Raw genomic sequence first — 41,460 nt, forward strand, 5'->3', positions numbered from 1 at the left:
GCCATGGTCGGTGGTCCTTCCGAGGTCCGGTTCGGATTCAGGTCCGGGCCACTCCCAGGTTCGCGGGGGTGTCGGCGGTATCAGGGGAACGCCGGATGAGGACCCGGACGATGTACACGCCCGCGACTCCCGAAGCCGCCATGCAGAGGGTGATCGACCAGAGCAGCAGGGACGCGCTGTACTCCATCAGCGCGGGCGTGACGAACGCGACGCCCGCGAAGACCCCGCGCGACAGGGCGTAGGTGAGGCCCTGGGTGGTGCCGCGGGTGTCCGGGGGCAGCGTGAGCTGCGACCACACCTTGTAACTGGCCTCCCCCGCGAAGGGGTTGGAGATCTGGTAGAGCACGAAGAAGACGAGCATGCCGACCAGGGCGCCGGCCGTGAGGGAGGCGATGCAGAAGGCGAGGACCTGCACGATCGTGAACACGTAGAACAGCCGGTCGCGCCAGGGGGTGTCGGCGATCCGGACGAAGACGAAGGTCAGCACCAGCGCGATCGGGAGGAAGGCCAGATTGATCCCGGTGGCCAGGCTCTGTGAGGCACCGCTGACCGTGACCAGCAGATAGGTGCCGAACTGGCCGAAGGTGTTGGCGCCGATGCCCCAGGTGACGTAGTAGACGAGGGTCGCGGCCATCGGCAGCAACGCGGCACGGTTCCACACGTTCTTGAGCTCGATGCCGCGCGGGGCGGCCAATGCGGCCGCCTCCTGTGCCACCTCCGCGTCCGACGGCTCGTCGGCCAGTTTCAGACGGGAGCGCAGCTGCCAGGTGACCAGCGCGGCGACGACCAGATGGCCGGTGATGAACCGCGCCCCGGTCATGCCGGTGTCCGACAGGACGTAGCCGAGGAAGATGACGACGACGATGCCCAGCACCCACATGACCTGGGTGAAGGATATGAGACGCGCCCGGCCGTCGGCGGGCGCGGCGTCCGAGACCACGGCCAGGGACGTCGGCAGATCGGCACCGGCCGCCAGCCCCGCGACGAGCACGCCGATGAAGAGCACGATGTCGTTCGGCGCCAGCGTGATGATGATCGCGCCCACCGCGTAGCAGAAGATGTCCAGGTTGTAGACACGGCGGCGCCCGAACATGTCGGCGAGCCGTCCGCCGACGAGGGAACCGACGGCGATACAGCCGGTGACGATCGCGCTGATCGCCCCCGCCATCCACACGCCCATGTCGTAACTGTCGCGGTAGATGGCCAAGTTGACGGCGATGCTGACGATGAGCGCGGCGTCGAGGTAGGAGGCCATGCCCGAGAGGGCCGCGACCTTCCACAAGTGCATGGGGATGGGCTGTTCCGGGTGATCCGAGGCAGGTGAGAATCGGGCCATGATGCGGCTCCTCGCGGCTCTGGGGCCGGGGTCGCAGTGAATATAGGGTTCAAAAAACGTTCCAACAACCCCTCTTGCGCGCATTCGCCTGAAGGTGCGACGGCCTCCTTCCCGGCCCTCGGATCCGGTGCGAACATGCGAGGTGGCTGACGACCGAGTCGACAAAAAACGTTTTTGATCCGTGAGGGTGCCCGAGCCGTACTCGGAAGGACCGCAATCGTGATCTCCCCCGCGCTGCAGCAGCTCTTCGACGCTCCGCCCCGGGACTTCGGGCCCACCCCGCTGTGGTGGTGGTCGGGCGCGAAGGTCACCCGCGACCGTCTCGCCTGGCAGATGCGCAGGTTCGCGGAAGGCGGCATCCACAACCTCGTGGTGATCAACCTCGCGCCGGCCGGCCCGAGTTTCGGCGCCCGGACCGACGACCCGCCGTGGTTCGGCGAGGAGTGGTGGGCCCGCTTCACCGACGCCTGCGAGATCGCCGGGGAACTCGGTACGCGCCTGTGGTTCTACGACCAGATCGGGTTCTCCGGCGCCAACGTCCAGGGGAGTGTCACCCGACGGCATCCCGAAGCGGCGGGGCAGGCCCTGCGCTCACGCCGGGCCGTGGTCGCCGGCGGCACGGTCGCGTTGCAGGGTTCGGAGACGCTGCTGGGGGTCTACGACGCGAATGGCGCACGGCTGTATGCCGAAGGCACCGAGCCCCCCGACGGAACCGAGGTGCAACTGGTCCTCGCCGTCCCCACTGCCTTCGACTACCTCGCCCCGCACGCCGTCGGCCTCCTGCTGGACGCCGTCCACCACGCGTACGACCGTCGCGTCCCCGACCATCTGGGCAACGTCATCGCCGGAAGCTTCCAGGACGAACTGCCGGGCACCAACTCCTGGAGCCGCCGCTTCCCCGAGGAGTTCGTCGCCCGCCGCGGCTACGACCTGCTCGACCACCTGCCGGCGCTCTTCCACGACACCACCGACGCCCGGGCCGCCAAGATCCGCGCCGACTACTACGCGGTCCGCGCCGAACTCACCGAAGAGGCCCTGTTCCGCCCGCTCGCCACCTGGCACGACGAGCGCGGCATGCTCCTGGGCTGCGACCAGAGCCACCCCGCACGCTCCGGCTACCCGGCCCAGTCCACGCAGATCTACTCGGACTACTTCCGCACCCACCGCTGGTACGGAGCCGCCGGCAGCGACCACCACGGCGATGCCAAGGTCCACTCCTCCATGGCCCACCTCTACGGACACGAGCGGGTCTGGATCGAGGCGTTCCACTCCTCCGGCTGGGGCGGCACTCTGGAGGAGACCTACGACTGGCTGCTGCCCTTCCTGCGCAGCGGCGCCAACCTGTACAACCCGCACGCCAGTTACTTCGGTACCGCCGGCGGCTGGTTCGAGTGGGCGCCGCCGTCCACGGACTGGCGTCAGCCCTACTGGCAGCAGTACCCCGCGTTCTCCCGGGCCGTCGCCAGGATCTGCTCGCTCCTGTCCTGGGGCACCTACAGCGCCGACGTCGCGGTTCTGCACCCCACGGCCACCATGCAGGCCCTCATCCCGCTGGACGCGCCCGTCAAGCACTTCGGCGACGGTCGCCTGGGCGAGGGCCACGCCGAGGTCGACGAGACACAGCGGCACTACCTGGACCTGTGCGGCACCAACAACTGGCTCCGGCCCCGGATCGGCACCCTGGACCGGCACCGCGTCTCTTTCGACGTCATCGACGACGCCTCGGTGCAGCGGGCCAAGGCGGCCGAGGGTGCCCTCCACATCAGGGACCTCGCGTACACCACTGTTCTCCTGCCTTCGGCGAGTGTTCTGGAGGAGGAGACGGCACGTCGGCTGACCGAACTGCTGGACTCCGGTGGCCGGGTGGTGGTCGTGGGCCGCGAGCCCACGGCGGCCGCCGGGTCGGCCGGTGACGACATCGTCGTAGCGGCGCTGTCGGCCCACCCGCGGCTGGAGCGGACGAGCGACGCCGAGGCCGGCGCGGCGGCGGTGGCCGACGCCGCCGGATACGCGACGGGCGATGTGCCCCTGCTCGTCAGAAGGAAGGGCGACGCGGCGGTCGCCCTGGTGACGGCGGCCTTCCCCGATGCCCGTGCGCATCCGCCGAGGGGCCACCACGAGATCGACCCCGCGCGCTACGCCCCGACTTCGTCCGTCACCGTGCGTGCCGTGGTCGCCGAGGCCGAGATCTGGAACCCGGCGACCGGCACCCGGCGTCCCGGACACGTCACCGTGTCCGACGGCGTCTCGACCATCGAGGTGCCCCTGGAAGGCGCCCCCGCCGCCCTCGTCGTATGGCGCGAAGGCACCCCGGAGGCGCGGAGGTTCACACCGCCACCGGAGTCGGCCCGGGCCATCGACATCTCGGCCGGCTGGGCGGGCCGCCTGGTTCCCACCATGGACAACACCTGGGGCGACCTGGCCCTGCCCGCGGGGGTGACCGTGGCCGAGCCGCAGACCTGGACCATGCGCTGGACCGAGAACGACGCCCCTTGGGAACAGACGCGGGTGACCTACGGCAACCGGGTGCGTGTCCTGCCTCCGGTGCCTTCGGCGCAGGCCCCCGATCCGTTGGACCGCGCGTCCGTCGAACAGGTCCTGTCCGGAACGCTGCCGCTCGCACCGGCCGACTGGGGCGTCTCCCTGTACTCGTCGAGCCGCGGCATCCCGGACCCGGAGGGCCTGCTCGGCAACAAGGGCCTGGTGCCGGAGGAGTTCGTGCGTGTCCCGGTGCCCGGGAACGGAAACATCGCCCGGGTCCGGACGATCGTGGAAACCGACCATCGCGGACCGGCCGACCTGTACGTCGGTGCGGCGGCGGCCAAGCGAGTGTGGTGGAACGGCGAACGGCTGGAGACGGGCAGCAGCGGCTATCTGGCGTCCGCACGGGTGGAGTTGGAGCGCGCGCGCAACGTGCTCGAGTACGAGCTGGCGGATGCCGAGGACCGGCCGTTGCTGATCTCTGGTGCCGCCGGGACGCCGTTGGGCAGCTGCTTCTGTCTGTCCCGTCCGGGCGGGTTCGCGCCGCGTCCGCAGTTCATGCGTCTGCCCGACGGCGTACGACCGGACGGCAGCGTGACCTACCGCGGCCGGGTGCGCATCCCACGCGACGGCGCGGAGGCGGTGCTAGTGGTCGGGGCCGCGGCGGGAGTCACCGTGCTGATCGACGGTGCCGTCGTGGCGCGGCAGGAGAAGGTGGAGTACTACGAGTCCAGTTGGGGCGCCGTGCCCATGTTCTTCCGCCATGAACTGACGCTCGGAGCGGGCGAGCGCGTGCTCGAGGTCGTGGCCGACAGCGCCCACGCACGGGACGCGGTGTTCGTCGACCTCGTGGCGGGCGCGGAGTCGACCGCGCTGGTCAGCGGTGCCGGCTGGGAGGCGGAGACGGGAGAGTGGCGCGGGCGTACCGTCGAACACGAGGGCCGCTGGGGGGAGTTGCAGCACTGTCTTGCCGCAGTACGGCCGCACCCGTTGCCGGACACCGAGTGGCTGACCGGTGCTCCGGCGCTCGGTGCCGCCGTGCTCCGGCTGCGGTCCACCGACGACGTCCGTGAAGCGGCCCAGCGCTTCCGCTTCACCGTGCCGTCGGGAACCGTGTCGGTCGACCTGCCGCTGGAGCTCCCCGGGTGGGTGCGGGTCGGAGGGGGCGCCGAACAACCGCTGAAGGGACAGGTTCTGACGCTGGATCAGCCACTGCGAGAACCCACGGAGATCGAAGTGGTCACCGCACCCACGGCCACGCTGCGGGGCGGCTCCGCCTGGAGTGGGCCGGTCCGCGTCCGCACCGTACCGGCACCGATGCCACTGGGGGACTGGCGCTCGCTGGGGCTGGCCGGTTGGAGCGGGGGCGTGACCTACGCGCGGGAGCTGGAGGTGCCGGCCGGACCGGACCCGGTGCTGGACCTGGGGCGGGTGCGTGGCAGCGTCGCCGTCTTCCTCGACGGGGAACCCGTCGGCGAGGCGTTCTGTGCCCCGTACCGCTTCGCACTGCCCGGCACCGCCGGGCGCACCGTCCGCATCGAGGTGACGGTCAACAACACCCTGGCCCCCTATCTCGCCGAAGCCACGCCGACCGCCTGGGCGTTCCCGTCCCAGCGCTCGTCGGGCCTGCTGGGACCGGTGACGCTCCGGATCCCCGGCTGAGCTCAGATACCGGAGTGAGGCCGCGTGGAGTCGCGTAGGACGAGGTCCGGTGCGAACACCCTTGCCTCATGGGCGTGTTCGGCCCGGGCCTCCACCTCGTCGAGCAGCATCTCCACGGCCGCCCTGCCGAGATCCTCGACCGGCTGCCGGACGGTCGTCAGGGTCGTCCCCACGAAGCTCGCGATGTCGAGGTCGCCGTAACCGACGACCTGTACGTCCTCGGGAATCTTCACGCCCCGCTCGCCGAGCCCGCGGCACAGGCCCGCGGCGAGGAAGTCGTTGGTGCAGAACACCCCGTCGGGCAGGTCGTCGAGCTCGCGGGCGATCTCCATGCCGTACGCCACCGTCATCTCCTCGGCGACGACCTGGCCCAGCCGCGCCGCACGCCGGCTGCGCACCGCCTGCCGGGCGCCCTGGTAGCGGTCGGCGCACTGGCGGATGCCCCGTTCGCCGTTCACGACGAGGATGTCGAGCGCCCCGCAGTCCAGGAGATGCTGCACGGCGATACGGCCTCCGGCGACGTCGTCCACGGAGACGGAGCAGCCGTCCTCGGCCGACATCGCACGGTCGGCCAGCACCAGGGGAATGCCGCGCTCGCGCAGCCGGGACAGCCGGGTGGGGTCGGCGCTGAGCGGCACCACCACGGCCCCTACGGCCCGTTGCTCGACGAGCATGGTGAAGTAGCCCTGCTCCCGATCCGGTTGATCCCCGCTGTCGCAGAGCACGAGGGAGTAGCCGTGGTCGTACGCCGCGTCCGCGGCACCCCGTGCGATGCGGGAGTAGAACGAGTTGGCCACGTCGGGCAGCACCAGACCGATCGAGGACGAGTGCCCGGTCCGCAGACCGGCGGCACCGGGATGCGGGACGTAGTCGAGCGCGGCAACCGCGTCACGGACCCGCTCGGCCGTGCGCGCGTTGACGCGCTCCGGTCGGTTCAGCACGTTCGACACCGTGGACACCGAGACCCCGGCGGCTGCCGCGACGTCCTGAATACGGGCGGGGCGAACCGGAATGACGTCCACCCCCTCACAGTGGCCGGCAGCCGTGCGACCAGGCACGACGTGGTCCTCAAGGCGACGTAAGTCTAACCCGACCGGGGTTGGAACGTTTTTGATGTTTTGCGAACCGTGACGGCGGTGCGGTTTCAAGTTTTACGGGGGAGCCGGGAACTCGACGGGGTCCGCGTCCGACTCGTAGGGAGGAGGCGGATTCCAGCTGCCTCCACCCCACACCATCGGCTCGAGGAGTTCGCAGTGCATCGTCCGACCTTGGTACGCAGCATGCGCCGTTCCGGCGTCGTCACGGCGTTCGCGATCGCGGTCGCCGTCGCCACAGCGGGTCCGGCCGCGGCCCATGCGGAGGTCGAGGCGGACGGCGCGCGGGCCCTCGACCAGAACGTCGAGCTGACCTTCTCCGCCGAGTCGGAGTCCGCTTCCGCCGGTATCAGCAAGCTGGAAGTGATCCTGCCCGAGGGCATCACGCCGGACGACATCACCTACAAGGAAGGCCCGGACGGCTGGAAGCTCGCCGCCACCAACCGGGGCTACACCGTCTCGGGGCCGAAGCTCGCGGTGGGCGAGGACGCCGAATACCTCGTCACCGTACGGCAGTTGCCGGACGCGAAGTCGCTGCTGTTCAAGACCCTGCAGACCTACAGCGACGGTCAGGTGGACCGCTGGATCGAACGGGAGGACGAGGGAGACGACGCCCACGGTCATGGTCACCCGGCTCCCCGCCTGGAACTGAAGGCCGCCGCGGCCGGCGCGAAGCTCGTGAGCCCCAGCCCGACGGAGGAGCCCACGACGGCCGCCCCCTCGCCCGCCGAGTCGGCGACCGGGTCCACGACTCCGCCGTCGGAGCCGACCGCGGACTCCACGGAGGACGACGGCATGCCGGTCGCCGTGCCCCTCGGCATCGGCGCGGGAGTCCTCGTGCTCGGCGGCGGAATCTGGTGGTTCAGGAGCCGCCGCACCGGGTCTGCCTGACACCGCCGGTCGGCTCGGTCCCGGCGGTCCTCCGGGGTCAGGTGAGCTCGATCAGCCCGAGCCGCGCCGCTTCGCTGACGGTGCCCGCTCTGTTCTCCGTGCCGAGCTTGCGGTAGATGCGGACGAGGTGGGTCTTCACCGTCGCCTCGGCCAGGAACAGGGTGCCGGCGATGGCCCTGTTGCTGCGCCCCTGTGCGAGGAGCCGTACGACCTCGATCTCGCGCTCGCTGAGCATGGGCGCCGGCTCGGCCGTGCGTCCGAGGAAACTGGCCGCGGCCTCCGGTGCCAGGGCCATGCCCCCGGCCGCGGCGGCGCGCACCGCGCGGAACAGTTCCTCGGGCGGACCCGCCTTGAGGACGTAGCCGCGGGCGCCGGCCTCCACGGCCCGCAGGACGTCGGCCTGACTGCCGTAGCTCGTGAGCACGACGACCCGGGTGCCGGGGGCGGCCGCGAGGATCCGGCGGGTCGCCTCGGTGCCGCTGTCCACCGGGCCCGTCTCGGACAGCCGCAGGTCCATGAGGACCACCTCGGGACCGAGCCGCTGGACCAGGCGCACCGCATCGGCGCCGTCGCCGGTCTCGCCCACGACCTCGAAGCCGGGTTCGCCTTCGAGGAGCGCGCGCAGACCGGCGCGTACGACGACGTGGTCGTCCACGATCAGGATCCGCAGCGGCGGACCGGAGGCCTCGCTCATCGGGCGCCGACCGGGACCCGGTCGGCGGCCCGCAGTGCCGCCCGGACACGGGAGCCCTGCCCGGGGGTGCTGTCGACGGTCAGTGTCCCGCCCAAGGCCTCCAGCCGTTCGCGGGCCGCGGCGAGTCCGAATCCGCGGTCGGTGTCCGACGTCCGTACGGCGGCCGGGTCGAAGCCCACTCCGTCGTCCCGGACCTCCACGGCCGCCGTCGCCTCGTCGCCGTAGGTCAGGGTGACCTGGATGTGTGCGGCCCGCGCGTGTTCGTACGCGTTGGCCAGGAGGCCCTGAGTGACCCGCAGCAGAGCCACGGCCCGCTCGGTGGGGAGGGAACACGCGTCGTGCTCGGTGCGGAAGGTGACCCGGGGTGCCCCGGCGGCGGTACCCGTACGGGCACACAGGTCACGCAGCGCCGACTCCAGACCGTCCTGGGCGAGGACGGGCGGGGTCAGGTCGTGGATGATGCCGCGGGTCTGCGCGAGATGCTCGCCGAGCGCCTCGGTCACCACCCGCACCTGCCGCCGGGCCGCGTCCGGACGGCGGTCCCAGTCCCGTTCGGCGGCCTGGAGCAGCATGCGGCTGCCCGCGATCTCCTGCGCGAGCGTGTCGTGCAGATCCCGTGCGATGCGGGCCCGTTCGGCGAGCCGCCCGGCTTCCCGCTGCTGCCGCGCCAACTCGTCCCGGGTGCCTGCGAGTTCGCGGGTCAGCTGCTGCTGTGTGCGGTAGAGGAGCACGGTGGCCCACACGGCGGCGACCGGCGGTGCCAGCACATCGGGGTCGAGGCCGTCGCCGGCCCGCATCAGAGCCGCCACCAGCAGGACCGTGATGACGCCCAGCGCCACCACTCGCTCCACGCCGGTCGGCATCCGCAGCGCCAGGAGGGCCAGCGGCACGGCCAGCCACGCGTACCCGAAGGTGAACGGCGCCGGGAGGGTCCAGGCCACCCAGGTCCACAGCGACAGGAGGAGGCCGAGCCAGACCGGCCGGACCCATCGGCCCAGCCGGCCCCACCGGGCCAGCCCGGCTGCGTACAGCAGGGCCAGCGCGGCGGTGGGCGGGGCGACGGACCAGCACAGCTCGTTGTTCAGCTGGAAGAGCCGGACGAGCGTGCCGGCGGCCGCGACCAGGAACACCAGGTGCGGGAGGTGCCGCGCCGACACGGAGGGCCGGCGCAGCGCGAGGGCGGTGGTGGGCACGGCTGCGGCTCCCTGGGGCGGGCCGGGCGGATGCGACAACAGGGCCAGGATTGTAAGCCGGGACCTGTGTGCTCGCTGTAAACGCCCAGGTGGAGCCGTACCCGCGCTGATGTCAGGCTCCCGGGTGCAGACCGAGCCAGCCCGGTGACGGGTCGCCCTTGACCTCGCCGAAGTACAGGGCGAAGGTCTGCTTCAGCCGCTCGATCGCGGCACGGTCCTCCATGAACCGCGGGAAGCCGTCCACGTTGGCGTTCGGGAACTCCCACACCGGCTTGAGACTCGCGTTCGGGGTGACGTCCGTCCGCACCGACCAGCCGTTGAAGCTCGCCTTCTGGCGCTCTTCGGAGAGCATCCAGTTCACGTACAGCTTGGCGGCCGCGGGGTGTGCCGACTGCTTCAGGATCGCGGCCCGCTGCCCCCACGCCATGAACGGGGCGCTCTCGGGCACCACCCACTTCGTCGTGGTCGACGTGGAGACCGCGCTGCCGGACGTGCCGACCCCGATGGTCTTCTGCTTGCCGCCCACGGCGAGACCGGGGGTGTGCGAGCCACGGGCGAACTGCGGCTGCTGCGCGGCGAAGTCGGCCACCCAGTCCCAGCCGTACTTCTGCTGGTACAGGGAGAAGAGGAAGAGCACCGCGTCGTCGTCGTGCGGGTAGGAGGAGGCGATGGCGTCCTTCCAGCGCGGGTCGACCAGGTCCTGCGGGGTCCTGGGCGCGTTGGCGCCGGCCGCCTGGATGTCGTACAGGAAGCTGAAGCCGATGACCGCGATCGCGGTCCACGCGCCCTCGGGGTCCTTGAACCCCTTGTGGACCTCGGAGAATCCGGCGGGCTTGTAGCGCAGCAGCCTGCCCTCGCGCTTCCAGCGGGTGAAGTCCTGGAGCGTCTGCAGCTGGACGACGTCGGGGACCAGGGTGTCGGTCGCGAGCTGGTTGTCGACGCGGACGTCGTGGTACTTGCTGTAGTCCACCACGGCCGTCAGCTCGACCTCGGGGAAGCGGGCGGCCCAGCCGGCCCGCACCCCGGCGGCCTGACTGTCGACGTCCCCGCCCTGGTAGAGGACGAGCTTGCCACCCTCGGCTATCGCCGCCTCGTAGAGCTCGTCGAGGGAGCGCGTCTCCTCGCGGACGCCGGTCAGCGACGAGGCGCCGACCGGGGTGGCACCCTGCGCGCTGGTCGCGACAGCCGTGGCCGCGCCGCCGAGCGCGACACCGGCCCCGGTGGCGAGCAGCCGACGCCTGCTGAAGTTACTGGGCATGGTGGGGGGTCCTCCTGCTGGTTCCGCCGCCACGTGCCGTACGCGGCGGCGCGGCAAGTCTCCCGTCGACACGATCCGTTCCGCGTCGTCCATCCGCAGCCTTCGGATTCAACCGTTCGATGGAACGGGCGAGAGGTCAGCCGGTCAGGGGATAGTGGCAGGCGGTGTGCCGGCCGGACGCCGTGGGGGCGAGCCGGGGGCGTTCCAGCGCGCAGCGCTCGCGAGCGTACGGGCAACGGGTGCGGAACGGACAGCCCGTGGGCTTGTCCACCGGGTTGGGCACTTCACCGGTGAGGATGATGCGCTCCCGGGGGACCTCGTCGGTGAGGGTGCCGTCGTCGATGTCCGGTACGGCCGACAACAGCGCCTGGGTGTACGGATGGGCCGGGTCCTCGTACAGCGCCTCCGTGTCGGCGAGTTCGACGATCTCGCCGAGATACATGACGGCGATCCGGTCCGACACATGACGGACCACACCGAGGTCGTGCGCGATGAAGACGTAGGTGAGCGCGAACTCCTCCTGGAGGTCGGCGAAGAGGTTCAGCACCTGGGCCTGGATCGACACGTCGAGGGCGGACACCGGTTCGTCGGCCACGATCAGCTTGGGGTCGGTGGCCAACGCCCGGGCGATGCCGATCCGTTGACGCTGACCGCCGGAGAACTCGTGCGGATACCGGTCCAGATGCGCGGACGCCAGTCCTACGACGTCGAAGAGCTCGGCGACCCGGCGGCGGACCGCGGCCGCGTCACCGTAGCGGTGCACCAGCAGCGGCTCGGCCACGATGTCCCCGGCGCGGCGGCGGGGGTTGAGGGAGGCCTGCGGGTCCTGGAAGACCAGCTGCATGCCCGGGCGCACGGGGCGCAGCCGGCGTGCGGACAGGGTGGAGATGTCCTGCCCGTCGAACTCGACCCGGCCGCCCGAGAGTTCGGTGAGCCGGACCAGGCAGCGGCCGAGCGTGGACTTGCCGCAGCCCGACTCGCCGACGATGCCGAGGGTCTCTCCGGTCCGCACCTCCAAGGACACGCCGTCGACCGCCCGGAGCACCTTGCGGCCCATGGGGTAGGTCTTGGTGACGTCCGTGGCGCGCAGCAGGACGTCGGCGTCCGGTCGAGTACTGCCTTCCACCGCCACGATGTCCTGTGTCGTCACGACGCCGCCTCCGTGTCCATGTCTGTTGCGGCGCTTGCTGATGAACGTGCCGTCAGCCGCAGTGCCGCGCGGTCGTCGGGCGGCAGCCAGCAGGCGTCGAGATGGGTGTCGCCGGACAGCGCGGGCCGCTCCTCGCACCGGTCGTGTCGCAGCCGGCAGCGTGGCGCGAACGCGCACCCCTCCGGAATGTTGCCTGGGGAGACGGGCATGCCCGCGATGGTGGGCAGTCGCCGCAGCCGGGCGCCGCCGACCCGGGGCACCGAGTCGAGCAGACCCCAGGTGTACGGGTGCCGCGGACCGTGGAACACCGCCCGGCGAGGCCCCTCCTCGGCCGCCCGGCCGCCGTACATGACCAGCACCCGGTCGGCGATCTGCGAGACCACGCCCATGTCGTGGGTGATGAGGACCACGGCCGAGCCGAGCCCGTTCAACTCCCTTATCAGATCCAGGATCTGAGCCTGCACGGTGACGTCCAGCGCCGTCGTCGGTTCGTCGGCGATCAGCAGCGCGGGGCTGCAGGAGAGGGCCATCGCGATGACCGCGCGCTGGCGCATGCCGCCGGAGAACTCGTGCGGGTAGGCGTTCACCCGTGAGGCCGCGTCGGGGATGCCGACGTCGGAGAGCAGCTGGACAGCACGGGCCTGCGCCTTCTTGCGGGACACCTGCTCGTGTGCCCGGATCTGCTCGGCGATCTGCCAGCCGACCGTGTACACGGGGGTGAGCGCGGTCATCGGATCCTGGAAGACCATGGCGATCTCCCGGCCCCGTATCGCCCGCATCTCCTTGTCGGGCAGGGCGAGCAAGTCCCGCCCACGGAAGAGGACTTCACCCGACACCGTCACGTTCGGGTTGGTCAGCAGCCGCAGTACCGCCAGCATCGACACGCTCTTGCCCGAGCCCGACTCGCCCACCACGCCCAGGACTTCGCCGGGTGCGACGGAGAAGGAGAGGCCGTCGACGGCCGTGACCGCGCCGGTGCGGGTGCGGAAGGAGACCCGCAGATCTCGTACGTCCAGCAGAGGCTCAGGCATGGCGGGCCCTCGGATCGAGTCGCGCGTACAGGATGTCCACGAGTGCGTTGGCGAGGACCACGAAGAACGCCGCGTACAGGACGGTCCCCATGATGACGGGCAGGTCCAGGTTCTGGAGGGCGTCGTAGGTGAGCTTGCCGATGCCGGGCAGACCGAAGACCACCTCGGTGAGCAGAGCGGCGCCGCCCACCAGCGCCCCGAAGTCCAGGCCGAACAGCGACACGATCGGGATCAGCGAGCAGCGCAGGGCGTGGCGGATCAGGATCCGGCGCTCGGACAGACCCTTGGCGCGGGCCGTGCGGACGTAGTCCTCGTTGAGGGCGGTGATCACCTCGCCGCGCAGGAGGCGGGCGTAGATGCCGGCGTAGAGCAGGGCCAGGGTCAGCCAGGGGAAGAGCATGTGCAGCGCCCACTGGCCGGGGTCCTGGCTCAGGCCGACGTATCCGGGCGGCGGTACCCAGGAGAACACCGAACTGTGCAGCTGTTTCTGGGTGATGAGGTTGACGACCTCGCCGAGCCAGTAGGCCGGCAGTGAGACGCCGACCACGCCGACGAGCATGATCAGGGGGTCGGCGGCCTTGCCGCGCAGGGTCGCCGCTGCCGTGCCCATGAGAATGCCGGCCGTCATCCAGATCAGTGCCGCTCCGATGACGAGCGACAGGGTGACCGGGGTGGCCTGCACGATCTGCGGGATCACGCGGGAGCCGCGGTTGACGAAGGACTCCAGGTCCCGGTCGATGAGCAGGTGACGCATCATCAGCAGATAGCGGATCGGCATCGGGCGGTCCAGGCCGAAGGAGTGCCGCACCTGGGCGAGCGTGGCCGGGTCGGCGTTGCGTCCCGCGATGCGTGCCGCGGGGTCGACTCCCGGAGTGGCGAAGAAGATCAGGAACACCAGCACGCTGATGGCGAACATCACCAGGAGGGCCGAGCCGAAGCGCTTGAGGGCGAAGGAGAGCAAGGGAACGTCACACCCCTCCGCGCAGTCGGGCGCTCGGGTCGAGCGCGTCGCGCACCCCGTCACCCAGCACGTTCAGCGCTGCCGTGGTCAGCGCGATCAGCAGTCCCGGCGCGATCGTCACGGTGGGGCGGGTGTAGAGCAGTCCGAGGCCGTCCTCGATGATCGTGCCCCAACTGGCCTCCGGCGGCTGGACGCCGACGGACAGGAAGGACAGGGCCGACTCGGTGAGCATGGCCAGCGCGGTCATCAGCGGGACGAAGACGATCGCCGTGGGCACGACGTTCGGCAGCACTTCGCGCCGCAGGATGCGCAGGGTGGGGGCGCCGGAGCCGATGGCCGCGTGGATGAACTCCTTGTTGCGCAGGACGAGTACCTGGCCGCGCAACGGGCGGGCGATGTACGGCACATAGATCGCCGCGATGATCGCGACGGGCAGCCAGAGACTTCCCGCCTCGACCGTGATCGGGCCCAGCTTGAGCCCGTTGGTGAGCAGGACCACCGACAGACAGATGGCCAGCAGGTACACCGGGAACGCCCAGATGACGTCCAGGATCCGCGAGATGACGGCATCGACGACACCGCCCGCGTACCCGGCGACGACTCCCACGGCCGTACCGATGACGCAGGTGAGCAGGGCCGCGGTGACGCCGATGAACAGGCTCGTACGGCCGCCGTACAGCAGGCGGGCCATGACGTCGCGGCCCTGGTTGTCGGCGCCGAGCAAGTAGTGGGCGGGGTCCCAGGTCGGGCCGATCGGCGTGACGCCGAGGCCGAGGCCGGTGCTGCTCGGGGTGAGCACCGGCACCGTCTTTCCGCCGACGACCGTGGTGCCGGAGACATGGGACTGGAAGGGGTCGGTGTGGGCGATGTGGTCCGCGTACAGGGGCGCGCACAGGGTCGCCAGCACGACGATCAGCAGCAGCGCGGCCGCGGCCAGCGCCGACCTGTTGTGCACCAGGTCGGCGGCGGCCGTCCGCCAGGGGCCCGGCGAGCGCCGGGCCCCTACCGATGGGGACAGGTTCATTTCACCCACAGCTGCCCGAAGAGCATGTAGAACTGCTTGCTGAACTGGTAGTTGCCGACCCGCTTCGACGTGAAGTCGATGAGCTTCGGGTTGATCAGCGGGACGACCGGGGACTCGGCCATGATCTCCTGGTCGATGGCGCCCCACTGCTTGTCGGCGCCGGCCTGGTCGGTCTGGGACGTCTTCAGCGCCGTCTGCATCTTCGCGTCGATGCCCTTGTCGCAGAAGCCGGCGATGTTGATGCTGGAGTCGCTGCCGGGGTGGTAACTCGCGCAGGACAGCAGCACGTTGAGGAAGTCGGAGGCCGCCGGATAGTCCTGGTACCAGGACGTCAGCGCCAGCTGCACCTTGTTCTTGGTGTTCTGGATGTAGGTGAACTGGATGTTCCCCGACAGCGGCTTGAGCGTCGCCTTGTAGCCGAGCTGAGTCAGCAGGCTCTGCAGGTACTGTCCGATCGACTTGTTGACGTCGTCGTCCTGGACGACGATGCCGACTTCCTGCCCCGCCGTACCCGACTTCTTCACCAGCGCCTTGGCCTTGGCCAGGTCAGCGGCCGTCCAGGTCTTGCCGCCGCCCTTGGTGTAGTCGCACGAGTCGACGTGCCCGGGGAAGCCCGGCGGCAGGATCGTGCACGCGGGAGAGGCGAGGTTCTTGCCGCCGTACAGCCGCACCACGGCCGACCGGTCGACAGCGTAGTTGATGGCCTGACGCGCCAACTTGTTGTTGAACGGCGCCATGTTGACGTTCAGCGTCGCGTACCAGAACGCGGTCAGCGGGTTCACATGCGCCTGCGAGGCGTACTTGGTGCCGATCTCATTGAGGCGGTCGGCGGGCGGCGGGTCGTACATCCAGTCCGCCTGGCCGTTCTGGACGGCGGTGACCTCGGACTCGACGGTCTGACCGAAGGTGTAGTCGATGGCGTCGGGATAGCCCTCGGGCTGCGCCTGCCGCGACCACTCCTTGAAGTGCGGGTTGCGGACCAGCTTCAGCGCCCGGTTCGGGTCGTACGAGGCGGCCATGTACGGGCCGGTCGTGGGGAGCGGCTTGGTGCCGGCGTCCTTCGCCGGCGAGTCCTTCGGTACGACGCTGGCGTGCGGGACGGCCAGCTTGTACTCGAACTCCGGGTCCGCGGCGGTGAGGTTGACGGTGACCGTGTTCGCCTTCGCGTCGCCGGTCACGCCTCCCTCGAGCGTGCAGGAGGCCGGCTTCTTGAGGCAGGCGTCGGCTCCGACGATGCCGTTGTAGAAGGTGCCCGCGGTGGGGCTGGAGACCTTGAAGATGCGCTGGAAGGACGCCACCACGTCGTCCGTGGTCAGCGCCTTGCCGTTGGAGAAGGAGATGCCCTTGCGGAGCGTGAAGGTGTACGTCTTGCCGCCGTTGGTCACCTTGGGCATCGCTGCGGCCAGGTCGGGGACGACGGTGAACGACTGCTGGCCGTCGACCTTCTTGAACGCCAGCAGACCGTCGTACATCGACTGGTACAACTGCCAGTACTGGAGCGTGTAGTTGACCTGCGGGTCGAAGCTGCCCGCGGCCGCGTGGGCGACGAGCTTCAGGGTGCCGCCCTTGTGCTCGGGCTGGAAGGCGGAGGAGCCGGAGCCGGAGGTGGACGCGCTCGGGTCGGAAGAGGTGCCGCCGTCGGAGGACGAACAGGCGGCGACGGTCAGGGCGAGGGCGACGGTGGTCGCGGCGAACGCGACCCGTCTCGTGCCGCGGGACATGGCAAGGGGCATGGCAAGGAGCTCCCGTCGGGGATCAGTCTGCGGAGTCTCAGTCGGTGGAGTCGAGGAACTCGCCGACGACCCGGAGGTAGAGCTCCTCCTCCTCGACGTGCGGCATGTGGCTGGAGTGCTCGAACATGTGCCAGCGCACGTCAGGGATGTGGTCGGCGAAGGGCTTGACGGTCTCGGGAGTCGCTTCGTCGTAGCGTCCGGACACCAGCAGGGTGGGCGCCTCGATCAGGTGCAGCCGGTCGATGACCGACCAGTCCTTCATGGTGCCGGTCACATGGAACTCATTGGGGCCGTTCATGGTGTGGTACACCGTGGGATCGGCCTCGACATTGGCCCAAGTGGCGTTCACCTCGGGCGGGTTGGGGATGACCCGGCAGACGTGGCGGTCGTAGAAGACCTTCTCGGCGGCCCGGTACTCGGGGTCGTCCGTGGTCCCGGCCGCCTCGTGGGCGAGCAGGGTCTGCTGGACGTCCGGCGGCAGAGCGGCCCGCAGTTCGGCCGCGCCCTCCAGCCACAGCTCCATGGACGCGGGGGAGTCGGCGATGACCAGGCCGCGCAGCCCGGGCGGCCGGCGCACGGCGTGCTCGGCGGCGAGCATGCCGCCCCAGGACTGGCCGAGGACGTGGTAGGCGTCGGCGATGCCCAACGCCTTGAGGAGGTTGTCGAGTTCGTCGAGGAAGAGCTGGACGGTCCAGAAGTCGGCGCCCTTGACGGGCAGGTGGGTGGAGAGTCCGATGCCGAGCTGGTCGTAGTGCACCACTTGGCGGCCCTGCTGGGCGATGTTCGCGATGCTCAGCGTGTAGTTGTGGCCGGCGCCGGGTCCGCCGTGCAGGACGACCAAGGGTGTCCTGCCGCCGGGTTCGCCGGTGATCCGGTACCAGGTGGAATAGCCGTTGAAATCGACGGTTCCGGTGTGGTTCGGTTCGGGGATCGCCACGGGGGTGCCTCCCAGAGCGGCCGGAATCAGTCGGCCTCTGTCTGAAACGTGATGGGTGTGACGGATGGATGAGATAGTGGTGGGGTAAAAGGTCAGGCCACAAGACCTTTTAGCGGGGGCAGGGCAAGACGTAACGGCGTGTTTACGCGGCTCCCGCGCGTTTACCGCAGCGGCATGTGAAGGGGAGGACAGCTGACATCCGCACCAGAGCCACCTGAACCGGGGGACGAGTTCTCGCGCGTGCTCGACCGGGTCCTGCTGAGTGGCGCTCCGTCGCCGGAGTTGCGCCCGGTGCGAGTCGCGTCCGCCGTCGACGAGGTCGCCGACCGGCTGCTCACCGCGATCGCTGTCGGAGACTTTCTGCCGGGCGAGCGGCTGCCGGCCGAACGCGAGCTGATCCGGCTGCTGGGGGTCAGCCGTCCCACCGTGCGCGAGGCGATCGCCCGTCTGCAGGGTGTCGGCGTCGTCGAGATCCGCCGCGGCCGCAACGGCGGGGCCTACGTCCGCGACAGCTGGACCGAGTCGTCCGCGGCCGCGGTGCGTCACACGCTGCTGCCCCGCTGGGAGGAGTTCGAGCAACTCTTCGACCTGCGAGGGCTGGTGGAGGGCATGGTGGCCGCGACGGCGGCCCGGCGCAGGCACCCTAGGGACCTCGAGCCCATGCGGGAGGCCCTGGCCGCCTATCTGTCGGCGCGCACGCCGCGTGACGCGCAGACCGCGGACAGCGCGTTCCATCAGGCGGTCTGTGCCGCCACGGGCAACCCGCAGATCGTCATGCTCAGTCGGGACCTGCTGGCACGCATCAGCCTCGGTTTCCCGGTCGAGCCCTGGGGCAAGGGCGAGCGGACGCACTTCCACCAGGGCGGCGAGGACCACAAGGCCCTGTACGAGTCCATCGCGGCGGGCGAGCCCGAGCGTGCGGAGGAGATCGCACAACGGCACTTCATGATCAGCGCCGAGATGATCCGTGACGTGCTGGCCCGCGTCCGGGCCGCGGGGGAGTCCTGACGGCGCCGGTCGTGTGCGTCAGGAGGGGCGGGCGACGAGGGCGGGCAGGACCACGGCGTCGAGGTAGCGGACGAGAAAGGTCCGGTCGACCGCCTGCCCCTCCATCAGGGGACGGGCGGCGAGGGCGCCGACCAGGAGGTACGGGAGGTAGCCCAGAGCCGGGGACGCCGGGCGGACCTCGCCCCGCTCCACGGCCCGCCGCAGCAGCGTTTCGATTCCGCGCGGATCGGGGTCGACGATCAGGTCCCGCAGTGCCCGCCGCAGGTCGGGGTGGCTGTTCACGGCGTGGATCAGCCCCCGCGCCAGTGCGGTCTCCTTCTCCAGCTCCTCGTCGTCCAGCTGCGCCACCATCTCGTGGAGGTCACCGCGCAGGGAGCCGGTGTCGATGCCGTCGAGTACGAGGCCCCTGCCGTGTCGCAGGGCCCGGGCGACCAGCTCCGGTTTGCCGGCCCACTGGCGGTAGAGGGTGGCTTTGCTGCATCGGGTGCGGGCTGCGACGGATCCCATGGTCAGCGCCTCGTACCCGACCTCGCCCAGCAGGTCGAGCACGGCGGTGTACAGCTCCGCCTCGCGTTCCGGAGTGAGGCGGCTGCGGCGTGTCCGCGGTGCGACGGTAGTCATCCGCGACCCCTCTTTCGAACGAAACGGTTTCGTACAGAAGTAGGGTAGTCGAGAATCTCTTCAATACGAAACCGTTTCGGTAGTGAAAAGGAGCTCACGGGCATGGCAGGAACGCCACCGCCTCCGGCGAAGCCGGGACGCCCCCGGGACGCGGGCGCCGACGACCGCATCCTGCAGGCCGTCGTCGACGAACTCGCCGATCACGGCGTCGCGGGCTTGCGCATCAACAACGTGGCCGCGCGCGCCAAGGTCGCCAAGCGGACCCTGTACGCGCGCTGGACCGAGCGGGACGACCTGATCCTGGCGGGCCTGTCCACCCTGGCCCTGCATCTCGCTCCGCCGCGGACCGGCAGTCTCGAGGGCGACCTGGGCGTCCTCTACGACACGATCGCCGACGCCCTGGACAGCCCGCGCTGGCTGATCGCGGCCCGCTGCTCCTTCGAACTGCCTGACCATCCCGACCTCTACGCGAGGTTCCAGCGGGACTGCATCGACCAGCCCCTCGCCGTCGTCGAGGACGTCCTCTTCGACGCGCAGCGGCGCGGCGAACTGCGCGCCGGGGTCGACCGATCCGTGGCCGCCGAGACCTTCACCGCTTCCATCGCGACCTTCTGCACCCGCATCGCGCACCTGCGCGGCGTCAGCGCACGCGGTGTCCGGGAGCAGTTCCTCGACCTGGTCCTGCACGGGCTGCGCGCCGACACCGTGTGACGCCTGAGGGCTCCGTCGGCTGTGTCGATATGCGGCTCCGCCGCGGGGCCGCGACAGGTGGGCGGCCGACTGCGGCGCCGTCGTGGCTGGTCGCTCCCCCACTCTCGGCTGCGCTCGAGCGGGGGGACCCCCATCGCGGCGGAGCCGCATATCGACACAGCCCCGCGCCCCTTCAGGGCGCTGACGTACCGCACCGGACTGCGCCGGGTCCGCTCAGGACGGCGGAGCCGGTACCGCGAAGACCCGCAGCTGGAGGGCCAGGGTGCTGTAGTAGCCCACGAGTGTCGACAGTTCGAAAAGGGCGCGTTCACCCAGGGCGGCGCGGGCCTTGTCGTACTCGCCCTCGCCGAGTGCCCCGGACCGGCTGGTCAGTGCGCAGGCGAACACCCAGGCGGCAAGCTCGGCGGGGTCGGACAGCAGGGGATCCCGGCCGTCGCGCAGCGCCAGCAGCTCGGTCTTCGTCAGGCCCGCGGCGGCGCCGACGCGTTCGTGCGCGTGGCGTTCGAAGGCGCTGTCCCAGGCCTGGGCGACGACGAGGATCGCCGTCTCCCGGATGCGGTCGGTGAGGCACGTGCGGTAGCGGATCGCCGCTCCCAGTTCCTGGAGGGCCCGACCGAGCTCGGGACTCAGCAGCATGGCGTTGAACGGGCCGTTCAGCCGCCCCTCGGCGTCGGTGAGGGCGAAGTGCTGCGGCCCCGTGGAGCGCGGGCCGCCGGTGATCTCCGCGTACAACGCCCGCTGCTGTACGTCGAGGTCGGCCGGGGCGAGCAGGCGCAGACGCGAGCTCACCGCACCTCCTCGGCCAGCGCCGCCAGGTCGTCGTCCGTGAGCAGCCGGCCCTCGCACGCCATCAGCTCCCGGGCCCGGACGAGCACGTCGTCCACCTGGGCGCGGCTGAGCTCGACACCGAGGGCCGTCAGTTTGTCGGCCAGCGTGTAGGGGCCGCTGTCCGGCGTGAAGGGCACCGTGCGGGTGTTGCCGACCAGGGTGGGCTCGAGGCAGTTGTGGAGCAGGGGGTCGATCTCCGTCTCCTGGGTGATGAGGTCCATGCCGCCCCAGCAGAAGGCGTGGGTGCCGGTCACCGGGTGGTTCCAGGCTGTTTGATAGTCCGTCAGTTCCTGTCCTGTCCGGGCAAGTTCGGTGAGCCGCTCGGTCCTGATGCCGGTGCGTACGCCGTACAGCGCCTCGAAGGCGAGCGCGGTCGCCGCGAGGTCGGCGTTGCCGGGGCCGCCGCAGTAGCCGTTGACCGACAGTTCCACGGCCGTGGCGCCGGCCCGGACGGCGGCGACCGCGCAACCGACCGCCAGGCCGAAGGTGTTGTGCGGGTGCAGTCCGACCTCGACGTCCGGGACCAGGGCGCGGGTGAGCCGCACCAGGTGGGCGTACGCCTCGGGGCTCATCGCGCCCGGCCCGTCGAAGAGGGTGAGTTCACTCGCCCCGGCGTCGGTCAGCACGGTGACGGACTCCTCGTGGGTCGCCTCGGTGGCGTACGAGACCATCAGCAGCGGCACGATCACGTCGAGGCCGCGCTCCCGGGCGTACGAGACCAGCCGCGCGGCCCTGGCCAGTACGGCCGCCCGGTCGCGCGGGGTGTCCTCGGCGCGCCACTCCTCGCCGCGCCACGCCCGCCCGTACACCGGTGCCTGGTAGATCAGGGAGGTTTCGGCGAACCCCTGCACCCACACCTGTACGGCGTCGTAGCCGGCCGCCGCCGCACGGTCGATGTCGTCCGTGGAACGCATCAGCGGGCACACCACCCGGCACTCCGGGTTCTCGCCCTTGACCAGTGCCACCTCGCCCTTGAGTGCCGCGTCGCCGCGCCCGCCGAGCCCCGCCGTGACGACCTCGGCCACCCCGCTGCCCACGAGCATGCGCAGGAACGCCTCCTTCGCCTCGGCGCTCGCGACCACGCCGGGCAGCGTCTCCACCGAGCGCAGCGTCGCGTCCCGGAGCCGTACCGACGCCGGCAGTGAACCCACCACGTCCGTACGGCGGTTGAGGGGGCTGACCGACCAGCGGCCGGGCTCGTAGGCGCCGGCTGCGCGGCGCGCGGCCAGCTCGGCCCGGAAGCGGGCGATCTCCTCGGGTGTGAACGCGGGCGGCTTCTCCATACGACCCATCCAAGCTCTGTGTCGACACTAATGGCAATACACCTGCAATGAGAGCCTAGATGTTTACTTTCTGTCGACACCTGGCTAGAACTGTCGACAGTTTCACCATCCGATCGAGGGGATCCCCCGTGACCCAAGACCTGCCCGACAAGCGGCTCGGCCGCCTCGCGGGCCGCATAGCCGTCATCGGCGGTGCCGGCAGCGTCGGCCCCGGCTGGGGCAACGGCCGAGCCACCGCCGTGATCTTCGCCCGCGAGGGCGCCACCGTCTTCCTGGCCGACCGTGACAAGGAGTCCCTGGAGGAGACCGCGCGGCAGATCCGCGACGAGGGCGGCACCGCGCACGCGGCGGTGCTGGACGTGACCGAACCCGACGCCGTCCGGGACCACTTGGCGGAGTGCGAGGGCCTGGCGGGCCGTATCGACGTCCTCGTCAACAACGTCGGCGGCTCCCGCGCCGGTGGTGCGGTCGAACTCAGCCTGGAGGACTGGGAGAGTCAGCTGCGCACCAACCTCACCAGCGCCTTCCTGGCCTGCAAGTACGCCGTCCCGATCATGCGGCGCGGCGGCGGGGGCGCGATCGTCAACACCGCCTCGGCGTCCGGGCTGCGGTGGACCGGCGCCGCGCAGGTGGGGTACGCGGCGGCCAAGGCGGCGGTCATCCAGCTGTCCCGGGTCAGCGCCGTCGAGTACGCGCCGGACGGCATTCGCGTGAACACCGTCGTGCCGGGGCAGTTGCACACGCCGATGGTCGAGGCCCGTCTCGCCGGCCAGCGTGCGGGCGGCGACGTGGAGAAGCTGCTCGCCCAGCGGCAGGCCCGTATCCCGCTCGGCTTCATGGGCGACGGCCGCGACACGGCGTACGCGGCGCTCTTCCTCGCCTCCGACGAGGCCCGCTTCGTCACCGGCACGGAGATCGTCGTCGACGGCGGAATGACGGCGCGCTGTGACTGAACCCGCCGTCCACGACACACAGTTGGCACCCTCACCCGGCTGCCCGCCCCCGCACCCCGCCCCGCGCGCCCCGTCCCTCGCACTCCCGCCGGACAGCTGCGACGCCCACTGCCACATCCTCGGCCCTGCCGACGTCTTCCCCTACGCGCCGGACCGCACCTTCACGCCCCTCGACGCCCCCAAGGAACAACTCCGCGCGCTGCACGCCCACTTGGGCCTCACCCGCGCTGTGATCGTGCAGTCCTCCTGTCACGGTCACGACCACTCCGTCCTGCTGGACGCCCTGAGATCCCGCGACGGGCAGCTGCGAGGCGTGGCCCTGATCGGCGAGTCGACGACCAGGGAGGACGTCGAGGAGCTGCACCGCGCGGGCGTGCGGGCCTTCCGGCTCAACTTCCTGCCGCATCTGCGGATCCCGCCCACCCGCGCCGAGATCGACTCGGTGCTCGAACGTGTCGACGGCCTCGGCTGGGCAGCCCAACTCCACGTCCGGGGAGAGCAGATCGCCCTGCTCGAAGACCTGGTACGCGGTCTGCCGGGCAAGGTGGTCGTCGACCACATCGGACGGGTCGATCTCGCAGCCGGGCCCGACGGTCCGCCCCTGCGCAGCCTGCGCGCCCTGCTCGACAGCGGTCGGGTATGGGTGAAGGTCAGCGGGGTCGACCGGGTCTCCCGGCAGGGTCCGCCGTACGCCGACGCGGTGGCGCTGGCCGCCTCCCTGGTGGCGCACGCACCGGAACGCGTCGTCTGGGGGACCGACTATCCGCACGTCAACATCATCGGCCACGCGCCCGACGACGGTCTGCTCGTGGACCTCCTCGAGCGGATCGCCCCGGACCCGGCGCACCTGCGGCGGCTGATGGTCGACAACCCGGCCGAACTCTTCGACTTCCCGACCGACTTGCCGACCGACTCACCGACCGACTTCCCGGCCGGTTCATAGTGTCGGCAGGAATGCACAGGTTTTTCGCTGTCACAGCCCTTGAAGGCCAAAAGTGTCGACAGTAGTGTCCCGACTCGAACCCAGTGAGAGGAGGACGGTCATGGCTCGGTTGGCTCCGGACAGCCTGCTCAGGCGTGGCGATGCCGCGTACGAACAGGCCCGGCTCGACGCCGTCTGGAACGAGCGCAAGCCCGACCGCTACCCCGACGTCATCGTGCTCGCCGAAAACGAGCAGGACGTGGTGGCCGCCGTACGGCTCGCCCGCAGCGAGGGGCTGGCTATCGGCATCCGCTCCGGCGGCCACAGTTGGGTCGGCAACGGAGTGCGGGACGGCGGCATGCTGCTCGACCTCTCGCGGCTGCAGGACATCAGCGTCGACCCGCAGACCAGGACGGCCGCCGTACAGCCCGCGGTCAAGGGCCCGGCCCTGCTCGAACAGCTCGCTCCGCACGGCCTGTTCTTCCCCACCGGCCACGCTCCCACCGTCGGCATCGGCGGCTTCATCCTGGGCGGCGGCTACGGCTGGAACTCGCGGCGCCTCGGCCCCGCCTGCCTGAGCATCGTGGCCGTCGACGTCGTCCTCGCCGACGGCACCCTCGTGCACGCCACCGATGCCACCCACCCCGACCTGCTGTGGGCGGCCCGGGGCAGCGGCCCCGGCTTCTTCGGCGTGGTCACCCGCTTCCACCTGGCCCTGCACCCCAAGCCGCGCCGCATCCTGCGGACCGCGCACAGCTACCCGCTCGACATGCTCGACGAGGTGCTGGCCTGGTCGCACGACACCCTCGAACACCTCGCGCCCGCCGTCGAGTTCTCGGCGAAGGTGGGCTTCTCTCCCTGGCTGGAGCGGCAGACGGTCTCCGTCACGGCCACCGCCTTCTGCGAGACGGACGAGAACCTCCTCGCCCCGCTGGAGGACGCGCCCTTCCGGGACCGGGCGATCCGTGCGGTGGTCGCGGAGGAGACCACCATGGTGGAGCTGTACGACTACGCCGACCGCATGACCCCACCCGGCATGCGCTGGGCCCTCGACGGGATCTGGACCGACGAACCGGTCGAGAAGGTGCTGGACGCCTCCCGGCCGCTGTTCGACTCCATCCCCGACACCACCAGCCATGTGCTGTGGATGCTGTGGGGCGGTTACCCGGAGCGTCCCAACGCCTGCTGGTCCAGCCAGGCCAAGCTCTATCTCTCGCCCAACGCGGGTTGGACGGACCCCGCCGAGGATCTGGCCCACGAGGAGTGGGCGCATGGCCGGCTCGCCGAACTGCAGCACCTGTCGAAGGGGCTGCAGTTCTCCGACAACAACCTCGCCGACCGCTTCGACTACGGGCTCAGCCCCGCCAACACCGCGCGCCTGGAGAGGATCCGGGCCGTGTACGACCCCGAGGGACTGTTCCGTACGTACATGGCCCCTCGGGAATCCACGACCGCCTACGCCGCCGCGGGTCACGCGCGGACGCACTAGCCCGTACTCGAAAAGCTCGAAGGAGAGCCGTTCCATGCAGACCTCCAGAACCCCGCGGCGTCGTACCCTCATCCTCCTGTCCGCCCTGGCCGTCACCGGATCCCTCACCGTCACCGCCTGCGGCGGGGACTCCGCCACCGCCACGACCTCCGACGGCAAGGCCAAGATCACCGTTCTGCGCTCCAACGGCGCCATCTTCGAGCCGCTCTACATCGCCGAGCAGCAGGGCTACTTCAAGGACGCCGGCCTCGACGTCACCATCAAGGCCGGCGCCCAGGACACCTCGCAGAACGCGCCCTCCGTCCTCAACGGCGAGGCCCAGTTCGCCATGACGGACAGCTCCGGCTTCCTCAAGGGCGCCGCCCAGGACATGCCGATCCGGATCGTGACCGGACTCCAGTCGGCGACGACGAAGACCGACCCCACCGACGGACTGCTGGTCAAGAAGAGCAGCTCGATCGAGTCGTTCAAGGACCTGGAGGGCAGGACGGTCGGCATCTCGGCGCTCGGCGGCACCATCCAGTTCATCTGCGAGTACCTGGTGCAGAAGGACGGCGGCGATCCGAGCAAGGTCAAGTTCGTGGCCCTGCCGACGACTTCGCTCACCGACGCCGCCACCTCCGGCAAGACGGACGCGGTCTTCTCCTTCGGCCCCTTCTACTTCGCGGGCAAGGACAGCGGACTGCGCTCCATAGGCAACGGCATGAACGACGTGCCCGGCATGATCCAGGGCCTGCTGTTCTCCAGCGAGGAGTACCTGTCGAAGAACAGCGCCGCGGCGAAGAAGTTCATCGACGCGGTCGCCAAGGCCATCACCTATGCCAACGAGAACCCCTCGTCGGTCAAGGCGATCGACAAGAAGTACACCGAGGTCCCCGCCGAGTTCATCGACGCGCACGACACCAACTACTACGACAAGACCCTCAACACCACCGTCATGCGCACGGTCATCACGAAGATGCACGAGTTCGACCTGCTCGACAACGAGCCCAAGGACGACGCCCTCTACTGGGACCAGGCCCCGACCACGGCCGGGGAGTAGCGATGGCCAAGGTCCGACTGCTGCAACTCGGCGCGGTTGTCGCCGTGTTGCTGCTGTGGGCGCTGATCGCCGCGGTGGGCGTGGTCAGTTCGACCGCGCTCCCGGGGCCGGGCGCCGTGGCCGGCGCGCTCGGCGACCTCCTCGGCAGCGGCACCTTCTGGCAGGCGGTGGGGGAGACCCTGCGGGGCGCCGTGACCGGACTGCTCGTGGCGATCGCCGTGGGAATCCCGGTCGGCCTGCTGACCGGTGTGTACGCGGCGGCCGAGGAGTCCTCCCGGCTCCTGATGGAGGTCCTCAGGTCCTTCCCGGTGATCGCCCTGCTGCCCGTGTTCCTGCTCGTTCTCGGCTCGACCCCGGGCATGAAGGCGACGGTCGTCTTCATCGCCTGCGTCTTCCCGGTGCTGCTCCAGGCCCAGTACGGAGCACGCAGTGTGAGTCAGGCCGTGCTCGAGACCGTGCACGGCTACCGCATCCCGCGACTGCTGCGCCTGCGCCGGGTGGTCCTGCCTGCCGCGGTTCCGTCGATCATGACGGGTCTGCGGCTGGCGGCCACGACCTCGGTCCTGGTGTCCATCGGCGTCGAAGTGCTCACCACGCTGCCCGGCATCGGCCACATGATCATGGATTCGCAGCAGGGGGGCGCCTCCGCGCGGGCCTACGCGTACATCCTGACCGCCGGCGCCATCGGCTACACGATCACCCTGCTCGCGCAGTTCGCCGAGCACCGGCTGCTGCGCTGGCGCCCGCCCGCGCAAGCGGGAAAGGAGTAGCCGCGTGCCCTGGAAACCCGTCCTGCGCCAACTGTGGCTGCCCGTCCTGGTGTTCCTCGTCCTGCTGGTGTCGACAGCGGGCAGCACCAGCTTCTACTTCCCGCCGCTGACCGAGGTCCTCGGCGACCTCTGGAACGAACTGCTGCACGGCGGCCTCTTCGGCGACCTGCTGTTCAGCCTCCGCAACATCCTCCTCGGCCTGGCCCTGGCCACCGTCGTGGGCGTGGCTGCCGGACTCGTCATCGGGGAGATACGCACCCTGCGGCTGGCCACCGGCCCGCTCCTCGACTTCGTCCGCGCCACCCCCACGGTCGGGTTCGTGCCCGTCATCATCCTCACCCTGGGCATCGGCTCCGGACCGAAGGTCTTCCTGATCTTCCTGGGATCGGTGTGGCCGATCCTGCTCAACACGGTCAGCGGCGTGCAGGCCATCGGCCCGGCCGTGCACGAGACCGCCCGCGGCTACCGCATCCCCTGGGCGCTCAGGATGCGCAGGGTCATCCTGCCCGGCGCCCTGCCGCAGATCCTCGCGGGCATCCGGGTCGCCCTGTCGATCGCCGTCGTCCTCATGGTCGTCAGCGAGATCTACGGTTCGCCCGTGGGCCTCGGCAACTTCATCCTGCAGAGCGGATCCAGCTTCCATGTCGCCGAGACCTGGGCCGGCACCATCCTGATCGGCATCCTCGGCTACGGCCTGAGCGTGCTGCTCCTGCTCGTCGAGCACCGCCTGCTGGGCTGGTACCACGAGCGCGCGCCCCGGGTGCGCTCCCCGCGGCCGGTCCGCGCGGAGACCGCGGAGAGCACCGACAGCACCGGCAGCATCAAGAGCAACGGAGTCGTCGTATGACACGCGGATCGACCCTGTACGTCGAGGACCTCTGCATGAGCTTCGGGCAGGGCCCGCAGGAACACCGGGTCCTCGACGGCCTCACCCTGAGCGTGCGGCCGGGCGAGTCGGTGTGCCTCGTCGGTCCGTCCGGCGCGGGCAAGACCACGCTCCTGCGCTGCCTGGCCGGACTGACGCGGCCGACCTCCGGCGGCGTGCGGTACGGCGAACAGGCGCTCACCGAGCCGCACACCGACATCGCCGTGGTCTCCCAGGACTACCGCGGCTCGCTGCTGCCGTGGCTGCGTGTGTGGGACAACGTCGCCTTCCCGCTTCAGGGCCGGGGCGTGAAGAAGGCCGTACGCAAGCGGCGCGCGCTGGAGTGCCTGGAGGCGGTCGGCCTGTCGGACGTCGGCGACAAGTACCCCTGGCAGCTCTCCGGCGGCATGCAGCAGCGGGTCGCCATCGCGCGCGGACTGGCCTACGACGCCCCGGTCCTGCTGATGGACGAGCCGTTCGGGTCGGTCGACGCGCAGTCCCGGTTCGACCTGGAGGACCTGACCCTGCAACTGCGTCGGCAACTCGGCATCACCGTGGTCGTGGTCACCCACGACATCGACGAGGCCGTCTATCTCGGCGACCGCGTCATCGTCCTCGGCGGCAAGCCGACTGTAGTCCTGGACAACCTCACGATCCCGCTCGGCACGGACCGCGACCAGCTGACGACCCGGGCCGATCCCCGGTTCGCCGAACTGCGCACGCGCGTCCTGGCGTTGATCCGCGGTGAGCGGGTCCCGGCCGGACCGGAGGCGGCGCACCGGTGACCACCAGGTTCGACCATGTCGGCATCTCGGTACCGGACCTGGACGCTGCCGTCGCCTGGTACTGCGAGGCGCTGCACCTCACCGAGGAGCACGCGTTCTCCGTCCCCGGTACCGATCTGCAGGGGGTGATGCTCCGTCACATCAGCGGCCACCGCATCGAGTTGCTCCACCGCCCGAATGTCGCACCTGGCCTGGCGGCCGACGGTCCGCTGCAGGCGGCGGCCACGCTCGGCTACGGCCACCTCTGCCTCGCCGTGGACACACCCGACGAGGTCGACACGGAGTTCGCGCGCCTCGTCGCCGCGGGCGCGGGCGTCCGGATGAGTCCGCGTCCCGCGCCGCGTCCGGGTGCGCGGATGGCGTTCGTGTCCGACCCGTACGGCAATCTCATCGAGCTGATCGACCGGACCGTCTGACGGTCCGCCTCTTCTTCCCCTTCCCCCCTCCTGCTGACCGCCATCTGTGGGTCAGCCATGCCTGAAAACCGTTCAGAACAAGGGAGTTCACTGTGACACGCACCAGCAGGACAGGCCCCGAGGTCGCCTACCGGGCCCGCCCCCGCGCCCTGCTCGTGGCGGTGGCCGCCGCCTTCGCACCCACCCTGGCCGCACCGGCCGTCGCCCACGCCGCATCCCCCAAGTCCACCAAGGCCGGCACGCGCATCACCGTGGGCTCCGGCGAGACCCTGGAACTGACCGGGACCACCACCGCCTGCGTCCTCACGATCGAAGAGGGCGGCGTCATCACCGTCCCCGACGGATACCGCCTGTCCCTCACCGTGAACGGCGTGGAGACCGGCAGCGACCTGGCCGAACTCACCGACGGCTACGGCGGAGCGGCCACCGCCATCGCCGCCGGCACCTACCGGGGCACAGTCGTCCTCAGCGTCGCCGAGGCCAACGACCTCGCCTTCAGCGACCTCACCTTCCCCTTCCGTCAGGCGCTCTACGTAGACGTGGACGGCGTCGACGAGGCCAAGTCGGTCCCCTCGGCCGTCCTCGGCGGCACTGTCACCGACACCGCCGCGAGCAACGTCAGACTGCTGTCCGACGGCGAGTCCTTCAACGGCGTCTACGTCACCGGGGGCGGCACGTACACGCTCACCAACCCGAAGATCGCGTACACCGGCAACGGCCGCTGCGACTTCATCGGCTATGGGGCCTCCGTCGTCGGCACCGGCGAGGGCACCACCCTGGTCCTGGACGGTGCCACCATCAGCAACGAAGGCGTCGTGCGCACCGCGGTCATCGCCGACGCCACCGCCAACGTCATCGTGAAGAACTCCACCCTGCACTGCGCCGACGGAACCGTTCCGGACGAGTACCCGACCGCGGGCACGGGCGACACGCGGTACATGATCACCGTGCCGTGGATGCTGGGACTGTCGGGCAACGTGCGCACCACCAACCTGCTCGGCACGAGTACCAAGGCGTCGTTCGTCAACTCCACGATCTCGTCGGAGAAGTGGGGTGCGCTGTCGGTCGACGGCGGCAGCTACTGCACGCTGACCGCCATCAACAGCACCATCGCGAACACGGGCGGCGAGGGCTACGGCTCGTACGCCATCGGCAACGTGACCGAGCACTTCCTCGGCTGCACTTTCGACGTCGGTGACTACGCCCTCATCCACTGGGGCGCCTCGGCGCACTACGGCGACAGCACGAAGGACGCCGTCGCCGCCCTGAACGACTCGCTCGACATCGGACTCACGAGCGCCGAGTTGAACGCGCTCCCGGTGAAGTCGACCGTCGTGAACGCGGGGCGTTTCATGGTGCTCTGGTACGCGGTGGGCTCCGTCGCCATCGACGGCGGCACGCAGGTCAACACGGGGGAGACGGCCTTCATGTGCAAGGCGGTCGCCGGCTCGGTGACCGTGGACGGCTCCGAGGGTGCGAGCATCAACGCCGGCAACGGCGTCATCTTCCAGCTCATGGACACCGACCGGCCCAGCAGTGTCTCGGTGTCGGGCAAGCCCTGGAAGACGGAGACGATCGGCACGTACACCGAGCCCACCGGGTCCCCGGCCAAGTCGTCGAACTGGGTCACCACCAGCGCCCAGTCCACCGACGCGAAGGCCACCTTCACCGACATCGACCTGAAGGGCGACTTCTACAACTCGGTCTGGGGCGGCGGCAACGCGAGCCTCCAGGGCCAGAACCTCACCCTCTCCTTCGCCCGCTCCTCCGTCGAGGGCGTCATCTCCGCGAGCACCACCAAGCACAGCGTCTCCACCATCACCTCGGCGGAGTACCGCCGGATCAGCGAGGTCACCAACACGACGAGCGCGGTGGTCAACAACGGCGTCCTCGTGACCCTGGGCAGCGGCTCCACCTGGACGGTCACCGGCACGTCGTACCTGAGCGCACTCACCCTGGCCTCGGACGCGACGGTGACGGCCCCGTCCGGCCGGACGGTGACCCTGACGGTCGACGGAACCGCCACGGAGCTCAAGGCGGGCAGCTCGTATACGGGAGCACTCACGCTGACCGTGGCGTAACGAGGACATGAACCGGCCCCCGGGGAGGATGCGAACCGATTCGCGGGGGCCGGAGCTTGTAAACGGGGCTATCGGCAGCTCACCCAGGGGCGCGGGGAACTGCGCGACCAGCCACGCACAACCGGCACTGCCACAACCGGCCAAGCCGGCGCAGCGCTTACGCTCCGATCATGTTGTAGCCGCCGTCGGCGACCAGGAAGCCGCCCGTGATGTGGTTCGCGTCCTCGGTGGCCAGGAAGAGGGCCGTCCCCGCAAGCTCCTCAGGACCCGGGATACGCCCCATGGGAGTCGCCTCCCGCAGCACATCCCCGCGACCGCCCTTCCAGTCCTGCCGGCCGAGCGTCGCCTGGGTCTCGATGAACCCCGGCGCGAACACGTTCACCCGGACCTTCGGCGCGAAGGCATGCGCGTACGACTTGGTCAGGCCGATGATTCCGTACTTCGCCGCCGCGTACTGCGGAGCCCGCGCACTGCCACGGACGACCACCGTCGAACCGATGTTGACGATCGCGCCGCCGCCCTCCTGCTCCAGCATCCGCGCCCCGAACTCGTGGGTGCACAGCAGCGTGCCCTTGATGTCGACGGCGAGGACGTGGTCGACGGACTCCTCGGTCAGGTCCCGCCAGGACATCTGCTCGCGGGCCACGTCACCGACGTTGTTGACCGCCACGTCGAGACGCCCGAAGTGCGCCCACACCTCGTCGGCGAGACGTTTGATCTGGTCGTGCTCGGCGATGTCGGCCTGCACGACGAAGGCCTTGCGGCCGAGGGCTGTCACCCGCTCGGCCGTCGCCTCCGCGCCCGCGCGCGAACTGCGGTAGTGGACGGCGACATCGGCACCCTCCTGCGCGGCCCGTACGGCGATCTCGGCGCCGAATCCGGTACCCGCGCCGGTGACGAGGACGGTCTTGCCGGCGAACCGGTCGGGGACGGGGTTCATACGGTCTCCGTTCGTGAAGTCGTAGTACTCGCAGGGGTGTTCATACGAGGGTCCGCCCGCCGTCCGCGTACAGCACCTGCCCGGTGACGAACGCGGACTCGGCGGAGGCGAGGAAGAGGACGGGACCGGTCAGATCCTCGGGCCGGCCGAGCCGCCCGGCCGGCACCAGCGCCTCCATGGACGCGCGGACTCCGGGGCGGGCGAGGTAGTCACGGGTGAGGTCGGTCTCGGTGTAGCCGGGGGCGACCGCGTTCACGGTGACCCCGTCGGCCGCCCACTCCCGTGCCATCACCCGCATCAGCTGGTTCACGCCGCCCTTGGTCGCCGCGTACGGCGCGTGGTCCTTGTGGGCCAGCAGCCCGGACACGGAGGAGAGGTAGACGATCCGCCCGTAGCCGCTGGGCACCATCACCGCTCCGGCGGCCCGGCCCAGCCAGAACGCGCTGTTGAGGTTCACGGCGAGCAGCCGCTCCCACACCTCGTCCCGCGTCTCGAGGACGGGCCTGCGATCGTTGGCGCCCACCGCGTGGACGAACACGTCGAGCCCGCCGAGGAGTCGGACCGCCTCGTCGACGGCCGCCCGGCAGGCGTCGGCGGCGGTGAGGTCGGCCACGAGGCCCGTCACGCCCGCCCCGATGCCGTCGAGCTTGTCCTTGTCCACGTCGAGTACGACCACGGCCGCGCCCGCCTCGGCGAGTGCCCGCGCCACCGTCGCGCCGATCCCGCCGGCTCCGGCGACCAGGGCACGGGTACCTGCGAAGTCCCATGTAGTCCGCATGGACCGGACCGTAAGCCACGCCCAGGTTTTGTGTCCACACTTTGCGCAGCTCTTGACGGTGATCGCCCTTATCGGCAGGCTTAGTGTCGACAGTTAGGGAGGTCTTGATGAAGCTGGTGACGTTCGATGCGGGATCCGAGCCGGGGCTGGTGGGGCGACTCGACGGAGAGACCGTCGTGGAGCTCGACGTGCCCTCGACCCGTGCGTTCTTCGAGAGGGAGAGTCAAGTCGGCGAGACGGGGCGGACGTTCACGCTCGCCGATGTGCGGCTGCGGGCCCCCATCGTGCCGAAGAAGTTCTTCCACACGGCGGGCAACTTCCGCGAACACCACGAGGACCTGGTCCGGGTCGACTGGTCCCATCCCGTCAACAAGGGCATCGTGTTCTTCCAGAACGTCGACGCGATCATCGGCCCGGACGAGCCGATCGTGTACCCGGCGAACCTGACCCGGGAACTCGACTACGAACTCGAACTCGCCGTCGTCATCGGCAAACCGGGCCGCTTCTTCTCCGCCGAGCAGGCCGCCGAGCACATCGCCGGCTATCTGGTCTTCAACGACATCACCGCCCGCGACATCCAGCGCAAGGAGATGGAGTCCGGGGTCTTCTCCTTCTCCAAGGCGATAGAGACCTTCTGCCCGATCGGTCCCTGCATCGTCACCGCGGACGAGATCGACGACCCGCACGCCCTCGACATGGAACTGCGCGTCAACGGAGACGTCCGCCAGAAGTCCAACACCGCCCGGATGTCGGTGTCGATCCCGCAGCTGGTCGCCTACCACTCCCCGCAGACCTACAGCGCGGGCGACATCGTCACCACCGGCACCATCGCCGGTGTCGCCGCGAGCACCGAGGACCCCTTCGCCAACTACCTCAAGCCCGGCGACGTCGTCGAGGCGGAGATCGAGGATCTCGGGGTGCTGCGCAACACGGTCGTGTCCTGGCGGGATGCGTACGGCGAGGACGAGCCGCCCGCCGAGCAGTGGGTGTGATCGACGGATGCGGATCGCACAACTCGCGGGGCGCACCGTGCTGTTGACGTCGGAGGGAGCCGTCGACGTCCCCTCCGCATTCGAGGGCCACCTCTTCGAGAGGTGGGACGAACTGCTCGACTGGTCACGGGACGCCACCGGGGGGCGCCCCTACGACGAGGCCGAACTCGAAGCCCCCGTTCAGGCCCCCCGCCAGATCTTCGCCGTCGCCCTCAACTACCGTCCCCACACGGCCGAGGCGGGCTACGAGGAACCCGAAGCGCCCCTGGTCTTCACCAAGTTCCCGACCTGCCTCACCGGTCCGTACGCCACGGTCGACCTGCCGCCCGGGAATGTCGACTGGGAGTTGGAACTGGTCGCCGTGATCGGCCGTGAGACCCGCCGGGTGCCCGTCGAGAAGGGCTGGGAAGCGGTCGCAGCCCTCACCGTCGGCCAGGACCTCTCCGAGCGGATCGCCCAACTCGCGGGCCGTCCCGCCCAGTTCTCCCTCGCCAAGTCCCACCCCGGCTTCGGCCCGATCGGCCCCGCCCTGGTCAGCCTCGACGAAGTCCCCGACCGCGACGACCTCGACCTGACCTGCGAGCTGGGCGGCGAGGTGGTGCAGCACGACCGCACCGCGAACATGATCTTCCCGATCCCCCGGCTCGTCTCCTACCTCAGCGAGTTCTGCACGCTCCTGCCCGGCGACCTCATCTTCACCGGCACCCCGGCGGGCGTCGGGAACCGGCGCACACCCCAGCGGTTCCTGACCCCCGACGACGAGTTGGTCAGCCGTATCGGGGGAGTCGGCGAGATGCGGCACCGCTTCCGGAGGAGGACGCCATGACGCGGCCCACCCTGTTCACCGACGTCCAGGTCTTCGACGGGACCGGGCGCGATCCCTTCCCCGCGCAGGTCCTCGTCGAGGGCAACCGCATCACCGAGGTCGCCGACCGGATTCCGCGCGACCGGCGCTCCGAGGCCCGGGTGATCGACGGAGGCGGCGGCACCCTGCTCCCCGGACTCGTCGACGCCCACACCCACCTGGGCTTCGGCTCCACCGTCGAACACCTCTCACGGCGCCGCGACGAGCCGGAGGAGGAGAAGGCGCTGCTCGTCGCGCACGCCGGCCGCGTCCTCCTCGACCACGGCATCACCAGCGCCTACTCCGGCGGCAACCGGCTGCCCCGCACGGAGGTCGCCGCCCGCAAGGCGTTCGCCGAGGGCTGGATGCCCGGTCCGCGCCTCAAGGCCGCGTCCTGGGAGGGCAGCGCGGGCATGGTCGAGCCCGGCGTCTACGACTTCCCGGGCATCGACGGACGGGCCTCCGACCCCGACTCGGTGTCCCGCTTCGTCACCGGCATGGCCGAACTCGGCGTGGACATCGTCAAGTTGTCGCTCTCCGGCGAGAGTGCGGTCGTACAGGGAACCTCGCGGATCGTGCAGTTCACGGACGACGAGGTCATCGCCGCGGTCCAGGCCGCCGACAAGCACGGCGTCTGGCTCACCGCGCACGCCCACGCCGCCGAGTCCATCAAGATGGCCGTACGGCACGGCATCCGCGCGATCTACCACTGCACCTTCGCCGACGAGGAGGCCCTGGACCTCCTCGAAGCCGCCCGGGACCGTGTCTTCGTCGCCCCGACCCCCGGCATCATCCACGCCAACCTGTACGAGGCCGGCAGCGAACCCGAGCCCGGCATGGAGGTCGAGGCCACCGCCGAGGCCGTACACAAGGTGGTGCCCGAACTGGTCCGGCGTGGCATCCGCGTGGTCCCCGGCGGCGACTACGGCTTCGCGTGGAACCCCGTCGGCCGTAACCTCCGAGACCTCGAACTCTTCGTCGACTGGTTCGGCTTCACCGCGGCCGAGGCACTGCGCGCCGCCACCCGGTACGGCGGGCAGGTCATGGGCATGGAGGACGAACTCGGCCTGATCCGGCCGGGATTCCTCGCCGACCTCGTCCTCGTCGACGGGGATCCGCTGGAGGAGATCGGCATCCTCCAGGACCCCGGCCGGCTGGCAGTGATCATGAAGGACGGCGCGCTGCACAAGGCCCGGGTGTGATCCGGGCCCGTACGGCCGCCGGACGGCTCGTGGGGGAGTGGGACGGGAGCGTGGCGGTGTTCCGGGGCATCCCGTTCGCCGCGCCCCCGGTCGGCGACCTGCGCTGGCGGCCGCCCCGGCCCGCCGCACGCTGGGACGGGGAGCGGCGCGCGTACGACTTCGGGCCCGCGCCCCTCCAGTCGCAGCCGCCCCGCGACTCGATCATGTACCACACCAACTTCGCCGACCGGCGGGCGCTGGTGATGAGCGAGGACTGCCTCTACCTCAACGTCTGGACACCGGATCCGGCGCACGCCGGCGGGCTGCCGGTGATGGTCTGGATCCACGGCGGCGGCAACCGCTACGGACACGGCGGCCAGGAGATCCACGACGGCCGTGCCCTGGCCGGGCGCGGGATGGTCGTGGTCACCCTCAACCACCGGCTCGGCGCGCTCGGCTTCCTCGCCCACCCCGACCTGGCCGCCGAGGACGACCTGGGCGCATCCGGCAACTACGGGCTGCTCGACATCGTCGGCGCCCTGACCTGGGTGCAGGAGAACATAGCGGCCTTCGGCGGCGACCCGGGCCGGGTGACCCTCGCGGGCAACTCCGCCGGAGCCGCCCACATCTGCCACCTCATGGCGGCGCAGGCGGCCCGGCCGCTGTTCCGCGCGGCCCTCGGGCAGAGCGCGTCGGGCATCGGACGCGCCGAGGGTCCGCTCGTCGAGCAGGGCGAGGCGCAGAAGCAGGGGCTGCGCTGGGCGGAAGCCTTCGGCGACCGGGACATCGCGGGACTGCGGCGGCTCGACGGGGTGGAACTCGTGCTCCGGGGCCACTTCGGCCCCGTCGTCGACGGGCGGGTCCTGACCGAACCCAGCGACGAGGTCTTCGCCGCCGGCCGGCAGCACGCCGTACCGCTGCTGGTGGGCAGCAACCTCGACGAGGGCTCCGTGTACGCGGCCCCGGACGTCCTGCACCGACTGCCCCTGGAATCCGGCACGGACGAGCTGTACCCCGTCCGGGACGTGGAAGAAGCCAGGCGTACGGCACGACGGTTCACCGGGGAGAGCCGCTTCACCTACCCCGTGTGGCAGTGGGCCGCGGAGCACCGGCGGACGGCACCGACATGGGTGTACCGCTTCGAACGGACGCCCCCGCTGCCGGACGGCCTGGCCCTCGCACCACCGCGCGACGGAATGCCGGAGTACGGCGTGTACCACACCGCCGAACTCCCTTACGCCCTCGACAACTTGGACCGACGTGCCTGGCCCTGGAGCGAAGCCGACCGCGAGCTGGCACGCACGATGGCGGACGCCTGGGCGCGCTTCGTCGCCACGGCCGACCCGAACGGGGGAGCCCTGCCGGTGTGGCCCGCCTTCACGGGCACCGAGGTGATGATCTTCGGGGACGCCGTGCGGGCCGGTGCCGTCGAGCGGCTCGAGGCGATGCGTCTGCTGGCACGCTGCCCCAGGCCTCTGTGAAAGGACTTCGTATGGCAAGGCTTCCCGACACCGACGGCGCCGGCGAGATCGCCCAGCGCATCCGTGAGCGACGGGGCGGTACCCTGCGCCCCCTCGACCGCATGCTGCTGCACAGCCCGCAGCTCGCCGACGGCTGGAACAGCCTGCTCGGTGCCCTCCGGGGGCGGCTCGAACTCCCCGCGGACATCCGCGAGTTGGTGATCCTCAGGATCGCCGTACTCAATCGTGCGCCGTACGAGTGGACGGCGCACGAGCCCGACGCGCGGCGCGCCGGGCTCGGCGACGGCGAACTGGACGAGCTGCGGCGAGAGAAGCCCCACCTCGACATCCGCCAAGGGCGGGTCATCGCCTACACCGATGCGATGACCCGCGACATCCACGTCCCCGACGAGCTGTTCGACGCCCTCCGCGCCGACTTCACCGACGCCGAACTCGTCGAACTGACGGCGACCGTGGCGGCGTACAACATGGTGTCTCGCTTTCTGGTCGCCCTGGACGTACAGAGCCCGTCCTAGGACCTGCCGCCGTGGTGCCGCCTGACGAAGTGGAGCAACAGGCGGTTCCAGGCGGCCGGTTGCTCCCAGTGCGGGTTGTGACCCGCCTCGCGGACGACATGGGTCTCCACGTCGTGCAGGTGCCCGGCGTTCAGGCGCATGACCGAGGGCGGGCTGTACAAGTCGGCGTCCCCGGTGATGAGTTGGACCGGCAGGGTCAGCGTCTCCAGGGCCGACCAGGTGATCGTGTGCGCCGGCGACTGGGCGAAGGCGTCGGAGGTCCTGGCGCGGGAGTTGATCTCCAGCCAGGCCGCCACCCCGTCCCGGTCGCCACCGCGATAGGAGGGGCCGAGCTCCTTGAAGTCGACGGGCATGTCGCCGAAGGGGTCGGGCTGGAGCGCCGAGGTCAGCTCCAGGTACTCCGTGTCCATGATGCCCATGATGCTGCCCGAGACCGTGAGGCTGTGCAGCCGGTCCTCGTACGAGAGCGCGTACTCGAGCGACACCGGGCCGCCGGCCGCCGAGCCGCACAGATGGAAGCGCTCCAGCCCCAGATGGTCGGCGAGGGTGTTGAGGTCCCCGGAGGCGGTGTCGGCCTCCGCTTTCGTGCCCGCCACCGAGTTGTATGCCCCGCGCCGCGAGTAGCCGATGACCCGCATGCCCGCACCGGCCAACACCGGCTGCTGGTAGGGCCAGCTCTCGCCGCTGCCGGAGCCGGGATGCAGCAGGATGACGGCCTCCCCGTCGCCGCCGGTGTCCCAGCACCACAGGCTGCCGCCACCGGAGACGGGCACCTGGTACTCGGTGACCGGCACCTGCTCGGGTATCGGCACGGGCTCCCACGTCTCCTCGGCGGACGCGGCCTCGGCCGTGCCGGAGGCGACACCGGTCGCCGTGAACGCGGCCAGTGCGGCGCCCCCGACGACGGCGCGTCTGCTGAGGGCCGACGGGCTCGTGCGGTTTCGCTTCATGGTTCCTCTTTCCTCCGGTGAAACGGTTCTCAAATCGGTTCGCAATTCGGCTCTCTGTCGACAGGAAGCAAGTAATGCTTGCGGATCCCGGGATCAAGGCGCGTCCTGGGGTGAGATAGTGTCGACACCGTTGCATTGGCTGTGGGCCCGGATCAGGCAGGGAGAAGTGCCGCATGACCGATCAGGACACGCACCTCGTGCTGGAGCGCCTCCTGCGGCTGCGGGACCGGCGCGAGCCGCTGGTCGCGCAGATCGCCGAATGGGTGGGCGCCGGGATCATCGAGGGGCGGCTGGAAGCCGGGCAGGACCTCAACAGCGTCGACCTGTCACGCCGGTTCGACACCAGCCGCACGCCCGTCCGCGAGGCGCTGATGCTCCTCGAGCAGGAGGGCCTGGTCGAGATGAAGGCGCGCCGCCGGCCCCGGGTCGCCGCACCCTCGCTGCAGGACATCCGGGACATCTACCAGGTGCGCAAGAACCTCCTGGCGATGCTCGCGGGCCTGCTGGTCGAGCGGGCGAGCGACGAGGAGCTGACCGAACTGCGCACGCGCGTGGAGCGGATGCGGAAGCTGGCCGACGACGGGGACGTGGACTCGTACTTCTGGAGCCATGTGCTGCTCCAGGAGCGGATGACCGAGATCGTCGGCAACCCCACGCTGAAGCAGATCCTGGACTCGCTGGCCCTGCGCACTCTGATGCTGCGGCACCTGAGCCTGACCCGGGCCGGGCGTCTCTCCTACAGCGTCGACGACCAGGAGCGGCTGCTGCAGGCCTGCGAGGAACGCGACGGGGAGCTTGCCTCCGCCCTGATCGCGGGGGCGACGGTCCGCGCGCAGCGGGCGGTGGAGGAGCAGCTGGAGCAGGATGCGACGGCACGCGGGCGCAAGCCCGTGCGCAGACGCCGGGCCGCTGACTAGCGCGCGCTGACCGCAGCTCACTTGGCCAGCACCCCGCCGTCGACGGGAAAGTTCCCGCCCGTCACCCACGCCGACTCGTCCGACGCCAGATAGACCGCGCACCAGGCGATGTCCTCGGGCCTGCCGACCCGGCCCAGGGGGATACGGGCGAGCAGCGCCTGCTGCGCCGCACCCTCGTGCGCCCCGGCGGACTCGGTGGCGGGGGTGCGCACCATGCCGGGCGAGATGGTGTTGGCGCGGATGCCCGACGGACCGCCCTCCACCGCGAGTTGGCGGGTCATTCCGAGTACGGCGGACTTGCCCGCGCAGTGCGCGACCATCCCGAAGGTCCCACTGCCCCGGAAGGCGTTCACCGAGGCGAAGTTGACGATCGAGCCCCCGCCGGACGCCTCCATGTGCGGCCATGCCGCCTGCACGGGCAGGAACACCACGTCGACCTCCCCGCGCATGGTCGGCGTCCACTGTGCGGCGAAGTCCATCTCGGCCGCCGTCGCCATGTGCGGGGCGACGGCGCCGGCGGTGACGAGGACGTCGACCCGGCCGTGCCGCTCGTACGCCTCGTCCGCGAAGCGCCGGGCATCGGCGGGATCGGTCATGTCGAGCGGCGCGAGGACCTCGACGGTGAGCCCTCGGTCGGCGGCGGCCTTGCGGGTGCGCTCCGCCGCGGCCGGGTCGATGTCGCAGCCGACCACGGTCGCGCCCTGCTCGGCGAAGAGCAGCGCGCACCCCTGGCCGATCCCGGCGCCCGCGCCGGTGACGAGGGCGACCTTCCCGGCGAGCCTGCTGGTCACATGGACCCCCTTCTCGAGGCAGTCTTCGCGACCGCGGTGCGGCTCGCCCTCTCTTCTTAGTGTCGACACTCTTGGCCAGTCAAGGGGTGTGACGTCTCAAAGGTGCTGTTCTGTCGACAGTTTGGTGGTGGGTGCTTATGGAAATGACAGCCCCGGGTCATACGCGTCACAGCCGCCGTCCCTAGGTTCCCGTGCCCATGACAGAGAACCTTCCTGCGCAACAGCAGGGCGAAGCGAAACACAAAGCGACCCGTACCGTGAACCGTCGCAAGGTCATCGCCGCGGGCAGCGCCGTGGCCGCGGCCGCGGGATTAGGACTCGCGGCGACGGCGTCGGCCGACCAGGTGAGCGGAGCCACGGAGACGGCCGATTCCACCGGTTCGGCGTCGGGCTCCACCTCCTCGACATCCGCCGTCTGCACCCTCAACGCCGAGGTCACCGAAGGTCCGTACTCCCTCGAAGGCGCCCTGGTCCGTGAGGACATCCGGGAGGACAAGGAGGGCTTCGAGGTCCAGTACACCTTCACGGTCGTCGACCAGGCCGACGACTGCGCACCACTCGCCGACGCCCTCGTCGAGATCTGGCACTGTGACGCACTCGGCGAGTACTCGGGCTTCGTCGGCGGCAACGGCCACGAGGAGGAGGACAACGGCACCTTCCTCCGCGGCGGTCAACTCACCGACGAGAACGGCCAGGTGAGCCTCGTCTCCATCTGGCCCGGGCACTACGTCTCCCGCGCCATCCACGTGCACATGCGGGTGCACACCGATGTGACGCTGACCGACGACTCGTACACCGGCGGCGAGATCATCCACACCGGCCAGCTCTTCTTCGACCAGGACATCAACACCG

39 protein-coding genes (1 of these 39 cut by a window edge) are annotated in these 41,460 nt (G+C 70.4%); 20 read left to right on the plus strand and 19 right to left on the minus strand.

The window, feature by feature from the left end:
- Together IG08_RS0135260 and IG08_RS0135265 are read right to left on the minus strand one after the other, a co-directional pair.
- Positions 1 to 5, minus strand: partial view of an L-fucose/L-arabinose isomerase family protein gene (locus IG08_RS0135260; protein ID WP_030612271.1) — the beginning only. It extends 1,465 nt beyond the left edge of the window; only the first 5 of its 1,470 coding nucleotides appear in the window; it begins with the start codon at positions 3 to 5; its stop codon lies off the left edge, out of view.
- Positions 6 to 37: 32 nt separating this feature from the next.
- Complete coding sequence (locus IG08_RS0135265; protein WP_030612273.1) at positions 38 to 1,336, minus strand: MFS transporter; 1,299 nt, start codon at positions 1,334 to 1,336, stop codon at positions 38 to 40.
- Between the two features lie 219 nt (positions 1,337 to 1,555).
- Between IG08_RS0135265 and IG08_RS0135270 the strand changes: the two genes are divergently transcribed.
- Positions 1,556 to 5,479, plus strand: coding sequence for a glycosyl hydrolase (locus IG08_RS0135270; RefSeq protein ID WP_030612275.1), 3,924 nt, complete (start codon positions 1,556 to 1,558; stop codon positions 5,477 to 5,479).
- 2 nt (positions 5,480 to 5,481) lie between these two features.
- On the opposite strand, the gene IG08_RS0135275 is transcribed toward IG08_RS0135270, so the two are convergent.
- Positions 5,482 to 6,501, minus strand: coding sequence for a LacI family DNA-binding transcriptional regulator (locus tag IG08_RS0135275; protein WP_030612277.1), 1,020 nt, complete (start codon positions 6,499 to 6,501; stop codon positions 5,482 to 5,484).
- A 231-nt stretch (positions 6,502 to 6,732) separates the two neighbouring features.
- On the opposite strand from IG08_RS0135275, the gene IG08_RS0135280 reads away from it, so the two are divergent.
- On the plus strand, positions 6,733 to 7,464 hold the full coding sequence (locus IG08_RS0135280; protein ID WP_030612279.1) for a DUF1775 domain-containing protein: 732 nt from the start codon (positions 6,733 to 6,735) through the stop codon (positions 7,462 to 7,464).
- Between the two features lie 37 nt (positions 7,465 to 7,501).
- On the opposite strand, the gene IG08_RS0135285 is transcribed toward IG08_RS0135280, so the two are convergent.
- The 9 genes from IG08_RS0135285 to IG08_RS0135325 all read right to left on the minus strand — a co-directional run bounded on the left by IG08_RS0135285 (position 7,502) and on the right by IG08_RS0135325 (position 17,445).
- On the minus strand, positions 7,502 to 8,158 hold the full coding sequence (locus tag IG08_RS0135285; protein WP_030612282.1) for a response regulator transcription factor: 657 nt from the start codon (positions 8,156 to 8,158) through the stop codon (positions 7,502 to 7,504).
- Positions 8,155 to 9,351: a sensor histidine kinase gene (locus IG08_RS0135290; protein WP_030612284.1), complete on the minus strand. Its 1,197-nt coding sequence runs from the start codon at positions 9,349 to 9,351 to the stop codon at positions 8,155 to 8,157. Before IG08_RS0135290 ends, IG08_RS0135285 begins: the two co-directional genes overlap by 4 nt.
- A gap of 112 nt (positions 9,352 to 9,463) precedes the next feature.
- On the minus strand, positions 9,464 to 10,609 hold the full coding sequence (locus IG08_RS0135295) for an ABC transporter substrate-binding protein (protein WP_030612287.1): 1,146 nt from the start codon (positions 10,607 to 10,609) through the stop codon (positions 9,464 to 9,466).
- Positions 10,610 to 10,745: 136 nt separating this feature from the next.
- Positions 10,746 to 11,759, minus strand: coding sequence for an ABC transporter ATP-binding protein (locus tag IG08_RS0135300; RefSeq protein ID WP_106981087.1), 1,014 nt, complete (start codon positions 11,757 to 11,759; stop codon positions 10,746 to 10,748).
- The gene (locus IG08_RS0135305; protein ID WP_030612292.1) at positions 11,756 to 12,790 is read right to left on the minus strand and encodes an ABC transporter ATP-binding protein; all 1,035 of its coding nucleotides are present in this window, start codon (positions 12,788 to 12,790) and stop codon (positions 11,756 to 11,758) included. The genes IG08_RS0135300 and IG08_RS0135305 overlap by 4 nt, the downstream gene beginning before the upstream one ends.
- Positions 12,783 to 13,751, minus strand: a complete 969-nt coding sequence (locus tag IG08_RS0135310) for an ABC transporter permease (protein ID WP_030612295.1) — start codon at positions 13,749 to 13,751, stop codon at positions 12,783 to 12,785. The genes IG08_RS0135305 and IG08_RS0135310 overlap by 8 nt, the downstream gene beginning before the upstream one ends.
- 7 nt (positions 13,752 to 13,758) lie before the next feature.
- Complete coding sequence (locus IG08_RS0135315; protein WP_030612298.1) at positions 13,759 to 14,775, minus strand: ABC transporter permease; 1,017 nt, start codon at positions 14,773 to 14,775, stop codon at positions 13,759 to 13,761.
- Positions 14,772 to 16,508, minus strand: a complete 1,737-nt coding sequence (locus IG08_RS0135320; RefSeq protein ID WP_234343043.1) for an ABC transporter substrate-binding protein — start codon at positions 16,506 to 16,508, stop codon at positions 14,772 to 14,774. Before IG08_RS0135320 ends, IG08_RS0135315 begins: the two co-directional genes overlap by 4 nt.
- A gap of 37 nt (positions 16,509 to 16,545) precedes the next feature.
- Positions 16,546 to 17,445: a proline iminopeptidase-family hydrolase gene (locus IG08_RS0135325; protein ID WP_030612305.1), complete on the minus strand. Its 900-nt coding sequence runs from the start codon at positions 17,443 to 17,445 to the stop codon at positions 16,546 to 16,548.
- Between the two features lie 291 nt (positions 17,446 to 17,736).
- Here IG08_RS0135325 and IG08_RS0135330 point away from each other — a divergent pair, with 291 nt between their 5' ends.
- The gene (locus IG08_RS0135330; protein WP_234343044.1) at positions 17,737 to 18,453 is read left to right on the plus strand and encodes a FadR/GntR family transcriptional regulator; all 717 of its coding nucleotides are present in this window, start codon (positions 17,737 to 17,739) and stop codon (positions 18,451 to 18,453) included.
- Positions 18,454 to 18,471: 18 nt separating this feature from the next.
- Here IG08_RS0135330 and IG08_RS0135335 read toward each other — a convergent pair whose 3' ends face one another.
- Complete coding sequence (locus tag IG08_RS0135335; protein WP_030612311.1) at positions 18,472 to 19,074, minus strand: TetR/AcrR family transcriptional regulator; 603 nt, start codon at positions 19,072 to 19,074, stop codon at positions 18,472 to 18,474.
- Positions 19,075 to 19,176: 102 nt separating this feature from the next.
- On the opposite strand from IG08_RS0135335, the gene IG08_RS0135340 reads away from it, so the two are divergent.
- A complete protein-coding gene (locus IG08_RS0135340) occupies positions 19,177 to 19,785 on the plus strand; it encodes a TetR-like C-terminal domain-containing protein (RefSeq protein ID WP_030612314.1) in 609 nt (202 codons plus the stop codon).
- Positions 19,786 to 19,998: 213 nt separating this feature from the next.
- On the opposite strand, the gene IG08_RS0135345 is transcribed toward IG08_RS0135340, so the two are convergent.
- Both IG08_RS0135345 and IG08_RS0135350 read right to left on the minus strand, forming a co-directional pair.
- Positions 19,999 to 20,574, minus strand: a complete 576-nt coding sequence (locus IG08_RS0135345) for a carboxymuconolactone decarboxylase family protein (RefSeq protein ID WP_030612317.1) — start codon at positions 20,572 to 20,574, stop codon at positions 19,999 to 20,001.
- Entirely contained in the window at positions 20,571 to 21,896 is a 1,326-nt protein-coding gene (locus IG08_RS0135350) for a hypothetical protein (RefSeq protein WP_030612320.1), read from the minus strand. The genes IG08_RS0135345 and IG08_RS0135350 overlap by 4 nt, the downstream gene beginning before the upstream one ends.
- A 128-nt stretch (positions 21,897 to 22,024) precedes the next feature.
- Here IG08_RS0135350 and IG08_RS0135355 point away from each other — a divergent pair, with 128 nt between their 5' ends.
- The 9 genes from IG08_RS0135355 (at position 22,025) to IG08_RS0135395 (ending at position 31,219) form a co-directional block, all read left to right on the plus strand.
- Entirely contained in the window at positions 22,025 to 22,849 is an 825-nt protein-coding gene (locus IG08_RS0135355) for an SDR family NAD(P)-dependent oxidoreductase (protein ID WP_030612323.1), read from the plus strand.
- Entirely contained in the window at positions 22,842 to 23,792 is a 951-nt protein-coding gene (locus IG08_RS0135360; RefSeq protein ID WP_078655872.1) for an amidohydrolase family protein, read from the plus strand. Before IG08_RS0135355 ends, IG08_RS0135360 begins: the two co-directional genes overlap by 8 nt.
- A 100-nt stretch (positions 23,793 to 23,892) precedes the next feature.
- The gene (locus IG08_RS0135365; protein ID WP_052424995.1) at positions 23,893 to 25,260 is read left to right on the plus strand and encodes an FAD-binding oxidoreductase; all 1,368 of its coding nucleotides are present in this window, start codon (positions 23,893 to 23,895) and stop codon (positions 25,258 to 25,260) included.
- Between the two features lie 34 nt (positions 25,261 to 25,294).
- The gene (locus IG08_RS0135370) at positions 25,295 to 26,302 is read left to right on the plus strand and encodes an ABC transporter substrate-binding protein (protein ID WP_030612333.1); all 1,008 of its coding nucleotides are present in this window, start codon (positions 25,295 to 25,297) and stop codon (positions 26,300 to 26,302) included.
- 2 nt (positions 26,303 to 26,304) lie between these two features.
- Positions 26,305 to 27,072: an ABC transporter permease gene (locus IG08_RS0135375; protein ID WP_030612336.1), complete on the plus strand. Its 768-nt coding sequence runs from the start codon at positions 26,305 to 26,307 to the stop codon at positions 27,070 to 27,072.
- 4 nt (positions 27,073 to 27,076) lie between these two features.
- Positions 27,077 to 27,919, plus strand: a complete 843-nt coding sequence (locus tag IG08_RS0135380) for an ABC transporter permease (protein WP_052424996.1) — start codon at positions 27,077 to 27,079, stop codon at positions 27,917 to 27,919.
- Positions 27,916 to 28,722, plus strand: a complete 807-nt coding sequence (locus tag IG08_RS0135385; RefSeq protein ID WP_030612343.1) for an ABC transporter ATP-binding protein — start codon at positions 27,916 to 27,918, stop codon at positions 28,720 to 28,722. The genes IG08_RS0135380 and IG08_RS0135385 overlap by 4 nt, the downstream gene beginning before the upstream one ends.
- Positions 28,719 to 29,138 carry a VOC family protein gene (locus IG08_RS0135390; protein WP_030612345.1) on the plus strand — a complete coding sequence of 140 codons (420 nt, stop codon included), beginning with the start codon at positions 28,719 to 28,721 and terminating at the stop codon, positions 29,136 to 29,138. Before IG08_RS0135385 ends, IG08_RS0135390 begins: the two co-directional genes overlap by 4 nt.
- A gap of 92 nt (positions 29,139 to 29,230) precedes the next feature.
- Positions 29,231 to 31,219, plus strand: coding sequence for an autotransporter outer membrane beta-barrel domain-containing protein (locus IG08_RS0135395; protein ID WP_052424997.1), 1,989 nt, complete (start codon positions 29,231 to 29,233; stop codon positions 31,217 to 31,219).
- Between the two features lie 157 nt (positions 31,220 to 31,376).
- On the opposite strand, the gene IG08_RS0135400 is transcribed toward IG08_RS0135395, so the two are convergent.
- Positions 31,377 to 32,159 (minus strand): SDR family NAD(P)-dependent oxidoreductase, encoded by a 783-nt coding sequence (locus tag IG08_RS0135400; protein WP_030612351.1) that lies wholly within the window; start codon positions 32,157 to 32,159, stop codon positions 31,377 to 31,379.
- A 40-nt stretch (positions 32,160 to 32,199) separates the two neighbouring features.
- On the minus strand, positions 32,200 to 32,937 hold the full coding sequence (locus tag IG08_RS0135405; protein WP_030612355.1) for an SDR family NAD(P)-dependent oxidoreductase: 738 nt from the start codon (positions 32,935 to 32,937) through the stop codon (positions 32,200 to 32,202).
- A gap of 107 nt (positions 32,938 to 33,044) precedes the next feature.
- On the opposite strand from IG08_RS0135405, the gene IG08_RS0135410 reads away from it, so the two are divergent.
- Genes IG08_RS0135410 through IG08_RS0135430 form a run of 5 tightly spaced genes read left to right on the plus strand, consistent with a single transcriptional unit; the run spans position 33,045 to position 37,950 of the window.
- Entirely contained in the window at positions 33,045 to 33,929 is an 885-nt protein-coding gene (locus IG08_RS0135410) for a fumarylacetoacetate hydrolase family protein (protein ID WP_030612358.1), read from the plus strand.
- A 7-nt stretch (positions 33,930 to 33,936) separates the two neighbouring features.
- The gene (locus tag IG08_RS0135415; RefSeq protein WP_030612361.1) at positions 33,937 to 34,755 is read left to right on the plus strand and encodes a fumarylacetoacetate hydrolase family protein; all 819 of its coding nucleotides are present in this window, start codon (positions 33,937 to 33,939) and stop codon (positions 34,753 to 34,755) included.
- On the plus strand, positions 34,752 to 35,975 hold the full coding sequence (locus IG08_RS0135420) for an amidohydrolase family protein (RefSeq protein ID WP_030612364.1): 1,224 nt from the start codon (positions 34,752 to 34,754) through the stop codon (positions 35,973 to 35,975). Before IG08_RS0135415 ends, IG08_RS0135420 begins: the two co-directional genes overlap by 4 nt.
- Complete coding sequence (locus IG08_RS0135425; RefSeq protein WP_052424998.1) at positions 35,972 to 37,435, plus strand: carboxylesterase/lipase family protein; 1,464 nt, start codon at positions 35,972 to 35,974, stop codon at positions 37,433 to 37,435. Before IG08_RS0135420 ends, IG08_RS0135425 begins: the two co-directional genes overlap by 4 nt.
- 11 nt (positions 37,436 to 37,446) lie before the next feature.
- Positions 37,447 to 37,950, plus strand: a complete 504-nt coding sequence (locus IG08_RS0135430) for a carboxymuconolactone decarboxylase family protein (protein WP_030612371.1) — start codon at positions 37,447 to 37,449, stop codon at positions 37,948 to 37,950.
- Here the strand turns inward: IG08_RS0135430 and IG08_RS0135435 are convergent.
- Positions 37,947 to 38,900 carry an alpha/beta fold hydrolase gene (locus IG08_RS0135435; RefSeq protein ID WP_043456023.1) on the minus strand — a complete coding sequence of 318 codons (954 nt, stop codon included), beginning with the start codon at positions 38,898 to 38,900 and terminating at the stop codon, positions 37,947 to 37,949. The two genes, IG08_RS0135430 and IG08_RS0135435, sit on opposite strands and share 4 nt — an antisense overlap.
- Positions 38,901 to 39,073: 173 nt before the next feature.
- On the opposite strand from IG08_RS0135435, the gene IG08_RS0135440 reads away from it, so the two are divergent.
- On the plus strand, positions 39,074 to 39,817 hold the full coding sequence (locus IG08_RS0135440; protein ID WP_030612377.1) for a GntR family transcriptional regulator: 744 nt from the start codon (positions 39,074 to 39,076) through the stop codon (positions 39,815 to 39,817).
- A gap of 17 nt (positions 39,818 to 39,834) precedes the next feature.
- Here IG08_RS0135440 and IG08_RS0135445 read toward each other — a convergent pair whose 3' ends face one another.
- Positions 39,835 to 40,608, minus strand: a complete 774-nt coding sequence (locus IG08_RS0135445) for an SDR family NAD(P)-dependent oxidoreductase (protein WP_030612380.1) — start codon at positions 40,606 to 40,608, stop codon at positions 39,835 to 39,837.
- A gap of 344 nt (positions 40,609 to 40,952) precedes the next feature.
- Here IG08_RS0135445 and IG08_RS0135450 point away from each other — a divergent pair.
- Positions 40,953 to 41,460 (plus strand): dioxygenase family protein (locus IG08_RS0135450; protein ID WP_476713211.1); only part of this gene is annotated, 508 nt, incomplete at its 3' end.

The sequence above is a fragment of the Streptomyces fulvoviolaceus genome, from assembly GCF_000718165.1.
Classification (GTDB): domain Bacteria; phylum Actinomycetota; class Actinomycetes; order Streptomycetales; family Streptomycetaceae; genus Streptomyces; species Streptomyces fulvoviolaceus.

Excerpts from the sequence above, each read along its gene's own strand:
- IG08_RS0135265 (WP_030612273.1), bottom strand. The coding sequence starts at position 1,336 with ATGGCCCGATTCTCACCTGCCTCGGATCACCCGGAACAGCCCATCCCC.
- IG08_RS0135285 (WP_030612282.1), bottom strand. The coding sequence starts at position 8,158 with ATGAGCGAGGCCTCCGGTCCGCCGCTGCGGATCCTGATCGTGGACGAC.
- IG08_RS0135295 (WP_030612287.1), bottom strand. The coding sequence starts at position 10,609 with ATGCCCAGTAACTTCAGCAGGCGTCGGCTGCTCGCCACCGGGGCCGGT.
- IG08_RS0135305 (WP_030612292.1), bottom strand. The coding sequence starts at position 12,790 with ATGCCTGAGCCTCTGCTGGACGTACGAGATCTGCGGGTCTCCTTCCGC.
- IG08_RS0135315 (WP_030612298.1), bottom strand. The coding sequence starts at position 14,775 with ATGAACCTGTCCCCATCGGTAGGGGCCCGGCGCTCGCCGGGCCCCTGG.
- IG08_RS0135320 (WP_234343043.1), bottom strand. The coding sequence starts at position 16,508 with ATGCCCCTTGCCATGTCCCGCGGCACGAGACGGGTCGCGTTCGCCGCG.
- IG08_RS0135335 (WP_030612311.1), bottom strand. The coding sequence starts at position 19,074 with ATGACTACCGTCGCACCGCGGACACGCCGCAGCCGCCTCACTCCGGAA.
- IG08_RS0135340 (WP_030612314.1), top strand. The coding sequence starts at position 19,177 with ATGGCAGGAACGCCACCGCCTCCGGCGAAGCCGGGACGCCCCCGGGAC.
- IG08_RS0135350 (WP_030612320.1), bottom strand. The coding sequence starts at position 21,896 with ATGGAGAAGCCGCCCGCGTTCACACCCGAGGAGATCGCCCGCTTCCGG.
- IG08_RS0135365 (WP_052424995.1), top strand. The coding sequence starts at position 23,893 with ATGGCTCGGTTGGCTCCGGACAGCCTGCTCAGGCGTGGCGATGCCGCG.
- IG08_RS0135370 (WP_030612333.1), top strand. The coding sequence starts at position 25,295 with ATGCAGACCTCCAGAACCCCGCGGCGTCGTACCCTCATCCTCCTGTCC.
- IG08_RS0135375 (WP_030612336.1), top strand. The coding sequence starts at position 26,305 with ATGGCCAAGGTCCGACTGCTGCAACTCGGCGCGGTTGTCGCCGTGTTG.
- IG08_RS0135385 (WP_030612343.1), top strand. The coding sequence starts at position 27,916 with ATGACACGCGGATCGACCCTGTACGTCGAGGACCTCTGCATGAGCTTC.
- IG08_RS0135400 (WP_030612351.1), bottom strand. The coding sequence starts at position 32,159 with ATGAACCCCGTCCCCGACCGGTTCGCCGGCAAGACCGTCCTCGTCACC.
- IG08_RS0135405 (WP_030612355.1), bottom strand. The coding sequence starts at position 32,937 with ATGCGGACTACATGGGACTTCGCAGGTACCCGTGCCCTGGTCGCCGGA.
- IG08_RS0135410 (WP_030612358.1), top strand. The coding sequence starts at position 33,045 with ATGAAGCTGGTGACGTTCGATGCGGGATCCGAGCCGGGGCTGGTGGGG.
- IG08_RS0135415 (WP_030612361.1), top strand. The coding sequence starts at position 33,937 with ATGCGGATCGCACAACTCGCGGGGCGCACCGTGCTGTTGACGTCGGAG.
- IG08_RS0135420 (WP_030612364.1), top strand. The coding sequence starts at position 34,752 with ATGACGCGGCCCACCCTGTTCACCGACGTCCAGGTCTTCGACGGGACC.
- IG08_RS0135430 (WP_030612371.1), top strand. The coding sequence starts at position 37,447 with ATGGCAAGGCTTCCCGACACCGACGGCGCCGGCGAGATCGCCCAGCGC.
- IG08_RS0135435 (WP_043456023.1), bottom strand. The coding sequence starts at position 38,900 with ATGAAGCGAAACCGCACGAGCCCGTCGGCCCTCAGCAGACGCGCCGTC.
- IG08_RS0135440 (WP_030612377.1), top strand. The coding sequence starts at position 39,074 with ATGACCGATCAGGACACGCACCTCGTGCTGGAGCGCCTCCTGCGGCTG.